General features: G+C 69.2%; 53 protein-coding genes and 2 pseudogenes (1 of these 55 cut by a window edge). 30 read left to right on the top strand and 25 right to left on the bottom strand.

Features of this window, described 5'->3' with window-relative positions:
• A protein-coding gene (locus ACTWQA_RS44545) for an adenylosuccinate synthetase (RefSeq protein ID WP_443164915.1) crosses the window boundary here: on the top strand, positions 1-391 show its 3' portion. The gene continues 785 nt to the left of window position 1, outside the view; 391 of the gene's 1176 nt are visible here — the last part of the coding sequence; its start codon lies off the left edge, out of view; its stop codon occupies positions 389-391.
• A gap of 41 nt (positions 392-432) precedes the next feature.
• Here the strand turns inward: ACTWQA_RS44545 and ACTWQA_RS44540 are convergent, their stop codons facing one another.
• Genes ACTWQA_RS44540 through pdhA form a run of 3 tightly spaced genes read right to left on the bottom strand, consistent with a single transcriptional unit; the run spans position 433 to position 3969 of the window.
• Positions 433-1887, bottom strand: a complete 1455-nt coding sequence (locus ACTWQA_RS44540) for a dihydrolipoamide acetyltransferase family protein (protein WP_443164914.1) — start codon at positions 1885-1887, stop codon at positions 433-435.
• Between the two features lie 13 nt (positions 1888-1900).
• Positions 1901-2881: an alpha-ketoacid dehydrogenase subunit beta gene (locus ACTWQA_RS44535; RefSeq protein ID WP_443164913.1), complete on the bottom strand. Its 981-nt coding sequence runs from the start codon at positions 2879-2881 to the stop codon at positions 1901-1903.
• Positions 2878-3969 carry a pyruvate dehydrogenase (acetyl-transferring) E1 component subunit alpha gene (pdhA, locus tag ACTWQA_RS44530; protein WP_443164912.1) on the bottom strand — a complete coding sequence of 364 codons (1092 nt, stop codon included), beginning with the start codon at positions 3967-3969 and terminating at the stop codon, positions 2878-2880. The genes ACTWQA_RS44535 and pdhA overlap by 4 nt, the downstream gene beginning before the upstream one ends.
• A gap of 571 nt (positions 3970-4540) precedes the next feature.
• Here pdhA and purS point away from each other — a divergent pair.
• The 4 genes from purS to purL all read left to right on the top strand — a co-directional run bounded on the left by purS (position 4541) and on the right by purL (position 8518).
• Positions 4541-4786, top strand: coding sequence for a phosphoribosylformylglycinamidine synthase subunit PurS (purS, locus tag ACTWQA_RS44525; protein ID WP_305923173.1), 246 nt, complete (start codon positions 4541-4543; stop codon positions 4784-4786).
• Positions 4787-5006: 220 nt separating this feature from the next.
• Entirely contained in the window at positions 5007-5393 is a 387-nt protein-coding gene (locus tag ACTWQA_RS44520) for an ATP-binding protein (protein WP_305923309.1), read from the top strand.
• Between the two features lie 132 nt (positions 5394-5525).
• Positions 5526-6206 (top strand): phosphoribosylformylglycinamidine synthase subunit PurQ, encoded by a 681-nt coding sequence (purQ, locus tag ACTWQA_RS44515; protein WP_327587641.1) that lies wholly within the window; start codon positions 5526-5528, stop codon positions 6204-6206.
• Positions 6207-6313: 107 nt separating this feature from the next.
• Positions 6314-8518, top strand: a complete 2205-nt coding sequence (purL, locus tag ACTWQA_RS44510) for a phosphoribosylformylglycinamidine synthase subunit PurL (protein WP_443164925.1) — start codon at positions 6314-6316, stop codon at positions 8516-8518.
• Between the two features lie 50 nt (positions 8519-8568).
• Here purL and ACTWQA_RS44505 read toward each other — a convergent pair whose 3' ends face one another.
• Positions 8569-9222, bottom strand: coding sequence for a hypothetical protein (locus tag ACTWQA_RS44505; RefSeq protein WP_443164911.1), 654 nt, complete (start codon positions 9220-9222; stop codon positions 8569-8571).
• A gap of 103 nt (positions 9223-9325) precedes the next feature.
• Here ACTWQA_RS44505 and ACTWQA_RS44500 point away from each other — a divergent pair, with 103 nt between their 5' ends.
• Genes ACTWQA_RS44500 through ACTWQA_RS44490 form a run of 3 tightly spaced genes read left to right on the top strand, consistent with a single transcriptional unit; the run spans position 9326 to position 13543 of the window.
• Complete coding sequence (locus tag ACTWQA_RS44500) at positions 9326-11350, top strand: adenylate/guanylate cyclase domain-containing protein (RefSeq protein ID WP_443164910.1); 2025 nt, start codon at positions 9326-9328, stop codon at positions 11348-11350.
• 33 nt (positions 11351-11383) lie between these two features.
• The gene (locus ACTWQA_RS44495) at positions 11384-12046 is read left to right on the top strand and encodes a Crp/Fnr family transcriptional regulator (RefSeq protein WP_305923178.1); all 663 of its coding nucleotides are present in this window, start codon (positions 11384-11386) and stop codon (positions 12044-12046) included.
• 36 nt (positions 12047-12082) lie between these two features.
• Complete coding sequence (locus tag ACTWQA_RS44490; RefSeq protein WP_443164909.1) at positions 12083-13543, top strand: MFS transporter; 1461 nt, start codon at positions 12083-12085, stop codon at positions 13541-13543.
• Positions 13544-13558: 15 nt separating this feature from the next.
• Here ACTWQA_RS44490 and ACTWQA_RS44485 read toward each other — a convergent pair whose 3' ends face one another.
• Positions 13559-14308: a methylenetetrahydrofolate reductase gene (locus tag ACTWQA_RS44485; protein WP_443164908.1), complete on the bottom strand. Its 750-nt coding sequence runs from the start codon at positions 14306-14308 to the stop codon at positions 13559-13561.
• A 10-nt stretch (positions 14309-14318) separates the two neighbouring features.
• Entirely contained in the window at positions 14319-14957 is a 639-nt protein-coding gene (locus ACTWQA_RS44480) for a TetR/AcrR family transcriptional regulator (protein WP_305923310.1), read from the bottom strand.
• Positions 14958-15030: 73 nt separating this feature from the next.
• On the opposite strand from ACTWQA_RS44480, the gene ACTWQA_RS44475 reads away from it, so the two are divergent.
• A complete protein-coding gene (locus tag ACTWQA_RS44475) occupies positions 15031-16446 on the top strand; it encodes an MFS transporter (protein ID WP_443164907.1) in 1416 nt (471 codons plus the stop codon).
• Here ACTWQA_RS44475 and ACTWQA_RS44470 read toward each other — a convergent pair.
• A complete protein-coding gene (locus ACTWQA_RS44470; protein ID WP_443164906.1) occupies positions 16407-18287 on the bottom strand; it encodes an ABC transporter ATP-binding protein in 1881 nt (626 codons plus the stop codon). The genes ACTWQA_RS44475 and ACTWQA_RS44470 overlap by 40 nt on opposite strands.
• 35 nt (positions 18288-18322) lie before the next feature.
• Positions 18323-20374 carry a PhoX family protein gene (locus ACTWQA_RS44465; RefSeq protein WP_443164924.1) on the bottom strand — a complete coding sequence of 684 codons (2052 nt, stop codon included), beginning with the start codon at positions 20372-20374 and terminating at the stop codon, positions 18323-18325.
• 126 nt (positions 20375-20500) lie between these two features.
• Between ACTWQA_RS44465 and ACTWQA_RS44460 the strand changes: the two genes are divergently transcribed.
• Entirely contained in the window at positions 20501-20941 is a 441-nt protein-coding gene (locus tag ACTWQA_RS44460; RefSeq protein ID WP_327587630.1) for a sterol carrier family protein, read from the top strand.
• On the opposite strand, the gene ACTWQA_RS44455 is transcribed toward ACTWQA_RS44460, so the two are convergent.
• A complete protein-coding gene (locus ACTWQA_RS44455) occupies positions 20938-21930 on the bottom strand; it encodes a DUF4190 domain-containing protein (protein ID WP_443164905.1) in 993 nt (330 codons plus the stop codon). The two genes, ACTWQA_RS44460 and ACTWQA_RS44455, sit on opposite strands and share 4 nt — an antisense overlap.
• Positions 21931-22072: 142 nt before the next feature.
• Here ACTWQA_RS44455 and ACTWQA_RS44450 point away from each other — a divergent pair, with 142 nt between their 5' ends.
• The 4 genes from ACTWQA_RS44450 to purM all read left to right on the top strand — a co-directional run bounded on the left by ACTWQA_RS44450 (position 22073) and on the right by purM (position 25831).
• Complete coding sequence (locus ACTWQA_RS44450) at positions 22073-22480, top strand: MarR family winged helix-turn-helix transcriptional regulator (RefSeq protein WP_327587628.1); 408 nt, start codon at positions 22073-22075, stop codon at positions 22478-22480.
• 96 nt (positions 22481-22576) lie between these two features.
• Positions 22577-23323 (top strand): SDR family NAD(P)-dependent oxidoreductase, encoded by a 747-nt coding sequence (locus ACTWQA_RS44445; protein ID WP_443164904.1) that lies wholly within the window; start codon positions 22577-22579, stop codon positions 23321-23323.
• Between the two features lie 49 nt (positions 23324-23372).
• The gene (purF, locus tag ACTWQA_RS44440) at positions 23373-24809 is read left to right on the top strand and encodes an amidophosphoribosyltransferase (RefSeq protein ID WP_443164903.1); all 1437 of its coding nucleotides are present in this window, start codon (positions 23373-23375) and stop codon (positions 24807-24809) included.
• Positions 24806-25831: a phosphoribosylformylglycinamidine cyclo-ligase gene (gene purM / locus ACTWQA_RS44435; RefSeq protein WP_443164902.1), complete on the top strand. Its 1026-nt coding sequence runs from the start codon at positions 24806-24808 to the stop codon at positions 25829-25831. The genes purF and purM overlap by 4 nt, the downstream gene beginning before the upstream one ends.
• A gap of 112 nt (positions 25832-25943) precedes the next feature.
• Here the strand turns inward: purM and ACTWQA_RS44430 are convergent, their stop codons facing one another.
• Positions 25944-26489, bottom strand: coding sequence for a CGNR zinc finger domain-containing protein (locus ACTWQA_RS44430; RefSeq protein WP_443164901.1), 546 nt, complete (start codon positions 26487-26489; stop codon positions 25944-25946).
• A gap of 86 nt (positions 26490-26575) precedes the next feature.
• Between ACTWQA_RS44430 and ACTWQA_RS44425 the strand changes: the two genes are divergently transcribed.
• Positions 26576-27406 (top strand): alpha/beta fold hydrolase, encoded by an 831-nt coding sequence (locus ACTWQA_RS44425; protein WP_443164900.1) that lies wholly within the window; start codon positions 26576-26578, stop codon positions 27404-27406.
• A gap of 89 nt (positions 27407-27495) precedes the next feature.
• Here ACTWQA_RS44425 and ACTWQA_RS44420 read toward each other — a convergent pair whose 3' ends face one another.
• Positions 27496-27726: a DUF3073 domain-containing protein gene (locus tag ACTWQA_RS44420; RefSeq protein WP_305923191.1), complete on the bottom strand. Its 231-nt coding sequence runs from the start codon at positions 27724-27726 to the stop codon at positions 27496-27498.
• A 151-nt stretch (positions 27727-27877) separates the two neighbouring features.
• Positions 27878-28957: a Glu/Leu/Phe/Val family dehydrogenase gene (locus ACTWQA_RS44415; protein ID WP_443164899.1), complete on the bottom strand. Its 1080-nt coding sequence runs from the start codon at positions 28955-28957 to the stop codon at positions 27878-27880.
• 107 nt (positions 28958-29064) lie between these two features.
• Between ACTWQA_RS44415 and ACTWQA_RS44410 the strand changes: the two genes are divergently transcribed.
• Complete coding sequence (locus ACTWQA_RS44410) at positions 29065-29931, top strand: hypothetical protein (protein ID WP_443164898.1); 867 nt, start codon at positions 29065-29067, stop codon at positions 29929-29931.
• Positions 29932-30254: 323 nt separating this feature from the next.
• On the top strand, positions 30255-30458 hold the full coding sequence (bldC, locus tag ACTWQA_RS44405; RefSeq protein WP_013133571.1) for a developmental transcriptional regulator BldC: 204 nt from the start codon (positions 30255-30257) through the stop codon (positions 30456-30458).
• A gap of 114 nt (positions 30459-30572) precedes the next feature.
• Here bldC and ACTWQA_RS44400 read toward each other — a convergent pair whose 3' ends face one another.
• Positions 30573-31223: a TetR/AcrR family transcriptional regulator gene (locus ACTWQA_RS44400; protein WP_305923194.1), complete on the bottom strand. Its 651-nt coding sequence runs from the start codon at positions 31221-31223 to the stop codon at positions 30573-30575.
• Between the two features lie 144 nt (positions 31224-31367).
• On the opposite strand from ACTWQA_RS44400, the gene ACTWQA_RS44395 reads away from it, so the two are divergent.
• The 4 genes from ACTWQA_RS44395 (at position 31368) to ACTWQA_RS44380 (ending at position 35304) form a co-directional block, all read left to right on the top strand.
• Positions 31368-32426, top strand: coding sequence for a LacI family DNA-binding transcriptional regulator (locus tag ACTWQA_RS44395; RefSeq protein ID WP_305923195.1), 1059 nt, complete (start codon positions 31368-31370; stop codon positions 32424-32426).
• 164 nt (positions 32427-32590) lie between these two features.
• Positions 32591-32842: a hypothetical protein gene (locus tag ACTWQA_RS44390; protein ID WP_127937030.1), complete on the top strand. Its 252-nt coding sequence runs from the start codon at positions 32591-32593 to the stop codon at positions 32840-32842.
• A gap of 39 nt (positions 32843-32881) precedes the next feature.
• Complete coding sequence (locus ACTWQA_RS44385; protein WP_443164897.1) at positions 32882-33715, top strand: N-acetylmuramoyl-L-alanine amidase; 834 nt, start codon at positions 32882-32884, stop codon at positions 33713-33715.
• On the top strand, positions 33712-35304 hold the full coding sequence (locus ACTWQA_RS44380) for a beta-N-acetylhexosaminidase (RefSeq protein ID WP_443164896.1): 1593 nt from the start codon (positions 33712-33714) through the stop codon (positions 35302-35304). Before ACTWQA_RS44385 ends, ACTWQA_RS44380 begins: the two co-directional genes overlap by 4 nt.
• Position 35305: 1 nt before the next feature.
• Here the strand turns inward: ACTWQA_RS44380 and ACTWQA_RS44375 are convergent, their stop codons facing one another.
• Genes ACTWQA_RS44375 through ACTWQA_RS44365 form a run of 3 tightly spaced genes read right to left on the bottom strand, consistent with a single transcriptional unit; the run spans position 35306 to position 37587 of the window.
• A complete protein-coding gene (locus ACTWQA_RS44375) occupies positions 35306-35860 on the bottom strand; it encodes a GNAT family N-acetyltransferase (protein WP_443164895.1) in 555 nt (184 codons plus the stop codon).
• Positions 35861-35877: 17 nt separating this feature from the next.
• Positions 35878-36930, bottom strand: coding sequence for a quinone-dependent dihydroorotate dehydrogenase (locus tag ACTWQA_RS44370; protein ID WP_443164894.1), 1053 nt, complete (start codon positions 36928-36930; stop codon positions 35878-35880).
• A gap of 6 nt (positions 36931-36936) precedes the next feature.
• Complete coding sequence (locus tag ACTWQA_RS44365; RefSeq protein ID WP_305923200.1) at positions 36937-37587, bottom strand: response regulator; 651 nt, start codon at positions 37585-37587, stop codon at positions 36937-36939.
• An 18-nt stretch (positions 37588-37605) separates the two neighbouring features.
• On the opposite strand from ACTWQA_RS44365, the gene ACTWQA_RS44360 reads away from it, so the two are divergent.
• Positions 37606-37980, top strand: coding sequence for a tautomerase family protein (locus ACTWQA_RS44360; protein ID WP_327587615.1), 375 nt, complete (start codon positions 37606-37608; stop codon positions 37978-37980).
• A 38-nt stretch (positions 37981-38018) separates the two neighbouring features.
• Positions 38019-39398 carry a dihydrolipoyl dehydrogenase gene (gene lpdA / locus ACTWQA_RS44355; protein WP_305923202.1) on the top strand — a complete coding sequence of 460 codons (1380 nt, stop codon included), beginning with the start codon at positions 38019-38021 and terminating at the stop codon, positions 39396-39398.
• A gap of 7 nt (positions 39399-39405) precedes the next feature.
• On the opposite strand, the gene ACTWQA_RS44350 is transcribed toward lpdA, so the two are convergent.
• Complete coding sequence (locus ACTWQA_RS44350; RefSeq protein ID WP_443164893.1) at positions 39406-40266, bottom strand: hypothetical protein; 861 nt, start codon at positions 40264-40266, stop codon at positions 39406-39408.
• A gap of 153 nt (positions 40267-40419) precedes the next feature.
• On the opposite strand from ACTWQA_RS44350, the gene ACTWQA_RS44345 reads away from it, so the two are divergent.
• Positions 40420-40974 (top strand): exonuclease, encoded by a 555-nt coding sequence (locus ACTWQA_RS44345; RefSeq protein WP_443164892.1) that lies wholly within the window; start codon positions 40420-40422, stop codon positions 40972-40974.
• A gap of 69 nt (positions 40975-41043) precedes the next feature.
• Complete coding sequence (locus ACTWQA_RS44340; protein WP_443164891.1) at positions 41044-41532, top strand: hypothetical protein; 489 nt, start codon at positions 41044-41046, stop codon at positions 41530-41532.
• 26 nt (positions 41533-41558) lie between these two features.
• Here the strand turns inward: ACTWQA_RS44340 and ACTWQA_RS44335 are convergent, their stop codons facing one another.
• The 3 genes from ACTWQA_RS44335 to ACTWQA_RS44325 are packed head-to-tail and all read right to left on the bottom strand — an operon-like array spanning position 41559 to position 43649.
• Positions 41559-42419 carry a fructosamine kinase family protein gene (locus tag ACTWQA_RS44335; protein WP_443164890.1) on the bottom strand — a complete coding sequence of 287 codons (861 nt, stop codon included), beginning with the start codon at positions 42417-42419 and terminating at the stop codon, positions 41559-41561.
• Positions 42419-43015 carry a class I SAM-dependent methyltransferase gene (locus ACTWQA_RS44330; protein ID WP_443164889.1) on the bottom strand — a complete coding sequence of 199 codons (597 nt, stop codon included), beginning with the start codon at positions 43013-43015 and terminating at the stop codon, positions 42419-42421. Before ACTWQA_RS44330 ends, ACTWQA_RS44335 begins: the two co-directional genes overlap by 1 nt.
• A 40-nt stretch (positions 43016-43055) precedes the next feature.
• The gene (locus tag ACTWQA_RS44325) at positions 43056-43649 is read right to left on the bottom strand and encodes a hypothetical protein (protein WP_443164888.1); all 594 of its coding nucleotides are present in this window, start codon (positions 43647-43649) and stop codon (positions 43056-43058) included.
• 352 nt (positions 43650-44001) lie between these two features.
• Here ACTWQA_RS44325 and ACTWQA_RS44320 point away from each other — a divergent pair, with 352 nt between their 5' ends.
• Positions 44002-46035: a cellulose binding domain-containing protein gene (locus ACTWQA_RS44320; protein WP_443164887.1), complete on the top strand. Its 2034-nt coding sequence runs from the start codon at positions 44002-44004 to the stop codon at positions 46033-46035.
• Between the two features lie 36 nt (positions 46036-46071).
• On the opposite strand, the gene ACTWQA_RS44315 is transcribed toward ACTWQA_RS44320, so the two are convergent.
• The gene (locus ACTWQA_RS44315; protein WP_443164886.1) at positions 46072-46551 is read right to left on the bottom strand and encodes a hypothetical protein; all 480 of its coding nucleotides are present in this window, start codon (positions 46549-46551) and stop codon (positions 46072-46074) included.
• A gap of 241 nt (positions 46552-46792) precedes the next feature.
• Between ACTWQA_RS44315 and ACTWQA_RS44310 the strand changes: the two genes are divergently transcribed.
• Complete coding sequence (locus tag ACTWQA_RS44310) at positions 46793-49675, top strand: BTAD domain-containing putative transcriptional regulator (protein ID WP_443164885.1); 2883 nt, start codon at positions 46793-46795, stop codon at positions 49673-49675.
• 301 nt (positions 49676-49976) lie between these two features.
• Here the strand turns inward: ACTWQA_RS44310 and ACTWQA_RS44305 are convergent, their stop codons facing one another.
• Positions 49977-51089: an ABC transporter substrate-binding protein gene (locus ACTWQA_RS44305; RefSeq protein WP_443164884.1), complete on the bottom strand. Its 1113-nt coding sequence runs from the start codon at positions 51087-51089 to the stop codon at positions 49977-49979.
• Between the two features lie 133 nt (positions 51090-51222).
• Complete coding sequence (locus ACTWQA_RS44300; RefSeq protein ID WP_443164883.1) at positions 51223-51708, bottom strand: hypothetical protein; 486 nt, start codon at positions 51706-51708, stop codon at positions 51223-51225.
• 225 nt (positions 51709-51933) lie between these two features.
• On the opposite strand from ACTWQA_RS44300, the pseudogene ACTWQA_RS44295 reads away from it, so the two are divergent.
• Positions 51934-52044 (top strand): annotated as a pseudogene (locus ACTWQA_RS44295) (PIN domain nuclease); the annotation flags it as partial.
• A 100-nt stretch (positions 52045-52144) separates the two neighbouring features.
• Here ACTWQA_RS44295 and ACTWQA_RS44290 read toward each other — a convergent pair.
• Together ACTWQA_RS44290 and ACTWQA_RS44285 are read right to left on the bottom strand one after the other, a co-directional pair.
• Positions 52145-52552: a PIN domain-containing protein gene (locus tag ACTWQA_RS44290; RefSeq protein ID WP_443164882.1), complete on the bottom strand. Its 408-nt coding sequence runs from the start codon at positions 52550-52552 to the stop codon at positions 52145-52147.
• Positions 52537-52797: a type II toxin-antitoxin system Phd/YefM family antitoxin gene (locus ACTWQA_RS44285; RefSeq protein ID WP_443164881.1), complete on the bottom strand. Its 261-nt coding sequence runs from the start codon at positions 52795-52797 to the stop codon at positions 52537-52539. The genes ACTWQA_RS44290 and ACTWQA_RS44285 overlap by 16 nt, the downstream gene beginning before the upstream one ends.
• An 809-nt stretch (positions 52798-53606) precedes the next feature.
• On the opposite strand from ACTWQA_RS44285, the gene ACTWQA_RS44280 reads away from it, so the two are divergent.
• Positions 53607-55250 (top strand): hypothetical protein, encoded by a 1644-nt coding sequence (locus ACTWQA_RS44280; RefSeq protein WP_443164880.1) that lies wholly within the window; start codon positions 53607-53609, stop codon positions 55248-55250.
• 334 nt (positions 55251-55584) lie between these two features.
• Positions 55585-55932, top strand: a pseudogene (locus ACTWQA_RS44275) (transposase); the annotation flags it as partial.
• Positions 55933-56071: the final 139 nt, after the last annotated feature.

Genomic DNA, 56071 nt, shown 5'->3' with positions numbered 1-56071 from the left:
CGGGCCCGGGCCGCTGATGACCGAGGATCCGGCGCTGGATCCACCCGAGCCGCACAACGTGACCGGGCCGTGGCAGGGGCCGTTCCGGTCGGGGCACTTCGACGCGGTCGCGCACCGGTACGCCGCCGAGGCGGCCGGCGGGGTGGACCTCCTGGCGCTCACCCACCTCGACGTGCCGGTCTCACGGATGTGTGTCGCCTACGATCCACCGGTCTCTTTCACGCGGGACGACGAGCGGACCGCGCGGATGATGCGGGCGCGGCCGATTTTCGAAGACGGTGTATCAGACTGGGTCTCCGCTGTCTCAGACGTCATGGGAGCGCCCGTGTGGATCGCATCGCACGGGCCCACCGCGGAGAGCAAACGTGCTCTCGTGCCGGGCCCGCGGTGATCGCCGGGAGAGGGGTCCTCCCGGCGGTCACCGTCTCCCGCTCAGCTCCAGGCGAGGATGGCGAGCGGGTCCTCGAGCATCGCGCCCACGTCGCGTAGGAACAGCGAGCCCAGCTCGCCGTCCACGATCCGGTGGTCGAAGGAGAGCGACAACGTCGTCACCTTGCGGACCGCCAGCTCGCCGTCCACCACCCATGGCATGTCCCTGATCTGGCCGAAGGCCAGGATCGCGGCCTCGCCAGGGTTCAGGATGGGGGTGCCGGTGTCCACGCCGAACACGCCCACGTTGGTGATCGTGATCGTGCCGCCGGCCATCTCGGCGGGCTGGGTACGGCCTGCCCTGGCCGTCTCCGTCAGCTGGGCCAGGTGCTTGGCCAGGCCGGGGAGCGACAAGGTGTGGGCGTTCTTGATGTTGGGCACCACCAGGCCCCTGGGGGTGGCGGCGGCGATCCCCAGGTTCACGTAGTGCTTGATGACGATCTCCTGGGCCTCCTCGTCCCACGAAGAGTTGATCACGGAGTGCCGTCCGGCCGCCGTCAGCACCGCCTTGGCCACCAGGAGCAGCGGGGAGACCTTGACGTCGGCGAACTCGGGGAGGGCCCGCAGGCGGTGGACGGCCTCCATGGTCCTCGTCACGTCGATCTGGAGGAACTCGGTGACGTGCGGGGCGGTGTAGGCGCTCGTGACCATGGCCTGGGCGGTCATCTTGCGCACGCCCTTGATGGGGATGCGCTCTTCCAGCTCTCGCGGCTGCAGCCGTTCGGGGGCGACTGCCGGCGCCTCTGCCGCGGCGTGGACGTCGTCGCGGGTGATCGAGCCCTCTGGGCCCGTGCCGGTGATCGTGGCGAGGTCCACGCCCAGGTCCTTGGCGAGCTTGCGGACCGGGGGCTTGGCCAGCACGGCCGCCCGGCCGGGCGCCGTCGGCGGTGCCGTAGCGCCTTCCGAAGGAGCCGCGACTTCCGTGGGGCGACCGCCTACTGCCACGCGGGACGGACCGGAGGGGGCGGGGATGTCGGCTGGAGGGCGTTTGCGGGGGCGGCGTTTCGTCGCGCCCGTCTTGACGCCGTAGCCGACCAGGACCGACTGGCGTTCCTCCTTCGGGGCCGGGCCGCCGTGGGCGCCCGGCTCGACGGCGCCCTCCGCCGCCGGCTTTGGGACCATGTCATCGGCCAGGGCCTCGACCCGGTCCGCGGGCTCGGTGCGGGCGGCGGCCTCCGTGCCCGCGGGCGCCGCGGCCACTCCAGGGGCGCCTTCCTCCTCGGCGGTCTCGACGGCGAGGATCGGGACGCCCACGTCGACCGTCTGGCCTTCCTCAGCCAGCAGGCCGGCCACCACCCCGTCCCACGGGCTGAACAGCTCGACGGCCGACTTGGCCGTCTCGATCTCCACGACGGTCTGGTTGACCTTCACGGCGTCGCCCGGCTTGACGTGCCAGCGGAGGATCTCGGCCTCGATCAGGCCCTCCCCGACGTCCGGGAGCTTGTACTCACGTCGCATGCGCAGCCCTCTCTCAGTACCCGAAGGTGCGGTCGACGGCGTCGAGCACCCGGTCCAGGTCGGGCAGGTAGTGCTCCTCCAGCTTCGACGGGGGGTAGGGGGTGGAGAAGCCGCCGACCCGCAGGACGGGGGCCTCCAGGTGGTAGAAGCACTGCTCGATGATCCTGGCCGCCAGCTCAGCCCCGAACCCGCTGTTCACGGGTGCCTCGTGGACGACCACGACCCGCCCGGTCCGGCGTACGGAGTCCATGACCACCGGCTCGTCCAGCGGGTTGAGCGAGCGCAGGTCCACGACCTCCAGCGAACGCCCTTCCTCCTCCGCGGCCGCAGCGGCCTCCAGGCACGTCTTGACCATGGGCCCGTACGCCAGCAACGTCACGTCGGCCCCCGACCGGACCACCTTGGCCGCGTGCAGTGGCGTCCACCAGTCGGTGGACGTGGTGTCGATGTCGGCCTTCTCCCAGTAGCGGCGCTTCGGCTCGAAGAACAGCACCGGGTCGTCGCTGCGGATGGCCTGCTGGATCATGGTGTACGCGTCGGCCGGGTTGGAGCAGGCCACGACGCGCAGCCCGGCGGTGTGGGTGAAGTACGCCTCGGGGGACTCGCTGTGGTGCTCGACCGCGCCGATGCCGCCACCGCACGGGATGCGGACGACCACCGGCAGCTTGATCTCTCCCAGCGACCGCATCGGCATCTTGGCCAGCTGGGTGATGATCTGGTCGGCGGCCGGGAAGACGAAGCCGTCGAACTGGATCTCGCAGACCGGGCGGTAGCCGCGCAGCGCCAGGCCGATCGCGGTGCCGATGATGCCGGACTCGGCCAGCGGCGTGTCGATGACCCGGTCCTCGCCGAAGTCCTTCTGCAGCCCGTCGGTGACCCTGAAGACGCCGCCCAGCTTGCCGACGTCCTCGCCCATGATGAGGACCTTGGGGTCGTCCTCCATGGCCTTGCGCATGCCCTCGTTCAGCGCCTTTGAGAGGGACAAAACTGTCATTTCTCAAACCCCTCCAGGTACGCGGCGAACTGGGCACGCTCCCGGTCGATCAGGGCGTGGGGCTCGCGGTAGACGTGGTCGAAGATGTCGAGCGGCTCGGGATCCGGCATGGCCAGGCACCTCCTGCGCAGGTCGGCGCCCAGCTGCTCGGCCTCGCCGTCGATGGAGTCGAAGAACGCCTGGTCGGCCAGCTCGTTCCTGAACAGGTAGGCCTTCACCCGCTCGATCGGGTCCTTGAGCTTCCACGCCTCCAGCTCGCTGGCCACGCGGTAACGCGTCGGGTCGTCGGTGGTGGTGTGCGCGCCCATCCGGTACGTGAACGCCTCGATGAGCGTCGGCCCCTGCCCCGTACGCGCCGCCTCCAGCGCCTTACGCGTGACCGCCAGGCACGCGAACACGTCATTGCCGTCCACCCGGACCCCCGGGAAGCCGAAGCCGGACGCGCGGCGATAGAGCGGGATGCGGGTCTGCTTCTCCAGCGGCTCGGAAATGGCCCACTGGTTGTTCTGGCAGAAGAACACGATCGGCGCGTTGAACACGCTGGCCCAGATGAACGACTCGTTCACGTCGCCCTGCGAGGTGGCGCCGTCGCCGAAGTAGACGATCGTGGCGGCGTTGGCGTCGTCACGCTGGATGCCCATGGCGTACCCGACCGCGTGCAGCGTCTGGCTGCCGATCACGATCGTGTAGAGGTGGAAGTTGTGCTCCTTCGGGTCCCAGCCGCCGTGGTTGACACCCCTGAACAGGCCGAGCAGCTTGACCGGGTCCACGTCCCTGCACCACGCCACGCCGTGCTCGCGGTAGGTGGGAAAGGCCATGTCCACGTCGGTGAGCGCGCGCCCTGAGCCGATCTGAGCGGCCTCCTGGCCCAGCAGCGATGCCCAGATGCCCAGCTCCCCGTGGCGCTGCAACGCCACGGCTTCCAGGTCGACGCGACGGACGAGCACCAGGTCGCGGTAGAGCGACCGGACCTCCTCCGGCGTCAGGTCGATGTCGTAGTCGGGATGCTCGACCCGCTCTCCCTCGGGGGTGAGCAGCTGGACGAGCTCTGGAGGTGCTTCAGCACCACGAGAGGCTTCAACTGTCATGAGGTCGACTCCGTCGCCCTCATAACAGCTGTGCTGCGCTTATTGATGACCTCGACAAGCTCGGTCATGCGCCACTCCTGATGATCTCGGGGCCGGTGCCGATGGGGTCGCCACCTTCCGGCATTCCTGAAGCACGAACCAGGTGGTGGTGGTTCGTGCCTGTTTGGGGCCATAGTGGCAGACATCACAGCCCAGCGCGCAAGCCCCATGCCCTAGCCGTTCCCCTTGCGCCCGCAACCACACGCCACCGGTAGGGTAAGGACTGTTGCCGGGTGTCCGACTGACACCCGGTCCCCGCCCCAGTGGTGTCCGCACCAACGGGACAGCGTCCGGCGGGGCGGTGGCCCAAGAGCCGCACTCCATCCAGGAATGCGAAGTCAGGCCCCGACAACGCGGTTCTCAACCACGGTCCGCCCGGCTCGCCGGACGGATGCGGCATCGGCTTCCACCGGATCGCTGCCCAGCCTCGGCCGGCAGGCGACGAGGCGCCGATGTTCGCGTTAGTGATGTAAAACACAGAGATCCGAAGACGCTGGCTTTCCCAACTCCACCCGTATGTAGGAGGAACGCAGTGGCACGCGTCATCGTGGACGTCATGCTGAAGCCCGAGATCCTCGACCCGCAGGGCCAGGCGATCGCACGAGCGCTGCCCAGGCTCGGCTTCTCCGGCGTCTCGGCCGTTCGGCAAGGCAAGCGTTTCGAGGTCGAGCTCGAGGGCCCGGCCGACGAGGCGGCGCTCGCCGAGGTGCGCAAGATGGCCGAGACGCTGCTGGCCAACACGGTGATCGAGGACTACAGCGTGCGGGTCGAGGGGTAGAAGGAAGATATGCCGCCCCGGTTTCCCCCTGGGTGCTTAAAGCCGGGTTCGGGCGTGCCACAATGCCACGGGCATGCCAACAGTAAATAACAACAGCGTGATTTGCGGTTAGCCCCGATTTCACAGGGAAACCTACTCCAGGTGACATTCTGGCGCCCGGAGGAGTCCGGTGGATATTGAGTTCTCGTTGGCACTGCCTCGGGATGCGATCGGCATACCGATGGTCAGGCGAGTGCTTGGTGATGCCATGCGTTCACTCAACGTGAGTGAGACGTGCATCGCCGACATGCTGCTCGCCGTGTCCGAGGCGTGCTCCAATGCGGTGCGGCACGGGGGACCCGCCAACCGCTACGAGGTGACGGCGTCGATCGGCTCCGGCCAGTGCGACGTGCGGGTGGCGGACAACGGCAACGGGGTGCCGTCGATCCCGCCGCACTTCCCCCCTCCTGACACCGAGAACGGCCGCGGCCTGCTGATCATGCGTTCCGTGGTCGACGAGATCTCCTTCGGCATCACGCCCGGCCGTGGCACCACGGTCCACCTGCGCAAGCTGCTCGACTGGGACGACGAGGCCGACGCCCGTCCGCGGCAGCTGGCAGCCGTCTGAGCTGCGCGTCCGCGTGACGCACCAGCCGATGCGGACCACGCGGCAGCACCCGATAACCTGAGTAGACCGCCGCCGTCCGCCCCGAAGAGACGGTGGCGCGTGCGCGCGCATTCCTCGGAGGGGACGACTGTCATGAGCGCTGTCCGTGTGGGCGTAGTCACGTTTCCAGGAACTCTCGACGACCAGGACGCCGCCAGAGCCGTGCGCCTCGTGGGCGCCGAGGCGGTTCCGCTGTGGCACGCCGACCACGACCTGAAGGGAGTGGACGCCGTGTTCCTGCCCGGCGGCTTCTCCTATGGCGACTACCTGCGCTGCGGCGCCATCTCGCGGTTCGCGCCGCTCATGGCCGAGCTGATCCCGGCCGCCAAGGCGGGGCTGCCCGTGCTCGGCACGTGCAACGGGTTCCAGATCCTGTGCGAGGCGCACCTGCTGCCCGGCGCGCTGACCCGCAACGCCTCGCTCCACTACGTGTGCCGCGACCAGAAGCTCAGGATCGAGCAGACGGCGACCGCGTGGACCAACTCGTTCGCCCCCGGCCAGGAGATCGTGCTGCCGATCAAGCACGGCGAGGGCCGTTACGTGGCCTCCGACGAGACGCTGGCCGCGCTGGAGGCGAATGACCAGGTGGTCGTGCGTTACCTCGGCAACCCCAACGGCTCGCTCAACGACATCGCGGGCATCCGCAACGAGGCGGGCAACGTCGTCGGGCTCATGCCGCACCCCGAGCACGCGGTCGAGGAGCTGGTCGGCGCGCCGAGCACGGACGGCCAGGGCTTCTTCACCTCCATCCTCAAGAAGCTGGTGAACGCATGAGCGAGCGGAGCGAGCGACCAAATAAGCACGCCACCGATGTCGGTTCGACCGACGCAGTCGGTCGAACCGACAATGTGAAGCGGGCGGCTGAGACGCCCGACGAGCCGATGCCCTTCGCCGAGCTGGGGATGAAGCAGGACGAGTACGACCGGGTCAAGGAGATCCTGGGTCGCCGTCCCACCGGCTCCGAGCTGGCGATCTACAGCGTCATGTGGTCGGAGCACTGCTCGTACAAGTCGTCGAAGGTGCATCTCAAGCAGTTCGCCACCAAGGCGCCCAAGTCCGAGGCGCTGCTCGTGGGCATGGGTGAGAACGCCGGCGTGGTGGACATCGGCGACGGCTGGGCGGCCACGTTCAAGATCGAGTCGCACAACCACCCCTCCTACGTCGAGCCGCACCAGGGCGCCGCCACCGGCGTCGGCGGCATCGTCCGCGACATCATGTCGATGGGCGCGCGCCCGATCGCGGTCATGGACTCGCTGCGCTTCGGCGGCGCGGACGCCGTGGACACGCGCCGGGTGCTGCCCGGCGTGGTCGAGGGCATCAGCCACTACGGCAACTGCCTGGGCCTGCCCAACATCGGCGGCGAGGTCGTCTTCGACCCTTGCTACATCGGCAACCCGCTGGTCAACGCCCTGTGTGTGGGCCTGCTGCGTAAGGACCAGATCAAGCTGGCCACCGCGCCAGGACCCGGCAACAAGGTCGTGTTGTTCGGCGCGTCCACCGGCCCCGACGGCATCGGCGGGGCCTCGGTCCTGGCGTCGGCGACGTTCGAGGACGAGTCGCAGGCCAAGCGGCCCGCCGTGCAGGTGGGCGACCCCTTCATGGAGAAGCTGCTCATCGAGTGCTGCCTGGAGCTCTACGCGGCCGACGTGGTCGTCGGCATCCAGGACCTCGGCGCGGCCGGCGTCTCGTGCGCCACGACCGAGCTGGCCGCCAAGGGCACCGGCGGCATGCAGGTCGACCTCAACCTGGTCCCGCTCCGCGACCCCTCGCTCCGCCCCGAGGAGATCCTCATGAGCGAGTCGCAGGAGCGCATGATGGCCGTGGTCCGGCCCGACGACATCCCCGCGTTCATGGCGATCTGCGAGAAGTGGGACGTTCCTGCCACCGTCATCGGCGAGGTCACCGACACCGGGCGCCTGGTGATGATGTGGGACGGCGAGATCATCGTGGACATCCCGCCGGGCACCGCCGCCGACGAGGGTCCCGTCTACGAGCGCCCGTACCACGAGCCGGTCGGTCAGGCCGCGCTCAACGCCGACGCTCCCGACCAGCTGGAGCGGCCCGCCGACCTGCGGGCCACGCTGCTCCAGTTGCTCGGCTCGCCCAACCTGGCTTCCAAGGAGTGGGTGACCTCCCAGTACGACCGCTACGTGCGCTCCAACACCGTGCTCGCCCAGCCGGCGGACGCGGGGATGGTGCGGATCTCAGAAGTCATGGCGGGCGCGGAGCCGACCACCCGGGGCATCGCCCTGGCGACGGACGGCAACGGCCGTTACGCCAAGCTCGACCCGTACGCGGGGGCGCAGCTCGCGCTGGCCGAGGCGTACCGGAACGTGGCCGTGACCGGCGCCAAGCCGCTGGCCGTCACCAACTGCCTCAACTTCGGCTCCCCCGAGGACCCCGAGGTCATGTGGCAGTTCGCCGAGGCCGTGCGCGGCCTGGCGGACGCGTGCAGGACGCTGGGTGTGCCGGTCACCGGCGGCAACGTGTCCTTCTACAACCAGACGGGTGCGACGGCCATCAACCCGACGCCGGTCGTGGGCGTGCTCGGGGTCATCGAGGACGTGGCCAAGCGGGTGCCGTCCGGGTTCGTCGCGGACGGGCTGCGGGTCGTGCTGCTCGGGGACACGCGCGAGGAGTTCGGCGGCTCGGAGTGGGCGCACGTCGCGCACCGCCACCTCGGCGGGCTGCCACCTGTGGCCAACCTGGCCGCCGAACAGGCGCTCGCCACCGTGCTGGTGGAGGCCGCCAAGCGGGGGCTCCTCGAAGGCTCGCACGACCTGTCGGACGGCGGGCTGGCCGTGGCGCTGGCCGAATCGTGCCTGGCACGGGGCGTCGGGGCGACCGTGGCGCTGCCCGGCGACGCCTTCACCTGCCTGTTCAGCGAGTCGGCGGGGCGGGCGCTGGTCGTGGTGCGGCCGGAGGCGTACGACGAGTTCGCGTCGCTGTGCGGGCGGCACGATGTGCCGTGTTACGGGCTGGGGCACACCGGGGGCTCGGCGCTCGTGGTCGAAGGCGAGTTCGAGGTGGCGGTGGAGGAGCTGCGGGAAACGCACTCCGCTGCGCTTCCCGCGTTGTTCGGCTGACCTTTTCCCGAAAGGGGCCGGTACGGAGTTCCGTGCCGGCCCCTTTCGCATCACTTCTTCTTCAGGCAGATCACGTAGACGGTGCCGCTGACGGAGGTGCCGTAGTTGCCGCCGCCGTAGGTCTTCTCGTCGGCGCCCTGCGGGGCGGCGTCGTTACCGGAGCCGTTGTCGTCTTTGGTCACGCTGACCGTCCAGCCGTTGCCATTCGGGGCGCTGCTCATGACCACCGCGTTCTTGAGCTTGCTGAAGGAGAAGCCGCCGCCGGTCGCCATGCTGCCCTGGTGGCACGAGGCCGTGGCCGAACCGATGGAGTTCAGAGACGCGGTCTTGGTGTAGGTCTCATAGGCGGCGCCGTCGCCGGGGTCGCCCTTCGGGCCCTGGAGGCCTTGCTTGCCCTGAGGGCCGGCGGGGCCCGCCGGGCCGGTTTCGCCCTTGGGGCCCTGCGGGCCCTCGGGGCCGCGCTCGCCCTGCTGGATGGTCGTGGTGCCCTGGCTGCCGCCGCCGATCAGGACCCGCTCCTCCGTCTTCCTGCACTTCGTCGCCGGGTTCACGATCCGGGCGTAGCGGGACTTCTTGTGCACGCACGCGTGCACTTCACCGGCCGCCGACGATGCGGTGGCGACGCCACCGACGGCGAGGAGCGAGGCGGCGAGCGCGCCGACAGTGGCGAGGGTGAGCGAGGTTACAGAAACTACATAACGCATCTGTCACGATGCATTCCGTTACTGATGATTTGACCGATTGTCTTGAACCTCGGTGAGTAAAACGACGCGTTGGCGAAGGCGATCTCGGATGCATAATCGGTCTGTGTCAACCGCCGATCCCTCCGCTTACCTGCCTCCGGCCACACAACCAGTCCGTGGCGTGGTCTGGGGGATACACCTGGCCATGCCGCTGCTGGGCCTCTGGCTGCTGCTGGCCCAGCCGACGATCAACATCGAGTGGCACCACAATCCCAGCCACTTCTGGATGATCATCACGGTGGCCGGGATCAACGTGGTGCTCGGCGTGATGATCAGTGAGGCGTCCCGGCGGCGCCAGGACGCCCGGCTGTTCCTGGTGTCCATGGTCTTTCTGAGCAGCGCCGGGTTCTTCTTCATGCACGGCCTGGCCACGCCGCAGATCATCCTGCCGACCGGCTCGCTCGGGTTCGACCTGGGTCAGCAGGTCGGGCTCTCGATCGCGGCCGTGTTCGCCTTCGTCTCGGCTCTGCCGCTGGGCGAGCAGCCGGCCAAGCGGGTGCTGGGGTCCCAGCACTTCATCCGCGCAGTGCTCTTCGGCTTCATGATCGTCTGGGGGCTCGCGTCGCTCATCCCCGGGCTGACGCCGCTCAGTGAGGCGCCCTCCAAGGAGCCGCTTCCCTGGTTCGCCTGGACGTCCGTTCCCGGTGTGCTCCTGTACGGCGCGGCGAGCGTGATGATGTTCCTCATTCACCGGCGCCGCCCGTCGGCCATGCTGATCAGCTTGATCACGGCGTACGCGCTGCTGGCCGAGGCCATGATCGCCGGGATGTCGCAGCTCAACTGGAGGCTGTCCTGGTGGGAGTGGCACCTGCTGCTGACCATGGCCTTCGTCTTCGTGGCCTACAGCGCCTACCTGCAGTTCAGGCGGGAGGGGTCGAGTGCGGGCCTGTTCGACTCGGTGACGCTGGCGGCGACCGTGCGGCGTATCCAGCAGGACTACGACCGGGCGCTTGAGGAGCTGGTCGAGCACGTGCGCAGGGGCGAGCCGCTGGCCGCGACCCGGCTGTCGGGCAAGTTCCGGCTCAACGAGGGCCAGGCCGCGGTGCTCGACCGGGCCGGCGAGGCGCTGGCCAGCGAGCGCGAGCTGTCCGAGCGCCTGGCCGCGCTGGTGGACGTGAGCGCCCAGACCAAGGTCGGCCTGGGCGAGCAGGAGCTGCTGGCCACGTCGCTGGAGCGGGTGCGGCAGGCGTACGGCGATGTCAAGATCGCCCTCGTCGCGGACGGCAAGACGGAGATCGGCTCCCGTGCCTACCGGTTCGCCGGCAGCGACCCGATCAGGCGCGACCATCTGATGGCCTTCCCCCTGACCGTCAAGGGCAAGCTGGCGGGCGTGCTGGAGGTGCCCGTCGGACGCACGCGCCAGGATGAGGCGCTGGCCGCCACGCTGGCCGGACAGTTGTCGATCTCCCTGGAGAACGCCCGGCTCTACGGGGAGCTGCACACGCTGTTCCACCAGTACATGTCGCCCGACGTGGCGCACGCCCTGCTCGCCGACCCCGGGCAGGCGGCGCTCGGCGGCGAGCTGAAGGAGCTGACCGCGCTCTTCGCCGACCTCAAGGGCTTCACGACGTTCTCGGAGCAGGTCACGCCCGGCGAGATCGTCGAGATGCTCAATCGCTACCACACGGCCGCCGTCCCCTGCATCCTCAACAACGGCGGCACGGTCGTGCAGTTCGTCGGCGACGCGATGCTGGCGTTGTTCAACGCCCCCGCCACGCAGCCCGGGCACGCCAGGGCCGCCTGCAAGGCCGCGCTGGAGATGCAGCGGGCCGCGGCTGAGGTGGCCGAGGAGATAGCGTGGAAGCGCGCGGACGACGTCCCGTGGCCGACGTTCCGGATCGGCGTCAACACGGGGCCGGCCCTGGTCGGCAACATCGGCAGCCCCGAGCTGCGCGGCTTCAACGCGATGGGTGACTGCGTGAACGTGGCCGCCAGGCTCGAGGGCATCGCCGAGCCGGGCACCGTGGTCATCGGCGACACGACGCTCAAGCAACTGGGTCGCGGCGCGAAGGTGAACCCGCTGGGGCGGCTCAGCCTCAAGGGCAAGGAGGAGCTCGTGGCCGCCTACGTTCTCACAGAATTGCCATAGAACAGCGGACCACATATCGACATAATCGGGCGCATGAATCCAGAGCCCGGTGAGTTCCTGTCCATGCTGACCGACGAGGAAGCACAAGCCTTCCGCGCGGCCGGTCGCATCCGGCGCTGGGACCGCGGCACGGCGGTGATGAGCGAGGGCGACACGTCCGACTGGGTGCTCGTGCTGCTCGAAGGCCGAGTGAAGGTCTCCTCGCACACGAGCAGCGGGACCGAGGTCGTCCTCGCCGTACGCGGCCCCGGCGGGCTGCTCGGCGACATGTCCGCCATCGACGGCTCCCCGCGCTCGGCCACGGTGACCGCGCTGGAGCCGATCACCGGCATCGTGGTGCGCGACTTCCCGGCGTTCCTGGAGGCTCACGGGCGGATCGCGGTGCTGCTCATGCAGCTCGTCACCGGGCGGCTGCGGGACTCGGACCGCAAGCGCATCGAATACGGCGCGTTCGACACCACGGGGCGCGTGGCGACCCGGCTGATCGAACTCGCCGAACGCTACGGCGAGAAGACCAACAGCGGCGTACGCGTCGCGCTGCCGCTGTCGCAGGATGAGCTGGCGGGATGGACGGGCGCGTCACGAGAGGCCGTCAGCAAGGCCCTGCGCACCCTGCGCGACCGCGGCCTGATCGAGACCGGCCGGCGGCGCGTGGTGATCCACGACCTCGACGGGCTACGCAAGCGCGCCCGGTAACCCGGCGGACGTACGTCGTACGTCATAGTGGAGGCCATGGTCGCCGTCACCCCCGAAGAAGACAGCCGCCTTCGTTACGCCTGGCGGGTGTGCTCGGTCACCAGCCTGGGGCTGATCCTCATCGGCATCGCCGGCAGCACGCTCAACGTCGCGTTGCCCACGGTGGTGCGGCACTTCCACGCCAGCGCGCTGGAGTCCGGGTGGATCCTCCTGGCGTTCCTGCTGGTCAACACGGCCAGCCTGGTGTTCTTCGGCCGGGTGGCCGACCTGCTGGGCCGGCGCGAGGTGTATCTGGGCGGGTTCGCGCTGTTCACCGTGGCCTCGCTGCTGGCCGGCCTGTCGCCGGACGTCTGGTTGCTGGTCGCGATGCGGGTGCTGCAGGCGATCGGCGCGGCGATGATCCTCGCGAACGGCACCGTGATCATCACCGACGCCTTCCCGCCGGAGCGGCTCAGCCAGGGGATGGGCGTCTACATCGGCACGTTGTCGGTGGCGCAGCTGGCCGGGCCCACGCTCGGCGGGCTGATCGCGGAGACCGCGGGCTGGCAGTGGATCTTCTGGGTGAATGTGCCGGCCGGCCTGCTCGCGCTCAGCTGGGGCGCGGCGATCTTACGCAAGATGCCCAGGCGGCCGCGGCAGCCGGTGGACGCGCTGGGCAACGTGCTGGTGTTCGCGGCGCTGTCGGCGCTGCTGCTGGCGTTGTCGGAGGCGGGCTCGGGCGGGGTGGGCAGCCCTGTGGTGCTGACCGGGGCGGCGGTGTTCGCGCTGCTGCTGCCGCTGATCGTACTGGCCGAGCGGCGATCCACCAATCCGGTGCTGGATCTGCGGTTGTTCGGGGGGCGGCTGCTGGCGTACGCGAACCTGGCCTCGTTCTGCAACGCGCTGGCCCGCTCGGCGCTGATCCTGGTGGTGGCGCTGTACTTCCAGGCGGCGCGAGGGCTGGACGCCTTCGAGGCGGGGCTGAGCGTGTTGCCGGTGCCCGTGGGCATCGGGCTGGCCTCGCCCATCGTGGGGATGCTGGGCAGGAAGGTGTCGCCGTACGCGCTGTCCATCGGCGGGGCCGTGCTGAGCGCGGCCGGGCTCGGCACGCTGATGCTCACAGCGGACCCGCGCACGCCGTACTGGGTGATCGGGATCGGCTTGTTCGTGGCCGGGTGCGGCAGCGGGACGTTCCTCACCGGCAACACGACTCAGGTGATGAGGGCGCTGCCGCAGGACAGCCTGGGCGTGGTGAACGGCTTCCGCGTCATGGTCATGAACATCGGGATCGTGCTCAGCGTGGGCCTGTCGCTCAGCGTCTTGACCAGCAGCGTGGGGCCTGACCTGCGGGCTCAGGTGTACGCGGGCACGCTGTCGGAGCTGTCGCCGGTGGCGGTGGGGCAGCTGATGGAGGGGTTTCAGCACGCGTACGCGGTGTTGTTCACGGTCGCCTTGGCAGGCGCGCTGATGGCCGCCCTGGCCCGGCCTCGCCACCGCGATGCTGCTACCGCGCCCTGATGCTGAAGCTCGGCCTCATTTGAGGGCGGCGGCCAGCCTGGACTCCACATCGCGGTAGCGGGCGACCGGGACGAGGTGGACGCCGGCGAAGGCGCCGGAGTCCCGCAGGGCGAGCACCTGCTCGCAGGCGGCCTCCACCCCCGCCATGCGGTCCGCGGCCACGCGTGCGACCAGGTCGTCGGGGATGGCGATGTCCGGGATCGCGGCGGCGAGGGTGTGGGCGTGGCGTTCACTGGCCAGGACCATGACGCCGGCGTAGACCGGCACGTCCACCGGCTGGGCTTCGCGCCAGCGCAACTGCGCCTCCAGCGAGAAGCTGACCTGGGAGAACAGGAAGTCGGCCGTACGCTTCCATGACGGGATCGGGCGCAGCGCGGCGGCCGCCCCGAGCCGGAACCCCGGCGAGAAGTCCCTGGCTTCCTCGATCATGGAGCGAACCGTCAGGTCGCTGGTCCGGTTGCCGCTCGTCGGCTTGTCACCGTAGACGAAGAGAAACTGATCCACCCCGTACGCCGCCGCCGTCAGCAGGTCGCGGCGGAAGCCGAGCAGGTTGCGGTCGCGGGAGTTGAGGCAGGCGATGCCGCGCCCGCCCATCGCCTCCACCTCGTGGGCCACGGCGACGCTGGACACGGTCGCGCGGCCGATGTGGTTGTCCGGGATGAGGAACGAGTGGGCGATCGTGCTGAGCGTGCCGATCTGGTGCCTGACGTGCTTCAGATCCGGCTTGGTCGGCGGTTCAATCTCACAGATCAGCTCAAAGGTCACGATCAGGACTCTAGCGTCTGGCCGCCAGCGTCTCGATGCCGCTGAGGACGAGGTCGACGCCGAACGTGTCGTACAGCATCGCGTCCATCCCGTCGATCAGCGGGCCGGCCATCTCCACCAGGTACGGGTACTTCTCGAGAGGCAAGGACTGCAGTCCGGCCCGCTTGGCGCGGACGATGTACTCCTCACCGGGCCGGACGTGCACGGGGGCGTCGGCGATGGCGATGGCGCTCTGCAGCAGGTATTTGCTGATCAGGCAGCTCTCCTCCACGCTGAACCCCGCCGTGCGGGCCAGCCGGAGCGCCTGGTCCCAGACGGCCAGGAAGTTCGGCACCGCGATCACGTCGACCTGCTCGAAGACGTGCTTGGCGCACGGGTGCACGCGCAGCGTCCCGACCAGGCCCACCATGAGGTCACGCAACTGCTCCTGCCACGGGCGCTCGTCGGCCGGCTTGGGCGCGAAGCCGGCGATCAGGTGGTCGGCCATGCCGACGAGCAGCTGCTCCTTGTTCTTGTAGTGCCAGTAGAGGGCCATCGGCGTCACGCCCAGGTCCGTGGCCAGACGCCTGATCGTCACGGCGTCGAGTCCTTCGGCGTCGCCGACCTCCAGGGCGTGCTCCGCGATCGCCTGCGCGGTCAGTTTTCCCATCACGGTTGACAACTATACGCCGTACAAGTTCAACTGTACGCCGTACAAGTACAGCGTATAGGAGGCATTTGTCATGCGCTGGTGGGCGCTGGTCGCGGTGACCCTGGGCACCTTCATGACCTATCTCGACAACAACGTGGGCAACGTCGCCTTGCCCACCATCCAGCGGGAGCTCGGGCTCACGATCTCGGGGCTGGAGTGGATCGTGAGTTCGTACATCCTGGTCTTCGCGGGGCTCATGCTGGCCGGCGGGCGGCTCGCGGACGTGTTCGGTGCCCGCAGGGTGTTCCTCGGCGGGCTCGCGATCTTCACGGTGGCCTCACTGGCGGCCGGGTTCGCCACCAGCGGAGGCGTGCTCATCGCGGCGCGGGCCGTGCAGGGGGTAGGGGCGGCGCTGCTCACGCCGACCGCGCTGGCGCTGATCGGGCAGATCTTCCCCGATCCCGGCGAGCGCGGCCGGGCCGTGGGCATCTGGAGCGCCTCGGGGGCGCTGTCCATGGCGCTCGGTCCGGTGACGGGCGGCTTCATCACTGAGAACCTGCACTGGGGCTGGATCTATCTGATCAACGTGCCGATCGGGCTGGTGACGTTCGGGCTCGCGCTGTGGGCGCTCCGGCCCGCGTTCACCGAGCTCCGGCGGGTGCGTCACAGCCTCGACCTGCCGGGGCTGGTCACGTCGGCGCTGGCGCTGTTCGCGCTGACGTACGCGCTCATCGAGGGCGAACGGGCCGGCTGGACCTCGCCGGAGATCCTGGCCACGCTCGGCGTGTTCGCGGCCGCGGCGGTCGCGTTCGTGCTGGCCGAGGCGCGGGCCGCGGAGCCGATGATCGTGATGTCGCTGTTCAGGTCCCCGACGTTCACCGGTGGGCTGCTCACCAGCGGGATCTGGTCGTTCGGGGTGTTCGGGATCTACTTCTTCAGCGCGCTCTGGCTGCAGAACGTGCTCGGCTTCTCCCCGACCGAGGCGGGCGCGTCGTTCGTGCCGATGGCCCTGGTCATGGCCGTGATGGCGATCCTGTCCCAGCGGGTGAGCGCGCGGCTGGGCATCGGCCCGACGGTGGCACTCGGGATGGCGCTCATGGGCGCGGCCATCTATCTGCTCTCCGGAGTCGGCGCCGACGCCGACTACGCCGACGTGGCACCCTGGTTCCTCCTGTACGGGCTCGGCGGCGGCCTGCTGGTGCCGCTGACCGCCGCCATCCTCAGCGGGATGCCCAAGGACCGCTCCGGCGTCGCCTCGGGCATGCTGAACATCTCACGCGAGGTGTTCGGGCTGCTCGGCATCACCGTGCTGGGGGCGATCCTGACCGCCAGGCAGAGCGCGAGCGACCGGGCGCCGCTCGCCGCTTTCCTTGACGCTTACCAGTTCACGCTGGTGGTCGCGGCGGTGGTGGTGCTGGCGGCGATCCCGGTCGCGCTCTACGCGCTCCGCAGCCGAAGGGAAGAGCCTCAGGCGGCGGCCTCCGTCACCGTCGGGTCCTCGAACTGAGTGCGGTAGAGCTCCTCGTAGCGGCCGCCGGCGGCAAGCAGCTCGGCGTGTGTGCCGCGCTCCACCACGCGGCCGTCCTCGATCACCAGGATGAGATCGGCGGCGCGGATCGTGGAGAGCCGGTGCGCGATCACCACGGCGGTCCGGCCCGCGAGCGCCTCGCCGAGCGCCGCCTGCACGGCCGCCTCCGAGGTCGAGTCGAGCGCCGCCGTGGCCTCGTCCAGGATGACCACCCTGGGCCTGGCCAGCAGCAGCCGGGCGATCGTGAGCCGCTGGCGCTCGCCGCCCGACAGGCGGTAACCACGCTCGCCGACCACGGTGTCGAGCCCGTCGGGCAACGACTGGATCAGGGTCGCCAGCCTGGCCCTGGTGAGCGCGTCCCAGATCTCGTCCTCGGTCGCCTCCGGCCGGGCCAGCAGCAGGTTGGCCCGGATCGTTTCGTGGAACAGGTGACCGTCCTGGGTGACCATGCCGAGCGTGTCGCGGATGGCGTCGAAGGTCAGGTCGCGCACGTCCACGCCGCCGAGCCGGACCGCGCCTGAGTCGACGTCGTACAGCCGGGGCAGGAGCTGGGCGATCGTGGACTTGCCCGCGCCCGACGAGCCGACCAGCGCCACCATCTGGCCGGGCTCGGCCCGGAACGAGACGCCGTGCAGCACCTCGACGCCGCCACGCGTGTCGAGCGCGGCCACCTCCTCCAGCGAGGCGAGCGAGACCTTGTCAGCCGACGGGTACGCGAACCGCACGTCCTCGAACTCGACCGCGACCGGCCCGTCAGGCACCTGCCCGGCGTCCGGCTTCTCCTGGATGAGGGGCTTCAGGTCGAGCACCTCGAAGACCCGCTCGAAGCTGACGACCGCGCTCATGATGTCCACGCGGGCGCTGGCCAGCGCGGTCAGCGGGGCGTACAGGCGGGTGAGCAGCATGGCCATCGCCACGAGCGCGCCCGGCGCCAGCTGGGCGCGCAGGGCGTAGAAACCGCCGAGCCCGTACACCAAGGCCAGGGCCAGCGCCGAGACCAGGGTCAGCGCGGTGACGAAGGCCGACTGGGTCATGGCGGAGCGCACGCCGATGTCCCGCACCCGCCTGGCCCGGCTCGCGAACTCGGCCGACTCGTGCGCGGGCCGGCCGAACAACTTCACCAGCGTCGCGCCCGGCGCGGAGAACCGCTCGGTCATCTGGGTGCCCATGGCCGCGTTGTGGTCGGCGGCCTCCCGGCGCAACCGGGCGATCCTGGTGCCCATCCGCCGGGCGGGCAGCACGAAGATCGGCAGGAGCAGCAGCGCGAGCAGGGTGATCTGCCAGGAGATGCTGATCATCGCCGTGAGCGTCAACGCGAGCGTCACGAGGTTGCCGACCACGCCGGACAGGGTGTCGGTGAACGCCCGCTGCGCCCCGATCACGTCGTTGTTGAGCCGGCTCACCAGCGCGCCGGTGCGGGTCCTGGTGAAGAACGCGATCGGCATGCGCTGCACGTGGTCGAAGACGGCCGTACGCAGGTCCAGGATCAGGCTCTCGCCGAGCCCCGCGGACAACCACCTGTTGATCAGCCCGAGCCCCGCCTCGGCGACGGCCAGGCCCGCGATCGCCAGGGCCACCACGACGACCACGTCCAGCGGCTCCGCGTTGAAGATCGCGTCAACCACGCGGCCGGCGAGCAGCGGAGAGGCCACCGCCAGACCTGCCATCACCACGCTGAGCACCATGAACAGCGCCAGTCTCCGGCGGTGCGGGCGGGCGAAGCCGCCGATGCGCCGAAGCGTCGCCCTGGACAGGGGGCGACGCTCCGGCCGGTTGTTCATCGAATACAGCTGGTGCCAAGCGGTCATTTCCATGCTCATGGCATGGAACGCTACTTCCTCAAGTTAAGTTGAGGTCAAGCGCCGATCTTCTTGCCCTTGCTGTGCCAGACCACCGCGACCGACGGGCGCGGCTGGCTGCTGCCGCCATCGGGCCAGTGGCTGCTCGGCTGCTCCGGGGTGGCCTCGTCGGTCTCGCCCGGGTGCTGCACGGCCACAAACACGCTGCGCTGGTCCTGGGTGATCATCGGGCCGCAGGTCTCGGCGCCGACGGGGACCGTGAGGAACTGGCGCAGGTAGCCGCGCTCCTTGCCGCGGACGGGCATCACGAACAGGCCGTCGTTGGCCTCGAGCGCGTTGCCGTCCGTGGAGATCCACAGGTTGCCGTCGCGGTCGAACGCCAGGTTGTCCGGGCACGAGATCGGCGAGACCTTCGACTTGTCGAAGCCGGCGAAGTACGTCGCGGCGTCGTTCGGGTCGCCGCAGACCAGCGGCAGCGACCAGGCGAACTTCGTCGCGGCCGCGTCGTTGCGCTGCTCGACGATCTCCAGCACGTGGCCGTGCTTGTTGGAGGGACGCGGGTTGGCCTCGTCCACCTGGGCCGCGGTGCGGTTGCTGTTGTTGGTCAGCGCCACGTAGATGGCACCGGTGACCGGGTTGCGCTCGACGTCCTCCGGGCGGTCCATCTTGGTCGCGCCCACCTTGTCGGCGGCCACGCGGGTGTAGACCAGGACCTGCTCGGCGGTCATGCCCTCCACGAACGACTTCTTGCCCGAGACCAGCGGGATCCACTCGCCGGAGCCGTCGAACAGGCCGTCGGCGGGCAGCTTGCCGGTGCCGTCGATCTCGGACGCCGGGCTGTCGCCGGTGAACTTGGCCACGTAGAGAGTGCCCTCGTCCAGCAGCGTCCGGTTGTGCCGCTCGTTTCCGGGGATGTAGCGGTCCTTGGAGACGAACTTGTAGACGTACTCGAAGCGCGCGTCGTCACCCATGTACGCGACCAGGCGGCCGTCCCTGGCGATCGACGTGGTCGCGGCCTCGTGCTTGAAGCGGCCGAGCGCGGTGCGCTTGATCGGCGTGGAGTCGGGATCGAACGGGTCGATCTCCACGATCCAGCCGAACCTGTTGGCCTCGTGGGGGTGCTTGGCCAGGTCGAAGCGCTCCTCGACCCGGTCGAACCTGCGGCTGCTCGACGGGGTGCCGTTGGTGAGCGTGTAGCGGGTGGCGTACTGCTTCTGCTCCGCAGGCACCTTGTCGGCGTTGACGAAGTACTGGTCGAAGTTCTCCTCGGCGGTCAGCACCGTGCCCCACGGGGTGGTGCCGCCCGCGCAGTTGTTGAGCATGCCGATCGGCTTGAGACCCTGGGGGTCGGCGGCCGTCTTGAGCAGGTCGCTGCCGGCGGCCGGACCGCTGAACTTCATGGGGGTCTGAGCGGTGATGCGCCGGTTGTAGCGGCGACGGCCGCTGGTGACCAGCTTCCACTGACCGCTGCCCTCGCGGGCGATCTCCACGATCGAGCCGCCGTGCGCGGCCAGCCCGATCTTGATCTGCTCCTCGGTCGCGGTGGCCCCGCCGGTGTAACCGCGGAACATCAGCGTCTCGTCGCTGTACTCGTGGTTCACCCAGAGCAGCCCGCGGTCACGGCCCATCGGGAACAGCGTCACGAAGTCGCAGTTGTAGCCGAACTGCTTGTTCTGGGCCTCGGCGGTCTGCTTCTCGTAGTCGAAGGCCGGCGCGCCGGGCAGCACCGGGTCGCCCCAGCGCACCACCACAGAGGAGCTGTAGCCGTCCGGGACGGTCAACGCGTCTTCTTTGTTCGGCGCCACAGGGGTGAAACGCAGGTCGCTCCCAGACCAGCCGCGATCGGTTGCGGCCGCCTCGGGGTCGGCGGCGAGCGCCGGGGCCGCCCCGGCCACGCCCACGCCCGCCACCAGAGCGCCCAGGGCGCCGGCGCGCAGCACGCCGCGGCGCGACAGCGCCTCCTTCACCACATCGCCGAAGTACGCGTTGTCAGAGGTGTTGCCGTCCTCGTGCGCGCACGCGTTGCCGCAGCGGAACTGACAGGTCAGCGCAGATCGGCCACCTTTGTGCGGGGTGGATAGCAGCGGCAGCAGCCGCCGGCCTCCCATGAGGTTCGCCACAGGTCCTCCAGATAAGTGCGCGGTTGTACGGCGGGGACGCTACGGCCACCGCTGAAACCGTAGGTGAACGAAGACCTCCGTCTCGATGAACGCTTCCCGGGAGACAATAGTGGGGTGCCGGCACGCAAAATAGAGCCAGAACGGCTGAAATCAGCCCTCGATGACCAGTTGATCGCCCTTGACGAGCCTCCCTACGACGGGCCCGCGTCCGCCCTGCCCGACGCGCTCGTCGCCGCGGTGCTGGCCGCCTACGACCGGGGGCTGCGGCCCGAGCGTGACGCGGCCAGGCAGGCGGTGCGTTACCTGCTCGACAAGCTGGCCGCCGCCGCACCCGGCAGGACCGTCGAGATCCGCGTCCCGCCGTACGCCGCCGTCCAGGCCATCGCCGGCCCCCGGCACACGCGGGGCACGCCGCCGAACGTGGTCGAGACCGACGGGCGGACCTGGATCGAGCTCGCGCTGGGCCGGCTGACGTGGGAGGAGGCCATGGCGAAAGGCGCGATCTCCGCCAGCGGATCACGCGCCGATCTGTCAGAGCACCTGCCGCTGCGCTAGCGGCCGCCCCCGCTCATCCAGGGGAACCTCTCCTCGAAGCAGCGGTCGACCTGTTCGCTGGGGAGGTAGGCGCATTGCTGGACCACGTTCCAGAACCAGAGCGCCACGATCGAGAAGAGCACCAGGGACAGGACGCTGATCACGATGCCGGCGATGGCACGGCCCCTGCCAGCGCGCCTGGCCAGTGCCACGCACCCGAAGACGATCGACAGGATCGCGGTGATCAAGCCGGTGAAGCAGACGAACACCAGGAAGGGGCTCGCCACGCCGAGCACCAGCGCGGCCGTGGCCAGGCCTTGGCCGGTCCTGTCCTGCTCGGGCTGCGGGTAGGGAGGGCCTGGGTGGCCGTACGGGGCTCCGGGCGGGGGCGGCCCGTAGCCCGGCGGGCCGCCGTACGGGCTGGACGGGGTGGTGCCGGGGACGCTGGGCGGCTGCTCCGGTGAGCCTGCGGCGTACTGGCCGTACGGGCTGACGGGTGGCTGGCCGCTCTGGGCCCCCTGCTCGTACCGGGACGGCGCCGGCCTGCTCGGCGGCTCCTCCTCCGGTGGCGCGCCCTCCCAGCCGGGATACCGCGGCGTGGCGCCAGGAATCGGGTACGCCTGGGTCGTCTCGGCGTCGCCGCCCGCCGGCTCCGGGGTCTCGGGCGCGGTGGGCAGATCGGGGTGCGTGGGCTCGACCGGCCGCGGCTCATGCGTGGGCTCGGCAGGCCGCGGCTCGTGCGTGGGCGGCACGTCAGGCGGCGGCACCACGGGCGGCGCCGGCGCGATCGGCTCCTCGTCCTCGCGGGCCGGCGGCTCCGGCTCCGCCTCAGGCTCGTAGGGCCCGGGCTCGTAGGGCCCGGGCGTGGGCGGGCGCTCCTCCTGCCCTGACCGCTCGTTCTCCTCGGCGCCCTCGCGCCACCACTCGGGCGCGTGCTCACCCTCTTCCGGACGGTCCTCGCGTGGGTCCTTCCCCTGGCGCGGCTCGTTCGGATCCCCAGATGTGGTCACGTCTGCGTCTCCCGACGGGTTTGCATGCCGGATACTTCACCCTTTCGCGGAGAGCGTCGGCTAAACCACATGACACGGTAAGAGGACGCCCATACTTGGGTCTCCATGCGCCAAAGCGGCAGGCGACGGGCAAGATGAGGGCATGCTGGACGAGACCCTGTCGTACGCATTGATCAAGCTCATGAAGGCGCAGCGCAACCAGCTGGCCGCGGCCCTGGCGCCGCTCGGCCTCCACGCGGGACAGGAGATGCTGCTCAACCAGCTGTGGCGCGAGGACGGGCTGACGCAGGGCGAGCTCATCGCCAGGCTGGGCGTCGAGCCGCCGACCGTGACGAAGACCCTGCAGCGGCTGGAGCGGGCCGGCTTCGTCTATCGGGCGCCCGATCCGGACCGGCCGCGGGTGGGCCGGGTGCACCTCACCGACGCGGGCAAGGCGCTGCGCGAGCCGGTCGAGGAGATCTGGACCAAGATGGACGAGGACCTCCTGCGCGGCCTGCCCGACGCCGAACGCGATCTGCTCACCCGCCTCGTCCGCGCCAAGCGCCTCTAGCCCTTTCACTTCCAGCGAACGGCCCTTGCGTGGCCACCCCGCTTCGAGTTAGCTGGCTAATTAGTCGGCTAATCTCACTTTTGAGGGGAAATTTACATGCATGTGCTCATCACCGGTGGTTCGTCGGGCGTCGGCGCCGCGACCGCGCTCGCGTACGCCCAATCGGGCGCGCGCGTCACGATCACCTACAAGTCCGGCGCGGATCGGGCGGCCGAGATCGTCAAGCGGATCGAGGCGGACGGCGGCGAGGCGGCGGCCGTCCACCTGGATCTGGAGGACCACACGACGATCGCACCCGCCGTCGCCCAGGCCGGCCCGGTGGACGCGCTCATCGCGAACGCCGTCCGCTGGGGCACGATCATGCCCAACAGCATTCCGTTCGAGGACGTGCCCGCTGCGGAGTGGACGGCCGCCCTGCACGCCAACGTCGTCGGCAACGCCCTGCTCGCCCAGGCCGTGCTGCCCGAGATGAGGCGGCGCGGGTTCGGCAGGATCGTGTTCGTGTCGTCCGGGGCGGCCGAGGAGGGACTGCCGGGTCCCGGCCCGTACGGCACCGCGAAGATGGCCCTGCACGGCATGGCCCGCGCCCTGGCCTGGGAGGCCGGCAGGGACGGCATCCTGGTGAACGTGGTCGTCGCCGGCCTCACGATCACCGGCGTCTCCCGCCCCATCCCGCAGTCGGCCCTGGACCAGATCGCCGCCCGCACGCCCAGCCGCCGCCTGTCCACGGCCGACGACCTGGCCGCGCTGATCGTCTTCCTCGGCTCCGCCGCCAACCGCAACGTCACCGGGGAGTTCATCCGTGACGGGTCCAATGCGGGCAGGTCATCCCACGCGCTGTGATATCGACCCGGGGTGCGAGCACAGATTCGGTCAACCTAGACTGAGGCATGTGCTGAAGGGCGACGGCCGACTCGGCCATGACCTGGACCTCGATGACCGCGCTCCTAAAGACGCCTGTGGCGTCTTCGGTGTCTGGGCTCCGGGTGAGGAAGTCTCAAAACTGACCTACTACGGGCTGTACGCGTTGCAGCACCGCGGCCAGGAGTCCGCGGGCATCGCAGTCAGTGAGGGCAGCCGCATTCTCGTTTACAAGGACATGGGCCTGGTGGCTCAGGTCTTCGACGAGTCTGTGCTGGGCACCCTCCGCGGTCACCTGGCCATCGGCCACTGCCGCTATTCCACGACCGGATCGAGTGTGTGGGAGAACGCGCAGCCCACGCTGAGCTCCACCGACGTCGGTGGCCTCGCGCTCGCGCACAACGGCAACCTGATCAACACTCCGGAGCTGGCCCAGCGCCTGACTCCGGGGTCCATCAGGGCCACCACCGACACCGAGGTCCTGACCACGCTGCTGGCCCAGGACCGCACCCGTTCCGTCGAGGACGCGGCCGCCGAGCTGCTTCCGCAGGTCAAGGGCGCCTACTCGCTCGTGTTCATGGACGAGAAGACGCTCTACGCGGCCCGCGATCCGCAGGGCATCCGCCCGATGGTGCTCGGCCGTCTCGAGCGCGGCTGGGTGGTGGCTTCGGAGACGGCCGCGCTCGACATCGTGGGCGCCACGTTCGTCCGCGAGATCGAGCCGGGCGAGCTGCTCACCATCGACGAGCGCGGCGTGCGGTCGCGCCGCTTCGCGCTGGCCGAGCCGAAGGGCTGCCTGTTCGAATACGTCTACCTAGCCCGCCCCGACACCACCATCGCGGGGCGCGGCGTGCAGGTCACCCGGGTCGAGGTCGGCCGCGTGCTGGCCCGCGAGCATCCCGTGGAGGCCGACCTGGTCATCCCCACGCCGGAGTCCGGCACGCCGGCCGCCGTGGGTTACGCGCAGGAGAGCGGGATCCCCTACGGGCAGGGCCTGGTCAAAAACTCCTACGTGGGCCGCACCTTCATCCAGCCCTCCCAGACCATCCGCCAGCTCGGCATCCGGCTCAAGCTCAACCCGCTGCGCGAGGTCGTCGAGGGCAAGCGGCTGGTGGTCGTGGACGACTCGATCGTGCGGGGCAACACCCAGCGCGCCATCGTCAAGATGTTGCGCGAGGCGGGGGCGCGTGAGGTGCACGTACGCATCTCCTCGCCGCCCGTGGCCTGGCCGTGCTTCTACGGCATCGACTTCGCCACCAGGGCCGAGCTGATCGCGGGCTCGCTGACCGTGGAGGAGATCCGGGCCTCGCTCGGCGCCGACTCGCTCGGCTACATCTCCCTGGAGGGTCTGACCAAGGCCACCACGCTGCCGGCCGACCGCCTCTGCAGGGCCTGCTTCGACGGCTCCTACCCCATCCCCATCGACCAGGACAACGTGGGCAAGTTCGTGTTGGAGACTAAGGCGTGAGTACGTACGAGGCTGCGGGGGTCGACATCGCCGCCGGTGAGCGGGCCGTCGACCTCATGAAGAGCAAGGTGGCGCGCTCGCGGCGGCCCGAGGTGGTCGACGACGTCAGCGGCTTCGCCGGCCTGTTCGACGCCTCGGCCCTGCTGCGATACCAGCGGCCGCTGCTGGCCACCTCCACCGACGGCGTGGGCACCAAGGTCATGATCGCCCAGCAGTACGGCAAGCACGACACCATCGGCATCGACCTGGTGGGCATGGTCCTGGACGATCTCGTGGTCTGCGGCGCCGAGCCGCTGTTCATGACCGACTACATCGCCTGCGGCAAGGTGGTGCCCGAGCGCGTCGCCGAGATCGTGGGCGGCGTGGCCGAAGGCTGCCGCCTGGCCGGAGCCGCGCTCGTGGGCGGCGAGACGGCCGAGCACCCGGGCGCGATGGGGCCGGACGAATACGACCTGGCGGGGGCCGGCACGGGAGTCGTGGAGGCGTCCGCCATGCTCGGGCCCTCCCTCGTCCAGGAAGGCGACGTGGTGCTGGGGCTCGCCTCCTCCGGCATGCACTCCAACGGCTACTCGCTGGTGCGCCACATCCTGCGCGAGGCCTCGCTGTCGCTCGACACGGTGCCGCCCGAGCTGGCGCGGCCGCTGGGTGAGGAGCTGCTCGAGCCGACCCGCATTTATTCGCTCGACTGCCTTGAGCTGGCCCGTACGGGGACGGTCCACGCGTTCGCGCACATCACGGGTGGCGGGATCGAGGGCAACGTGTCCCGCTCACTCCCCGGGCACCTGGACGCCTTGCTCGACCGTTCCTCCTGGACGCCTCCCCCGATCTTCGGCCTGCTGGCCGGGCATGGGCGGGTGGCCCAGAAGGACATGGACCGCACCTTCAACCTGGGGGTCGGCATGGCGGCCATCGTCGCCCCTGACGCCGCCGACGCCGCGATCCGCCTCCTCGGCGACCGCGGCCTGCCCGCCTGGGTCCTGGGCGAAGTCGTCCCAGGCACCGGCCACGCCCGCTACCGCTGACCCCGCCGCATCTCCTCACGCCCCCTCGCCGACGCGGGCGCGCCAAGGCAACGGCGCCCGTGCTCGGCCGACTGCTGACGCGGCGGCGAGCACGACCCAGGCGGACGGTGACTCAGATGCTCTTGTGGCGCTGGTAGTAGCGGGCCACACGCACGCGGTTACCGCACAGGTCGGGTGAGCACCAGCGGCGGCGCGGGTGAGCGGGCAGGAACACCATGCGGCAGTCGGGGCCCTCGCAGCCCCGGATCCGGCCCGCGGCCGGGTCGGTGAGCAGGTCGGCCGCGGCCTCGGCGAGCTGGGCGAGCAGGCGGGCCAGGTCGTCGCCGTCCCGGCGCGTGCCCGTGCGGAAGGTGCCGTCCCGCCACTCCAGCACGCGGTAGGGCGGCGCGGCGCGGGCCGCCTCGTTGAGCGCGGCGACCGCCGGGTCCGGCGGCGGTGCGCCCTCGCGTACGGCGTTGAGCACCGACTCCACCTGGCCGCGCAGGCGGCGAACGGCCGCCAGCCCGGCGGCCGTGAGCGGGGCCGACGGCAGGGTGAGCCGATCGGCCTGGCGGGCGAGCCACGTCTGGAAGTCCCCGGGCGCGTCAAGGGCGTCGAAGTCCCGCGTGCGGGTGTTGACCAGGTCCAGCGCGAGCGGCTCACCGATCAGGAACTCCATGGGCCCTAATGGTACATCCCAGGGTTGACCCATTAGGTGTCGCACGCCTATAACTAATGCATCTTCTACGGAAAGAGGCATTAGTTATGAACATTCCCGAGGTGCGGTACGGGTTCGTGGACGTGGACGGCGTGCGAGTCTTCTACCGGGAGGCAGGGCCGCGGGACGCGCTGCCGGTGCTGCTGCTACACGGCTTCCCGTCCGCCTCACACCAATACAGGCGGCTGATGGACGCGCTGGGAGACCGCTACCGACTGATCGCGCCCGACTACCCCGGGTTCGGGCACACGCAGGCGCCCGACGGCTTCGTCTACTCCTTCGACCGGCTCGCCGACGTGGTCGAGGGGTTCGTGCGGGCGATCGGGCTCGAGCGGTTCGTGTGGTACGCGTTCGACTTCGGCGGCCCGGTGGGCTTCCGGGTCGCCGCCCGGCATCCCGAGTGGATCGCCGCCTTGATCGTGCAGAACGCCAACGCCTACGACGAGGGGCTCTCCGACGTCGCGCGCAAGACCATCGGCGCCCCGCCGGAGGAGCTGTTCTCCTTGCCGGTCACGCGGAGCCAGTACGAGGACGGCACCGCCGACCCGTCACTGATCGCACCCGACGGATGGACACTCGACCAGCACTTCCTGGATCTGCCCGGACGCAAGCAGGCACAACTGGCGCTCGCGCTCGACTACCGGTCGAACCTGGAGCTGTATCCCGCCTGGCAGGCATGGCTGCGCGAGCACCGCCCGCCCACGCTGGTGCTCTGGGGGCGGGGAGACGCGATCTTCCTGGAGGCCGGCGCGCACGCGTACCGGCGCGACGTGCCCGAGGCCGAGGTGCATGTGTTCGACACCGGGCACTTCGCGCTGGAGGAGAAGCTTCCAGAGATCGCCCCGCTCATCGCCGGATTCCTTTCCCGGCAAGCGTGACGAAAGCCCCACGGTTGCCCGTGGGGCCCGACGAACGTGGGCGAGGATCCGGCACGCCGGGCCCTCGGCCACGTCAACCAGGAGTGTGGCTATCGACGGCCGGACGGACGGCTGTCGTCGTCGTCTCCGGTGTCATAGTCATCGGCGTAATCGGCATAGCGATCCGCCAGCTCATCGTTGAGGTCGTCGGCGTCGTCACTGCGGCTGGAGTCTCCGACCCCGAGTTCGTCGCGAAGACGGTCAAGATCCGTGCCACCGCTGTTGTACTTCAGCTGGCGAGCAACCTTGACCTGCTTGGCCTTTGCTCGGCCGCGCCCCATTGGCTCGACCCCCTCGTGTGGGGTCGTCCCCGACCCCTCGTCGCTAACGCACCACACACTGACGCCGCCTGACTTTGGACGTCAGCCTATCGTTCGCCTATTACCGTACCTGTTTTGTGCCCAGCTCGGTACGCCGTATGGGCGTGGGGCGTCAGTGGCCCAGCCAAATAGCCCGAATACGCCCGACTTCCGACATTCTGCGCTCAGCTAGCCTATCCGCTGCGACCGCGGGAGGAACGCCCTCATCGGCCGCGATTCGGAAGATCTTCAGAGTCGTGTCATAGATCTGGGCGGCCTTGGACCTGGCCCGATCCATGTCGAAGCCCTTGATCTCGTCGGCGACCTGGATCACCCCGCCGGAATTGACGACGTAGTCGGGCGCGTACAGGATCCCGCGTTCGGCGAGTTGCTTCTCGACGCCCGGGTGGGCGAGTTGATTGTTGGCCGCACCGCAAACGATTTTCGCTTTCAGCCGAGCCACGGTGTCGTCATCGAGCGCGCCGCCCAGCGCGCACGGCGCGAACACGTCGATATCGGCCGACGTCAGGGCCCTGGCATCGGCCACCACGTCCACTTCCGGGTGACGCAGGCGGACGCGTTCGATCGCCTTGGGGCTCACGTCGCAGATCACGACCTCGGCGCCGTCTTCACGCAGGAGCTCGACCAGACGGTGGCCCACCTTGCCGACCCCTTCGACGCCGACCCGCTTGCCGTGCAGCGACGGTGTGCCGTAAACCCGCTCGGCCGAGGCACGCATGCCCTGGAACACGCCGAACGCCGTCAGGATGGACGAATCCCCCGCCCCGCCGTTGGCCAGGGTGCGGCCGGTGACGAAGCGCGACTCACGGGCGACGATGTCCATGTCCTCGCTGTAGGTGCCGACGTCGCAGGCGGTGATGTAGCGCCCGCCGAGCGACTCGACGAACCTGCCGTACGCGCGCAGCAGCGCCTCGCTCTTGTCCTGGGCCGGATCGCCGATGATGACGGCCTTGCCGCCGCCCAGGTCCAGGCCGGCCAGGGCGTTCTTATACGCCATGCCCTTGGCCAGGTTGAGCACGTCGGCGAGGGCCGCATGCTCGCTCTCGTACGGATAGAACCTGGTGCCTCCGAGCGCCGGCCCGAGGGCGGTGTTGTGGATGGCGATGATGGCACGCAGGCCGCTCTGCTCGTCGGCGCAGAACACGACCTGCTCGTGGACGTCCTTGTGGGACGAGCCGAAGACGTCGGTCACGGTAGTGACTCCCTGTCCGGTCCGCCGCACCGTTGCGGCGGAGATCACCTCACAGAGTAGTAAGCCACAACGGTGCATGCAGGGTCGCTTCGTGACACGATGCCTCCGTGCTGCCCTATGCCGCCTACCTCCGCGTCTATGAGCCACTGACCGCGTTCGCCGAGTCCGAGCGCAAGGTGTGGGCCGATTACGCCGACTCACGGGACCGCCCGCGCCGCGCGAACGCGCTCAATGCGGAGCACGGCGAGTCGGTGATGCGCCTGCTCGGCATGCCCCCTCAACCCGTTCCCGCTCAGGAGAGCCCCAACGCCTATCTACGGCGTGTTGAAGACCGTTTGTACGTGTGCCCCTGGCAAAGCCGTCTGCGCTCATGGCTGGCGTTCTCAAGGCTGCGCGGGGCGACTCCCGCGAAGCTGATGGACCGCCTCGTGCCCAAGGGCGTGGCCGAGCAGATCGCCGACGACTTCGACCGGTTCAAGCGCCAGGTCGACTCGTCCGCGTTGCGCACGCACATTCGCACCACGGCGTGGCATGTGCCGCCATCGTGGTTCGTGCCGTTTGATGGGAACGAGCGCTGGCTGGTGCTCGGCTCCTCCGCTCCTGGGCAGGACGTGAAGACGACGGCGACCGGACGCAACCTCATCTACGTCACCTCCATGGCGCAGGCCAGGAGGCGGGCGGCGCGGGCACTCAACGTGCTGCGCAGGCATCTGGGCGAGGTGTCGGCCAACTTCGACGTGGAGGACATCGCGCGGTGGCTGGAGGAGTTCCACCCGCATTCGCTGGTCGAGCTGGATTACGGCGGTCTCGTGCATCTCATGAACGACGACGCGCTGCAGGCCGACCAGTCGGTGGCGGAGCTCGCGGCGGCTCTGACGGGCCTGGACACGGGTCAAGAAGAACTTGCCTACGCCATGTACCAGAGGGTGATCCTCCGGTGGAAGTCAATGCAACAGCTGGAATCTGCCAACTGAACCCCAATACGGCCGTCTGACCTGCATGAGTAGGTCACGTCTCACGGCTGCTCTCTTCTGCGAACTGAGTAGTTTGCCGTTTTCACTGCGATACCACGAACCGTGTCGCTAGAATCACCGAGCGTGACATGGCCACGGGGGCGGGCAGTTGGGTCAAAGAAGGGCTCGCCAATCGCTCTGCGTGGCGGTATGGTCACATCGGGTGATACCGCATATGGCCCAGAAAAGCCGCACGCTCTGGGCCGTAGGTGGACATCCGTGACACGCGCAAAAGGCAGTCACAGGATCGCGAAGCCGGTCCACACGGAGGAGAGGCCGCACAAATGTCAGCTCGTACACCCGAGGCCGAGCCACTGCTTACGCCCGCTGAGGTCGCCACCATGTTCAGGGTCGACCCCAAGACCGTCACGCGGTGGGCCAAGGCGGGCAAGTTGACGTCGATTCGCACCCTGGGCGGTCATCGGCGTTACCGGGAGACCGAGGTTCGGGCACTGCTCGCGGGCATTCCGCAGCAGCGCTCGGAGTGACCAGAGGCTCGTGACTCACGAACCTCAGGGGGGTTGAGGGGTGGGCCAGGCTGACTGGGCCCGGTCCACCACTGTTGGGAGCTGGCGCCGCCCGCCCGGCGCCATCCTTCCTGCTCACCCCAGACGCTGCAGCAACTCCGCCACGTCATCGTCGTGGGTGGCGGCAACCCCTAGCAGCGCCGCCATCTGGGCGACGAGCATGCGCTCGAGCGTCGGACGCTCGATGTCGCGATGCTCCAGCCAGTCGAGACCCGCCGTCTCCACGGAGGCGATCCACGACCGCAGCGTCGTGCGCAGCACCGGGCTCGGCTCCTCGACGCCCATTTGCTTCTGGATGAGGCGGAAAAGCCGCCGCCGCACGCCGTCCACGATCTCGCCGATCTCGCCCGTCCTGTTGGCCGGGCCGCCGCGCAGCAGCGCCGCGAATCCGGCCGCGTGCTCCTCGACGAAGTCGAAATACCGCTTGAGCCCGGAGGCCAGCTCGTCCAGCGGCCTGCCGCCGTTCTGCGGACGCAACCGGGACTCCAGCTGCTCCGCCGCGCTCTTCAGCGCGGCCACGTAGAGCTCCTGTTTGCCACCGAAATAGTGGTAGACCAAGGCTCGAGAGGCGCCTGCCGCCGACGCCACGTCGTCGATCGAGACGTCCTCCGCGTCGCGGGTGCTGAACAGCTCCAGAGCGGCCGCCATGAGCTCCTCGCGACGGCGGTCCACGCTGAGCCTGCGCCGTGCCGGCCGTGCCGTCTCGGCTGACTTCCCGCTTGTCACATCTGCACAGTATCGAATGGCTGACGTGTGCATATCCGGTCAATATCGGCATCTTGGAGTCAATCAGTGACGGAGGCCGTACCCTGCGGCTAACTCGATCGTTTGGTCAGACAGGTGCCCGTATCCGCATCGCGGGGGAGACACATGTCAGGACCGCCCGTCAACACTTCAACCATCACTGAGCTCAGAGAGGTAGATGCCCTGCCTCGACCCAGACCGACCATCCGCAACGTCGCCGAGCGAGCCGGCGTCTCGAAATCGCTGGTCTCACTCGTGCTACGCGGATCCCCGCACGTGAGTGAGCACCGGCGCCAGGCGGTGCTGCAGGCCGCCCGCGAGCTCGGCTACCGGCCGAACGCGGTCGCACGCAGCCTGGTCGAAGGCCGTACACACCTCGTCGGCGCGCTCGTCGCCGACCTGCACAACCCGTTCTATGCCGAGTTCCTCGACGGCCTGCAGGAGAGCCTGCACGGCGACGGCCTGCGCATGCTGATCGGGAACAGCCAGTGGGATCCGGCGTTCGAGGACGAGGCCGTGGAGGCCTTCCTCGAGCTCAGGGTCGACGGGCTGGTCCTGCTGGGCATCCCGCCGACCAGCGAGACGCTGATCGAGGCCACCGCCTACACGCCGACCGTCGTCGTCGGGGAACGTGACATCGAGCTCGACAGCGTCGACATCGTGGTCGACGACGACCAGCTCGGCGCCCGCCTGGCCATCGACCACCTGGTCGAGCTCGGCCACAAGCGCATCGCGCACATCGAGGGCCCGCGCTCGTCGCGCTGCGAGGGATATCTCGTGGCGATGCGCAGGCACTCGCTGGCGCCGTACATCATGGTCGAGGCCGCGAACTCCTCCGAGGACGGCGGCCGGGAGGCGGCGATGGCGCTGCTGACCCGCGACCCCAGGCCCACGGCGATCTTCGCCGCCAATGACGTGGTCGCGCTCGGCGTGCTGTCCGCCGCGAGCGAACTGGGCCTGACCGTGCCGGATGACCTCTCCGTGGTGGGGTACGACAACACGCACCTGTCGGCCTCCCGGCACATCTCGCTGACCTCGGTCGACCAGCCCCGCCGCGCGATGGGCAGGTCGGCAGCCGCGCTGCTGAGCGACCGGATCGGAGAACCCGCCAAGGTCGCCCGCATGCGTGAGATCCGCCCCGAGCTGATCGTCCGCCGCAGCACCGGGCAGGCCAAGACTGAGTGACGACTCTGCCAAGCAGGCTGCCACTACGGGGGCCTGCTAGAGCAGGTTTCGCCCAAGGCTGGGTCAAGCCGCGTGGCGTCGTGGCCGCACGGCGGTTTACTCGGCAGGGTCATGCTATTTGTGGCCGGATCCATCCGACCACGATCTGATCCGGGGGAACAGTCATGCGTGATCCGGAACTGGTGTCCTGCGCCCAGCGCGCGGCGGCCGAGCTCGAGCGCGCCTGGGGGCACTGGCGCGCGGGCAGGGGGCGGGGCGTCGACGCCGGCGCCGAATCGGTCGCCAGCTACGTCGCCCACTCCCTCGACCATCCGTGGGGCCGCCCCCGCGTCGTCCTCGGTCTCGACGCCGAGGACGCGCGGGAGCTGGCCGCCCTGCTGGATCGTCAGGAGGTCGGCGCACCGGGGTTCTCATAACGACGGTTTGAGTACCGGGTTTCCCGTAAGTTGGAGGCCATGCGTGCTCTACCAGCGTCAGTATTCACCGTCTGCGGCCTGATCGCCTCCGCGTGCGGCGGCACCGGCTCCGGTGGCGCCGCGGCAGGTCAGGCCGCTCCCGCGACCGCCGTGCAGCAGCAGGCTCCGGCACAGCGGCAGGCCACGGCGAAGGACGGACCGACGGAGAGCAAGCCGCTGGACGGCAAGGTCGTCGTCATCGACCCCGGCCACAACGGCGGCAACTGGCGTGACCCTGCGGCCATCAACCGCAAGGTCAACGTGCTGACCAAGTGGAAGCCCTGCGACACGACCGGCACCGCCACGAACAACGGCTACAGCGAGGCCGCCTTCACGTGGGACGTCTCCACCCGCCTCGCCAAGATCCTCAGGAGCCGCGGCGCCACGGTCAAGCTGACCAGGACGAGCAACACCGGCGTCGGCCCGTGCATCACCGAGCGCGCCGCGATCGGCAACGAGGCCAAGGCGGACGCCGCGATCTCCGTGCACGCCGACGGCTCGGCCGCGGGCCACCGCGGCTTCCACGTCATCATCCCCAAGAAGATCAACGGGCCCGTGGACAAGGTCGTGAGCCAGTCCAACAGGCTCGGCCTGGCCGTCCGCGACGCCTTCGCGGAGGGCACCGGCCTGCCCTACTCGACCTACATCGGCCGCGACGCCCTGAGCTACCGCAACGACCTGGGCGGCCTCAATCTGTCGACCGTGCCGAAGATCTTCATCGAGAGCGGCAACATGCGCAACGCGGTCGAGGCGGCCAAGTTCCAGAACCCTAAGTTCCGGCAGAAGATCGCGGTGGCGCTGGCGAACGGATTGCAGCACTATCTCGAAGCATGATTCCTCGCCCTGAGCTGCTCACCCACCTGTCCGCCTCTTATGAGCTGACCGCGGGCGCCACCGTGTCCGGCGACCTGGTGGACGCCGTGCGCCTGGCCCTCCCTGTGCTCGACCTGCGTCCCGGCGACTCGGGTGAGATCGACGTCCGGCGGGATCCCGCGTTGGGCGAGGAGGCCTACCGGCTGACGGCCGGCTCGCGGGGCGTTGAGATCGTGGCCGGCGGGCGGGCCGGCGCCTTCTACGCGGCGCAGTCGCTGCACCAGCTGCTGCCCGGCGCCTCTTACCGGTCGGCTGGGCCCGCGTCGTGGACTGCGCCCGGGGTGCGCATCGAGGACGCGCCGCGGTTCTCCTGGCGGGGGTTGCATCTGGACGTGGCCCGGCATTTCTTCCCCAAGAGGGAGATCCTGCGCCTGGTGGACCTGATGGCGGTGCACAAGCTCAACCGGCTCCACCTGCACCTGGTGGACGACCAGGGGTGGCGGGTGGAGAGCCGGGCCTACCCGTTGCTGCACGAGGTCGCCTCCCACCGGACGCGTACGGCGGTCAACTCCTACGGGGAACCGGAGGCGTACGACGACGTCCCGCACGGCGGCTACTACACGCTCGACGATCTGGCGGAGATCGGGGCCTATGCCCGGGCGCGGTGCGTCACGGTCGTTCCCGAGATCGACGTGCCGGGGCACGCGTCGGCGATCCTCGCGGCGTACCCGGCGTTCGGGGCCACCGGCGAGCGGCACGACGTGCTGGACCGGTGGGGCATCTCCCCCGCGATCCTGTCACCACTGCCGCGGACCGTGGAGTTCCTGGCCACGATCTTCGACGAGCTGATGGGGGCGCTGGGCGAGACACCATACGTGCACATCGGCGGCGACGAGGTGGTGCTCGACCATTGGGCCGGGTCGGCGGAGATCACGGCGTACCGGGACTCGCTGGGCCTGGCCACCGCCAACGACCTGCAGGCGTGGTTCCTGCGGCGGCTGGCGGACACGCTGGCCGAGCGGGGGGCGCGGGCCGTGGTCTGGGACGAGGCGTTCGTCAGCGGCGGGCTGCGGCACGACACCGTCGTCATGCCGTGGCGCGGCATGGGCGTGGGCCGGCGCGCCGCGGCCGCCGGGCACGACGTGGTGGCCACGCCGGTGTTCCCGCTGTACTTCGACTACGCCGAGTCGGCCACGGCCGACGAGCCGATGGCCATCGGGGACGCGATCACCGTCGAGGACGTGGCCGCGTTCCGTCCCGCGCCCGAGGAGTGGACGGACGAGGAGCGCGCCCGGGTCGTGGGGGCTCAGGCGCAGTTGTGGACCGAGCGGGTGCCGGACGCCCGCACGGTGGACTACCGCATGTGGCCGCGGGCCTGCGCGCTCGCCGAGGTGGCCTGGTCGGGCACCGGCCAGGAGGGCTTCGCCGGGCGGCTGGAGGAGCACCTGGGGCGGCTGGACGCGATCGGGGTGGAGTATCGCCCGCTCGCCGGGCCGCACCCGTGGCAGCGGCGGCGGTCGCACCGGCCGAGCGGCGTGCGGGTGGCGGACGTGATGTCCCGCATCGAGGGCATGACGCACGACCCCGAGTCCACCCGGCCGAGCATGTAGCTCAGAAAGCCGGGCGGTCGTTGAGTATGCGCTGGAACAGCCGGTGGTCCTGCCACTTGCCATCGATCTCCAGATAGCGCGGCGCGAGGCCGTAGGGCTCGAAGCCGCACTTGAGCAGGACGCGCTGCGAGGCGGCGTTGTCGAGCACCGTGGCGGCCGCGATTCTGTGCAGGCCCAGGTCCTGGTCGGCCATCCTGCACACCTCCACGACGGCCCTGCTGGCCAGACCGCGGCCGGTGTAGCGGGCGTCGATCCAGTAGCCGAGGTCGGCGCTGAGCCACGGCCCGCGGACGATGGTGTTGAGCGTCATGCGCCCGACGATCTCGTCGCCGTCGGCGAGCACCCACGGCACCGTCCGGCCCGCCGCCTGCTGCTCCAGCACGTCCTCGAGCCGGCGGGCCTGCCCGCGCAGCGTGAAGAACTCCTCGGGCCGGCGCGGCTCCCATGGCCGCAGGTGGTCGCGGTTGCGGACGTAGGCACGGAGCATGGCTTCGGCGTCCTGCTTGGTGACCAGGCGCAGGACGACGTCGTCGATCAGGGACACGGCTTCGATCACCGTCCCACGATAGTGGGCTAGGCGGTGCGGCCGATGGCCTCTGTGACCGACTTCAGGCCGTGGCGGCGTACGCGCTTGGCGAGCCGGCGGTGGATGCGAGCGGCCCAGAACGGGCCGCCGTAGATCCAGCCCGTGTAGCCCTGGACCAGGGTCGCGCCCGCCAGGAGGCGCTCCCAGACGTCGTCCTCGTCCTCCACCCCACCGGCCGACACCAGCGTGAGGCGGTCGCCGACCCTCGCGCGCAGGCGGCGCAGCACCTCCAGCGAGCGGCCCTTGAGCGGTCGTCCTGACAGGCCGCCGGTCTCGCCGCCGTGCTTGATCGTGGTGTTGGTCGCGATGATCCCATCCAGGCCCAGCTCCATCGCCAGGTCGGCGACCGCGTCCACGTCCTCGTCGGCGAGGTCGGGGGCGATCTTCACCAGCAGCGGAGTGCGGCGGGGCGTGTTGTCCGCGACCTCCTTGACCGCGGTGAGCAGCGGACGCAGCAGCGACACGGCCTGCAGGTTGCGCAGCCCGGGCGTGTTGGGCGAGCTGACGTTGACCACCAGGTAGTCGGCCAGCGGGGCCAGCTGCTTGGCGCTGGTCACGTAGTCGGCCGCGGCCTCGGACTCGGGGACCACCTTGGTCTTGCCGATGTTCACCCCGACCACGACGGGCAGGCCCCGCGTGCGGCGCAGGCGGCGGGCGGCGGCCGCGGCGCCGGCGTTGTTGAAGCCCATCCTGTTGATCACGGCGCGCTCTTTGACGAGGCGGAACAGGCGCGGGCGCGGGTTGCCCGGCTGCGCGTGGGCGGTGATGGTGCCGACCTCGACGTGCCCGAAGCCGAGCGCCGCGATCGCCTCCGCGCAGGCGGCGTCCTTGTCGAAACCGGCGGCCAGCCCCAGCGGGCCGGGGAAGTGCACGCCGAACGCGGTCACGCGCAGGACCGGGTCGTGCGGCGCGAGCGCACGGTGCAGCAGCCGCTTGAGCAGCGGCAGCCGCGCGAGGAGCGCGAGGGCGCTCACCGTCAGATGGTGCACGGCCTCGGCGTCGAAACGCCGCAAGACCTGCGTGAATACGAGGCGATACATCACGGGTCAGGCTACCAACCCTGCCTCGTGGGCGATGATCGCGGCCTGGACGCGGTTGCGTACGTCGAGCCGGGTGAGGATGGCGCTCACGTACGCCTTCACGGTGCCCTCCACGATGTGCATCCTGCGCGCGATCTCGGCATTGGACAGCCCGGCGCCGAGCAGGGCGAGCACCTCGCGTTCGCGCTCGGTCAGCGCCTCGATGCGGTCACGCGCCCGCGCGCCCCTGGCCATTCTGCCGCCGGAGAGCTGCGCGATGACCCGCTGCGCGACCTTGGGCGACAGGTACGCCGCCCCTTCGGCCACCGCGTGGATCCCGGCGATCAGCTCGCGCGGGTCGCCCGACTTGAGCAGGAAACCCGCGGCGCCGACGTCGAGCGCCTTGGCGATGTAGTCGTCCTCCCCGAATGTGGTGAGCATCACCACGGCCGTCTCCGGGGCGACCCTGCGGATCTCGGCCGCGGCGCCGAGCCCGTCGAGCCTCGGCATGCGGATGTCGAGCAGCGCCACGTCCGGGCGGTGGCCGATGGCCAGGTCGACGGCCTGCCTGCCGTCGCCCGCCTCGGCGACCACGTCGAGCGACGGGTCGGTCGTGAGGATCGCGCGCACCCCGGCACGGATCATGGCTTCGTCGTCGGCGAGGAGGATACGGATCACGGCTCTATAGTGGCCGACATGGCTCAGGTGAAGATGTACGGCCGTAGGGACGTGTGGTCCGGGCGGCAGCGGGAAATCTCGGACCTGGTGCAGTCGTGCCTGGTGAGCGCGTGGGGGTTGCCCGAGGACAAGCGGTTCCACCGGTTCCTGCTGCTGGACGCCGACGACTTCGTGTGCCCGCAGCGGAGCGAGCACTACCTCATCCTCGAGGTGGTCTGCTTCACCGGGCGCACCGACGACGCCAAGCGGGCGCTGATCCGGGAGCTCTACGACAAGTGGCCGCACGATCCCGAGGACCTGGAGATCACCATCATCGAGATGCCCAAGGTCAACTGGGGAATTCGTGGTGTTCCCGCTGATGAGCTCACCCTGTCGTACAAGGTGGAGGTCTAGCGAAGAGGTGAGTTCGGGCGGACGGTATGGTCCGACTCATGAGCACTCACTATGACGTCGTCGTTCTCGGCGCGGGTCCGGGAGGCTACACGGCCGCGGTCCGCGCCGCCCAGCTCGGGCTGCGCGCCGCGGTCGTCGAGGAGAAATACTGGGGAGGCGTCTGCCTGAACGTCGGCTGCATCCCCTCCAAGGCGCTGCTGCGCAACGCCGAGCTGGCCCACATCTTCCACAACGAGGCCAAGACCTTCGGCATCAGCGGCGAGGTCACCTTCGACTACGGCGCGGCCTTCCAGCGCAGCCGTAAGGTGGCCGACGGGCGGGTGAAGGGCGTTCACTACTTGATGAAGAAGAACGCCATCACGGAGTACGACGGCCGCGGCACGTTCCTGGACGCGAACACCATCCAGGTCAACGGCGAGACGATCACGTTCTCCCACTGCATCATCGCGGCCGGCGCGACCACTCGGTTGATCCCGGGCACGCAGTTGTCCGAGCGGGTGGTGACGTACGAGGAGCAGATCCTCACCGAGGAGCTGCCGGGCAGCATCATCATCGCGGGCGCCGGCGCCATCGGGGTGGAGTTCGCCTACGTGCTGCACAACTACGGCGTCAAGGTGACGATCGTGGAGTTCCTGGACCGGGTCGTGCCTCTGGAGGACGAGGAGGTCTCGGCGGAGCTGGCCAAGCGCTACAAGCGGCTCGGCATCGAGGTGATGACCTCGACCCGGGTGGACGGCATCGAGGACACCGGCGCCTCCGTCAAGGTCACCGTCACCAAGAACGGCCAGCAGCAGGTGCTCGAGGCCGACAAGGTCCTTCAGGCCATCGGGTTCCAGCCGCGGGTGGACGGCTACGGCCTGGAGAAGACCGGCGTGGCGCTGACCGACCGCGGCGCGATCGCGGTGGATGGGCGCCTCCGGACGAACGTGCCGCACATCTTCGCCATCGGCGACGTGACCGCCAAGCTGATGCTGGCGCACGCCGCGGAGTCCATGGGCATCATCGCCGCCGAGACGATCGCGGGCGCGGAGACCATGGAGCTGGACTACGTGATGATCCCGCGGGCGACCTACTGCCAGCCGCAGGTGGCCAGCTTCGGCTACACCGAGACGCAGGCCCGCGACTTGGGTTACGACGTGAAGGTCGCGAAGTTCCCGTTCACCGCGAACGGCAAGGCGCACGGCCTTGGCGACGCGGCCGGCTTCGTCAAGATCATCAGTGATGACACGCACGGCGAGCTGCTCGGCGCCCACCTGATCGGGCCCGAGGTCACCGAGCTGCTGCCGGAGCTGACCCTGGCTCAGCAGTGGGACCTGACGGTGCACGAGGTGGCGCGCAACGTCCACGCGCACCCGACGCTCGGCGAGGCGGTCAAGGAGGCGATCCACGGCCTGGCCGGCCACATGATCAACATGTGATCGGGGCTCAGGGGCACGCGGCCCCCGGAGTGCGTCGCGGGTCGCCGGCGGCGAGCTCCGAGTCGAGCGTCTGGCCGGCGGCGATCGCTTCACGCAGGCTCCCGGTCAGGGCGTCGGCCTGGTCGATCAGGTGACGCAGACCCTCCGTGTCGCCGGTCTGGGCCAGCAGGTCCCGATACCGTTCATTGCTCTTCTGGAGTTCCTGCACGCGCAGCGCCGCGTCCGCCTCCCGGACGCGGCTCGCGTACGCCTCCAGCTCCCGCACCCGCCCCGCGACCGCCACCACCGACAGGTCGAGCGCTTCCCGCTGGGCCTCCAGCACGGCGGCCAGCTCGGGTGTCATCACCTCGGCCAGCGCCGCGGCCTGCTCGGCGCGCAGCTCGGTGTGAGTACGCAGGAGGCAGGCGATCTCCCACAGCCGTTCGGGCAGCACGACGTCGTTGGCGATGGCGTCGAGGAGGCTCAGCCGGTGCACCCGGGAGCCGGACACGTCCATGACGGCCTGCCGCGCCCTGGCCAGCAGGCCGAGCGCGGCGCCGTCCAGCGTGGCCGGGACGACGTAGCGGCCGGCGTACGCCGAGCGGTGTCCCATGCCGGGCCGGGCCACGCCGGCCAAGAGCATCGTGATGACCAGGACCATCACGGCCGACAGCGCGGCCGCCTCGTTGTCGGTCCGGTAGACCGCCGCGGTGAACAGGGCTCCGCCCGCGCCGGTGACGACCGCGCCGGCCCGGAAGAGCCACCGGACCCATGGCGGCGGATCGCGGTCGGGCGACCCGACCAGCGGCGACGACGCGTTGAGGAGGCGCGAGCGGTCCCGCTGAGCAAGCGTGGGATCCACGATCGGCTCATCCATCCAGTCGCCCATGGGCGGCACCTCCGTCGGGGGGGACACCGGGGCAGGCCGCGCTCCCCAGGCACGACCCGCGACGCCCTTCGAGCACACCGCGCCAGAACCGGCCGATCCACCAGGCGGGTGTGCGAATGTCGTGAAGATGTCGTGCAGCTATCCTTGGGGGTCGTGTCCCGACTTCCCGAGTTGTACGTCGCTGTCGACGTGGAGGCCGACGGGCCCATTCCGGGCCCGTACAGCATGCTCTCCCTGGGCATGGCCGTGGCCGGGCGGACGGATCTGACGTTCTACACGGAGCTGCGGCCGATCTCCGACGAGTTCGTGCCCGAGGCGCTGGCCGTCTCCGGGCTCGACCGCGATCGCCTGCTGCGCGAGGCGCCCCCGCCGGAGGAGGCGATGGCGGCGGCCGCCCGGTGGGTGAACGGGCTGCGGACGATCGGGCGGCCCGTGTTCCTGGCGGCGCCCGCGGTGTGGGACGGCATGTTCGTGCACTGGTACTTCACGCGGTTCACCGGCAGGAGCCCGTTCGGCGCGACCGGGTCCGGGGTCGATCTGCGGAGCTACTGGATGGGCCTGACCGGCCGCGAGTGGTCCGGGACCCGCAGCGGGGACATCAAGCGTGAGCTGGGCCTCGCAGGGCTGCCCCACACGCATCACGCCGGAGAGGACGCGGCGGAGCTGGCCCAGATCTTCGAGCAGGTCCTGCGGCGTGCGGCCGGCTGAGCGAGGTTCTTACCAGTTCTTCAGAATGCGTACAGGAACTTCTGAATCAGCCGGGTAAGGGTCAGTGGCATGACCTCAACCTCGGAGCGAGCGCCAGGCCGCCGCAGGCTCGCCCAAACAGGCACGATCTCGCTGCGTCTCGGACTCTTGGCACTGGTCGCGATCGGCATCGCGGGTGCCGTCTTCGAGCTCGCCTTCGAACGCCACTGGGGGAACCTGACCCAGCTGATCCCCTGGGCGGCGCTCGCGCTCCTCACGCTCGCCCTGGTCATGCTCGCCTTCGGCGACTCCCCGCGCACGGTCTCCCTGATCCGCGTCCTGGCTACGGTCGTGCTGCTCACGGCGGCGTACGGCGTCTTCGTGCACATCTCGGTCAACTACGGCGCGGGTGGGTCCGACGCCGAGTGGAGCACGCTCTCGCCGCTCAGCCAGTGGTGGTACGCGGCCACCAAGACCGTCGGCTTCGCCCCGCCGCTCGCGCCCGGCATGCTCGCCCAGAGCGCGCTCATGCTGCTGCTGGCCTCCCTGACGTCGAAGAGGCGGGAACTCGGCGACTGACCACGCCTGGTCAGCTCGCCGCAGGACTAACGCGGGCGGAAGGGCGCGATGATCTCGCGTACCTCCTGTGCGGCGCCCTGGCCGTTGTCGTCGTGGGCGATGTCGCTCAGCAGCTCGCGGAGGTGGAAGACCCGCAGGCGCTCCCGCCAGCCGTCGGCCAGGGGCGCCGCCTCGGCGTACGCGGCGAAGAAACGGTCGGAGGCCGGCGGGCGTGGCCCGCACCAGAGCATGCTCAGGTCGGCCTCGGCCCAGCTGTAGGAGACGGCAGGGTCGATCAGCGCGGGGCCGCCCGCGCGGTCGGCCAGGATGTTCTCGCGCCACAGGTCGCCGTGCGTCAGGACCGGCCGCTGGGGCGGCAGGAGGTCGGGTAGCGCCGCGCAGAGCCGTTCGAGCGATCGGCGCTCCTGGCTGTCGAAGGCGGCCTCCACCAGCGGCTCCGGCAACCAGCGCAGGATGCGGCGCTGGGCGAAGAAGGCGTGCCCGTCCTCGTCCCAGGTGTTGTCCTGGCGCAGCCGCCCGAGCCAGCCGTCCCGGTGCCAGCCGAATCGCTCGCCGGTGACGGTGTGCACGGCGGCGACCGTACGGGCGAGCTCTTCCCAGAACCGCTCGTCGTCGTCCAGACGCGGACGCAGCGGCTCCAGGACGAGCAGGTCGGGTGTCACCGCCAGCACTTCGGGGGCGGCGGCACCGGCGCCGCGCAACACCCGCAGCCCTTCGGCCTCGATCTCGAAGAGATCGGCCCCGGCGCCGTGGAGCGTCTTCGCGAACACCCGGGAGCCGTCCCGCAGGGTGGCCATGCCTGCCATGGCCACCACCCCGCCGGGCGCCGGGTCGGCGGCGACGGCGTCGAATCCGGCTACGCGCAGCCGGGTGAGAAGCTGATCCATCAGTTCGGCTCCCGGTACACGAGCAGGTATCGCCAGAAGAGCAACCGCCGGATGGTCGCCCCGGGCAGCAACGTGGCCGCCTCCTTCCGGATCTCCTCCAACGACATCTCGGGCTGCTTGACCGGCGCCTGCGTGCCCTCCGCCCGCTCCCGAGGCCCCGCGGCGGCGACGGCGAGCCGAGTGGCGGCGTTGACTGGAATGGCGGCCAGGCTCCACGCGTAGTCCACGGCCGACCGCTCCGGATAGCACCCCAGGATGGCCAGCACGCCTCCAGGGGTGAGCGCGTCACGCAGCGCGGCGACGGTGCTGAACGGCACGTGGTGGATGCTCGCCAAGCAGGAGATGTAGTCGTAGTGGCCTTCTGGCAGCTCCATCTCGGTGATGTCGGCGTGGTGGAAACGCGGGCCCCCGCCTTCGGCTTCGGCGGCCTCGATCACCTCCGCCGCCGGGTCCACGGCGTCGACCTGGATCCCGAGGCTCGCGAGCCGCCGCGCGAACCGGCCGGTCCCGCAGCCGACGTCCAGCGCGGTCCGGCAACCGTTCGGCACCCGGCGCAGGAGCGTGCGATGGTAGTGATCGTTGTGGTTGAAAGGCATGCTGTCCTTTCATTCGTCCGGCTCGAGGATGATCACAGCCTCACCTGATGTACGTCAACCGGCGCAGAAGGGCCTCGGCCGGTCCCCGGCGCCCGCGCGGTGCCCGCACGCGGCCAGGGCGATGATCATCGGGGACCGGCGCCGCCCTCCCGCCTGCGGCCGACACGCCCGTCCCGATGACGGCGATCCGGGAGAGCGACGCCCGGTGCGCACCCGGTTCGTCCAGCAACCGGCGGCGCGCCACCCAGATCCCGAAGAGGAAGGCCGGCACAACGCTCACCGCGAAGTACGTGGGCGCCATCGCGGCCCACCCGATCACCCGCATCACCATCGCCGCGACCGGATTGAGCAGGAGCCCGACCAGCCCGTACGCGCCCAGGATGTCACCGAAGAACAGCAGCAGCGCATGGCAGAACCCGAACGCCAGCAGCCACAAGCTCCGGCGGCGTAACACCCCCCCCGCGCCTGCGCCCAGCTCTTGCCCGCGGCGAGCTGCCGGTTCGCCGGACAGGCACATGTGCGCGTGCGCCACCGCGATGAGCAGCAGCATCAGCCCGCGGGCGAGATCGGGGGCGAGAGAGCGCTGATCGAGCGGCACAGCGCCCGGAGGCGGAGCGGATGGGGCGATGGACATGACTCATCCCTCGCCCTCCACACCGCGGTGCTGGAAGAGGTGGCCGAGGTCGGGGTCGCGGGGCTGACGACCTGCGTGGAGACGTTTCGCCAACCGGGGCGCCGCCGAGCGACGCCGACCTGGAAGCCATCGTCGACCAGGCCATCCTGCCCGCCATCGGACGCGGCCCCCGCCCTGCCTTTTATGCGGCCTCTTAAGCGTGGATCGAGCTGAAACCCGCGTCACTCCGGCCCCCGTCGGTGAAAGTTTCAGGTCCGGTTGACGGTCGCGGCGCCATGACCTCATGATCATGCTGCCTCCTGGTCAGGAGGGGGCGTCGAGTGGTGACCGCTATCCATGGCGAGGAGCGCCGATGCCGAAGACCCTGTTACGAGCCGCGTCCGTGATCCTGTTGTCGCTGACCGCCTTGTCCGCCCCCGCGGCGTACGCCGACGACGAGGTCACCCCTGTCGCGGTGACCGTCAACGCCCGCGCCGCACTCGCCACCGTCCCCCAGACGGGCATCGGCACCAACCATGCGATCTGGGACACGAACCTGGGCACCGACGAGACCGCCGACCTGCTCAAGGACATGGGCACGAAGGTGCTGCGGTATCCGGGTGGCTCCTATTCCGACATTTACCACTGGGCCGACCACACCGCCCCCGGCGGATATGTAGCGCCCAACACCGACTTCGACACGTTCATGAGCGGCGTGCGCCGGACCGGAGCCCAGGCGATGGTGACCGCCAACTACGGCACGGGGACCGCCGAGGAGGCTGCGGCCTGGGTGCGGCATGCCAACGTCACCAAGGGCTACGGCATCAAGTACTGGGAAATCGGCAATGAGAACTACGGCAACGGCCATTACGGCTCCGCCTGGGAAGCGGACAATCATGCCGACAAGAGTCCGGCCGAGTACGCCCGCCACGTCGTGGCCTACTCCGACGCCATGAAGGCGGTCGACCCGACCATCAAGATCGGCGCGGTGCTGACCACCTCGGCCAACTGGCCCGACGGGCTCGTCGGCGAAGGGGACGCCGGAACCTGGAACAAGGTCGTCCTGTCCATGGCGGGCCCGAAGATCGACTTCGTGATCGTGCACTGGTATCCGGGTGCCCTGGACAAGGTCGGCCACGTACCCGACATGATCCACCTCACCCGCGAGCAGATCGCCAAGTACGCCGGACCCGGGTCGGAGCGGATCGGCATCGCGATGACCGAGTTCAACACCGGGAGCAGCAGCGCCGGCACGACCACCCAGCCCGGCGCCCTGGCTGCCGCCGACGCGTACGCGACGCTGCTGGCGAATGGGGTGTTCACGGTCGACTGGTGGAACGTCCACAACGGCATCGGCCCCGTCACGCAGGTCGAAGGCCACACCGACTACGGCGACTTCGGCCTGCTGTCGAGCGCGACGTGCACCTCCGACAACTCGGTCTGCGAGCCGCCGCTGAACACGCCCTTCGCGCCGTACTACGCGCTGCAGATGATGAGCAAGTTCGCCCGCCCGGGGGACCAGTTCGTCCGCGCCGCGACCGACCAGCCGAAGGTCACCGCGCACGCCGCCCGCCGTCCCAACGGCGACCTGGCGGTCATGCTGATCAACACCTCGTCCGACACGTCGTACCCGATCGCGCTCGACTACTCCGGCTTCCGCCCGGCGTCGGGTGCGGCCACCGTACTGACCCACACCAACGGCGCCACGAGCATCACCACCTCGACCGCGGAAAGCCCGACGCTGCCCCCGCTCTCCCTCACCACGCTCGTCCTGCGCCCCGCCACGTCCCAGACCGGCCTCCCGGCCGCCCCCGGCCAGCCGGCCGCGTCGAACATCACGGACAAGACCGCCACGATCTCCTGGCCCGCCGCCTCCCCCGGCGCTCGCCCGATCGCCAAGTACGAGATCCACCGCCAGAACGCAGCCATCAGCGAACAACTCGGCGAGACGACCGGCACGTCGTTCACCGCGCACAACCTCAAGCCGGGCACCCGCTACACGGTCAACGTGATCGCCCGTGACAGCGGCGGCAGCGTTTCCTGGTCCTCGCCACCGCTGACCTTCACCACGGGCACCCCCGCCACGAGCTCCTGCACCGTGAAGCTCACCAACCAGACGGACTGGGCCAGCGGCTACGTAGGCGCCATCGAGATCACCAACAACGGCGCGCCGATCAACGGCTGGACTCTGAACTTCACCTGGCCGAGGCCATGGCAGAGCCTCGGAAGCGGCTGGAGCGCCGTCTGGACGCAGACCGGGTCGGACGTCAAGGTCGTGAACGAGTCCGGCAACGGATCACTCGCCACGGGCGCGTCCACCACGATCGGATTCGTCGGCAACTACAGCGGCCCGAACGTCCTGCCCACGGTCTTCACCCTCAACGGAACCGTCTGCGGGAGCGCCTAGCGAACGCGCGGCCCGGCCGGCAGGCCGGGCCGCGCGTCACAAGATGACCCGCCCGGCGAGCTTGTCACCGTTCGACGGGACAGCCAGGCAGTACGACGTCCTGGACCTCGGCCAATCCTCCGCCGCCGGGACGAGCACGCCGATCTTGACCTCGTCTCTCCTTGACGGCACGTACCGCATCCTGGGCCGGCACCCGTCCCGGCTCAGCCGCCGCACCTCGGTGTCCCCCGGCCATGGGCCTTCGGGAACCACGTACGTGGTGGCGAACTCCGCCGAATGCGGCACCGTACAGGGCACCACCGTCACGATGAGGTCCACGGGCAGCGGTTCGATGCAGTCACCTGGCCGCAGTCCGGTGGCGTGAAATCGCTTCGCGGCGGGGTGCACGGTCTGCCCCGCGGGGGCGGGCGGAATCGTCCCGGTGGAGGACGCCGTCTCGCCGGAACCGGCGAAGGACGCGCCGCAGCCGGCCAGTGCGCCCGCCAGGCACACGACCGCGAATGGGTGACGGATCACGAGGCCAGACGATGGCAGCCGGAGATCGCGATGTGGTCTCCAGCACAAATCGAGTCCGTCCCGGCGAGCAGGAGTGGCTGAACCAGGTGCCCACTCACGGAGGCCACAGCCGGCGCTCCCGCCCTGCCCTCGCCACTATCGTGCGCAGTGGTGTTCGATTGGCGAAAAATATGCTTTGAGGTATAACAGCGGGCATATCCGCATCTGCGCGGAGCTTTGCTACAGAGGGAACGGTCCATAGGTGAGCGCTGAACCTGCCGGCCTCCACTTCTCCGTCTTGGGCCCACTGGCGGTAACGCACGCGGGCGAACCACTCGACCTCGGGGGCACCCGCGTCAAAGCCCTGCTGGCGACACTCCTCATCGCGCAGGGCAAGGTCGTGACCACCGATCGCATCATCGACGCGGTATGGGGAGAACAGGCTCCGAACAGTGCCGTGGCCACCCTGTATTCGTACATCACCAGGCTGAGAAAAACCTTGGAACCAGACCGGCTCCCCCGCGCGGCCACAGGCCTGCTCGACCGCCAGGGTCCGGGCTACGTCCTGCGCGTCAGGCCGGAAGCGGTGGACTCGGAACGCTTCGCCGCTCTGGCCGAGCGCGGCGCGAGGCTGCTGCCGGACGATCCACCGGCGGCGGCGGAAAGCCTCTCGACCGCGCTCGCGCTGTGGCGCGGCCCCGCGTATGCCGACCTCGGCGACTCCGAGGTGGCCAACGCCGAGATCGCCCGCCTGGACAACGCCCGGCTGGCCGCCCGCCAGGACCACGCGGCGGCCCGCCTCTCCATGGGCGCGACCGTCCAGGCGGTGGGCGAACTCGAGTCACTGGTCCGCGAGCACCCGCTGGCCGAGCGGTCCTGGGAGCTGCTCGCGCTCGCCCTGTACCGGAGCGGCCGCCAGGGAGACGCCCTGGCCGCACTCCGCTCGGCACGCGAGCAACTGATCGAGGAGCTCGGCGTGGACCCCGGCCCTTCACTGCGCGCCGTGGAGGCGGCGGTGCTCCGGCAGGACCCCGCCCTGGACTGGCGGGCTCCGAAGGAGGCGGCGGCGATCATCGAGCCCGCCGAGCCGAAGGAGCCTGCCCGCCCGCGGCTTCCGGCGCCGCTGACCCGCCTCATCGGGCGTGATGCCGCCGTGGCCGCGGTGAAGGACCTGCTCACCGCGCACCGGCTGGTGACGATCATCGGTCCCGGCGGCGCCGGCAAGAGCCGCCTGGCTCTGGAGATCGCCCGGGAGCACCAGGACGGGGACGGCCCCTGGTTGGCCCTCCTCGCCGACGTGACAGACACCGGGCTGCTGCCGGCCGCGGTCGGCGCGGCGATGGGCACGGCCATCACGGGCAGCACCGACCACCTCGCCGCGTCGATCGGCGACCGGGAGATGCTGCTGGTCCTCGACAACTGCGAGCATCTGGTCGACGCGGTCGCGCCACTGGCGGAGACGCTGCTGTCCCTCTGTCCCGGCCTGCGGCTCCTCGCCACGAGCCGGGAGCAGCTGGCCGTCACGGGCGAGGCGACCTGGGATCTGCCGCCGCTGGACCCCGATGGGGCGGCCGCCGAGCTTTTCACGGAGCGGTCCCTCGCGGTCCGTCCCGGCCGGCATCCACGGTACGACGAACGGCAGCTGATCTCCCGGATCTGCCGGGAGCTGGACGGCCTCCCCCTGGCCATCGAGCTCGCGGCGGCCCAGACCCGCGTCCTGTCCCTGGAACAGATCGCCGACGGGCTCCACGATCGGTTCGCGTTGCTGGCCACCGGCTCCCGCACCGCCCCGGAGCGCCATCGAAGCCTGGAGGCGGCCATCGCGTCGAGCGTGCGCCTGCTCACCGAGCCCGAGAGGGAGCTGCTCGGCTGCCTGAGCCACTTCGAGGGCGGCTTCGACCTGGAGGCGGCCGAGCGGGTGGCGGGGCCTCCGGCGGTCCTGCACAGACTGGGTGGGCTCGTCGCCAAATCGCTGGTCACGGTGGACGGCGCCGCCGTGCCCCGGCGTTACCGGATGCTGGAGTCCATACGGCAGTACGCCCTTCGCACGCTGTCCGGCGACGAACGGGCCCGGTGGGCCGGCCGCCATCTCGCGTGGGCGGTGGAGCTGGCCGAGACGGCCGAACGGCGCCTGCGCACCTTCGACGGGGAGCTGTGGCTGCGCCGGCTCCGGCACGAGCAGGCGAACACGCGTGCCGCACTGAGCCACGCCCTGGCCACGGGCGACGGGGACTCCGCGCTGCGCATCGCCAGCGCGCTGTCGTGGTTCTGGTATCGCAACGGCGACGTACACGAAGGCATCGCGCGGCTGTCGGAGGCCCTCGATCGCGCAGGCGCCGACCACCCTGGGCGAGGGCAGGCGCTGATCGGGCGGGCGTTGCTCCGCTACCTGGCGGGCGACCCGTTCGCCGGGAACGACGACGTCGTGCTGGCACTGCGGGAGGCCGAGGCCATCGGCGACGTCGAGGTCATGGCCCGCGCCCTGCCGTACCGGGCATACTTCCTCCAGCTCAGCGGCGACCCGGACCAGGCGCAGCGCACGCTCGCCGCGGGCTGGACGCATGTACGGGCGGCGGGGCTGCCATGGGTCGAGGCCGAGCTGATGATGGTGCGCGGACAGATCACCAGGGTGGCCGGCGATCCGCTGCTCGCCGCCGGGCAGCTCGTGCAGGCCGCCGACATCGCCGAGGCCTGCGGCCACGACTGGGCGTACTGCTCGTCGGGCTGGATCGGGGCGAAGGTCGCCATGGACCTGGGCGACACCGGCCGGGCGGTCCAGCAGGCGGCCCGGCTGGTCGTGCATCTCGACCGCGTGCAGGACGTGACCTCCTGGCTGGCCTGTGCCCACGTGCTCGCCGGCGCCCTCGGCATGTCGGGCCGGGCGGCGGACGGCGCAGTGCTCCTCGGCACGGTGTCGGCCATCGGCTCCCGGGTGGGCTACTCCCCCGAGCTCATGGACCCGCTGGACGGCCCCCGGAACGTGGCCGCCGTGCGCACCGCCCTCTCGCCGGACGTGTACGAGGAGGCGACGGCCATGGGGGCGAGCCTCACGAAGGAGGACGCCACGGCTATGGCGCGCCGCCTCATCGTGAGCACCCCGGGCGACGACGGCCGGCAGACGGTCCTGCGCAACGACTACTCCTGACGGAACGCACTATGCCTCGTGCATGGGACGGCGATCACGCGGCGAATGTCCTTCACCCACAGGCGAGGAGGGCCCTGATCAAGGGATGGAGGTCTGCGCCGTGGTGAAGGCCGCTACGCCGGCCGGGGTCGGCGGAAAGCCGGAGGTGGCCAGCAGGCGGGCGCGGCTGCGGGCCCGGGTGTTCTCTCCGGGGTCGATGATCGCCTCAGACCTGGACCCATCGGCAGCTGATCGACGGCATACGGTGAGGTAGACAGCCTCAAGTTCGGACCGATCTGGGCGGTCGGACCTCCGTGCTCTCTCAGCTGGCGTGGAGGATCCGAAAGCGTTCGGGTTCCGCCGGATCTCGATCAACGACTTGGATTGGCGCCCACGCCCATTGCCACACGCTGATGCCTGGCGTGCGGGAGAACTGGATCTGCCCGCGGGTGCCTTCGACTGCGACGCGCGGCCAGGATGCGGCAATGCGCGCCCGGTCCGCGCCATGAGAACGCAGCACATCGGCGAGGACGGCGACTGTGTCGTAGCCCTCGAAGGCGACGAAAGAGGGCGCTTCGCCTAGCCGCTCGCGAAGGACCGTCTCAACTCGTGCACCCAGTGAGCTGAGACGCTCGGGCAGGTAGCGCAGGAACGGGATCGCGGCGCTGTCGTCGCCCAGCAACCTCGCCCATTCGGCGAACTCCGGCTGCCCGGCCGGAGCACCAATCATGATCTCAGCGAGACGCCGGTCGCGGCGGACAGACTTGACGATCGACACTGCCGGCTCCGGGTGGCCGACCAGAAGAAGCAGGGCTGTCGCGCGAATGTCGACAAGTTCGTCGCATACAGCCGTGGGGGCGAGCCCGCGCATGTCGAGTTCGATGACGGTGCCGCCGCGTGGAGCGAGATAGTCCCGCAGAATGCGAGCCCCAGTGCCCCAGTAGACACTCGACTCGACTGCTACGGCGATCCGACTGTGCCCCACGCCGAGAAGGAAGTCTGCGTAGATTTGCCAGCCGTGGGACTGCGCCGGAGCGAGGCGCGCGACCCATTCCGTTGGCTGCTCGGTGAGCGCGTCGAGAACCGCTGACGAGCAGAGGAACGGCAGGCCGAGGGCGTCGGCCCTGGCGGCAGCGGCGCGAGCGACGACGCTGTGGTACTCCCCCGCCAAGGCAGCCACGCCCAGGCGAGCCAATTCATCTGCGGCCGCCGCGGCTCTCTGTGGATCAGCCGCGGTGTCCCGGACCACCAGCTCGAGTGGTCTTCCGACGATCCCGCCGGCGTCATTGACTTCGCGAACGGCCAGCTCGAGTCCAGCGAGCAAGTGTCGGCCTGCCTCGACCCAGCCAGGCCGAGTCAACGGAACGAGAGCGCCGATCCGGAGGGATGATCCGTCAGTCCGCCCGGCTCCAGGTGGCGATGATGGCGTATTCATGCGTTGGCGTCTCTCGTGTGACGATTCGGTGGCAGCTTGCCCGGATCGCAGAGTATTGCCCACCGGCAGCGACGGCTCCAGCCGCCCCCACCGGCCGTTCGTCAGATGACCACGTCCCCCAGGCCGTGATCATCTATGCCTTTGATCCACTTTCCGCGATCGCTGCTCTACGAACCCGGACTCCGGCGATCAACAGCAGGCCCACGCTTCCGTAACCGGTCATCAGAAGGAGGCGCCACACCATCCACGAAAGCCTTCCCTCCCATCCCGCGCAGCTGAGCATGAGGAAATACGAGAACGACATGAATGCCCAGTGGAGCGCCACCACCGCACCAACCAGAGCTGCCATCAGCCCCACCACTGTCCCGGGCCACCGCTTCGGCCAGGCGGCGACCACTCCGGACAGCAGGACGCTCACCATCGGCAGAACGTGCAGGACCAGGTTCTGCTCGTACGTGTACGCCACCTGCTGCCGGAGATCAAGCCACACCCATTCCAGGTCGGACCACAGCTCGGCCAAGCCCGATGGAAGAGGGCCATAACTGACGCAGCCCACCGCACCGTCGCTCTCGAAGAGCGCCGGCAGCCACAGGGATAGGAAGCTCAGCAGACTGGCCACCCACGCGGCCAACCACCATCGGAGATAACGCCACCGGGACATGGCCTGCCTTGCTCAAGGAGATCGTCAGAGGCGGCCATTGTTCCAGCAGACTCGCCATGTCGAAGCGCGGCACCGATCACGAGCACGGCCCGCCATCTCCTGCTGGCTCGAGCCGGACTGCTCGGCTCGGTCTCGCCCGGTGGGGACGGCCCGTAGGGGACGGCTTGCGCTTCTCCGGTCGATCTCCTCATGGCGGTAACGGCTCGGCATCACAAGCTCACTGTGCTGCACGCCGACCGCGACTTCGAGACCATCGCCCGCCTGACCGGGCAGCCGGTGCGATGGATCAGCTGAAGCGTCTCTCGGCCCCAGCCGCAAATCGGCGTGGCTGCTGAAGCAGCCTCATGAGCTGCGATGCCGGCGAGACTCGCCAGCGAGAACGCGCCGTCACCGATCAGCGAGGAACGACCTGAGCCCGCACGCCCGGAAGATCATCGAAAGCGGCCGATGAGTCCATAGTGAGAATGGTTCTCGCGGTAGTGGCGGCCGTAGCGGCGATCAAGAGGTCATACGCTCCCCTCGCCTTGCCCTCGCGCCGGACATATGCCATGAGCCGAGCATGAACCCTGGCGACGTCGGTGGTGTACTCCTCAACTGGGACCAAGGCCAGGAGCTCATCCACAAAGGCTTGGCGGCTAGGGCGGCGTGCGTCGTCGGCCAGCTCCACCTCGACGAGCAACTCCGCAACACTGATCGCGGCGATGGCCACATCATCGGCATCCCCGATCACCGCGTCCACGGACGCCTTCCCCCGTTCGGCAGCGATGAGCACATCGGTGTCAAGGATCAGGCGTCGGGCCATGTGCTCCTCATCTCATCCTCGACCGACTCCCGAGCCGCCTCGATGTCAGCCTCGAAATCGGCATCCAGCGTTCCAGCACTTCTGGCGAGAAACGCCTTGACCATACGACCGGGCGCGGTAGGCGCGGGGCCGATCATCGCGATCCGCTTCCCACCACGGGTGACCATGATGGTCTCGCCTCGCTCGGCCTCATCGAGAACCGCTGCGAAGCTTTGTGAGGCTTCAGTGGCAGTCATCACCTTCATGTAATCGGATTATCTGATCCCACACGCGCTCGAGTGGCCGCCGAGCAAAGCCGTGCCCCCAGCCGCAAAGGCCTGGGAGGTGACGACCGTCCACCAAACGTCGCCGTCAGCGGACCAAAAATGCCCCGGAGCCATCCTCGCCTCGGGGCATCTTGGCTGGTCAGTTGCTGTGGTCAGGGCGGGGTCGAACCGCCGACTCAGGCGGAGCAATCAGCCTGCTGGGCTGACGAAGACCGTGGTAAGGCGCGTGTGTGCGGTGGCGCGGATGCGTCGGCGTGTGGGGACGTTGCTGTCAGGGCTGCTGTCATCTCAGCCATCATCACCCGGCGCCGGGGCCCGGCAAAGGAGAGCCTCCACGTCGATCGCCCCAGCCGGCCGACAAGTGGCAAGTGGCCGATCGTCACCGCCTTGACCACCGACAGGGTCGGGCGAGACGAGAACGAGCGGCGGCAACGCCCGTTGAGGTAGCTCGCGTTCTCACAAGAAATTCGAGATGGCACTCGGCGAGTGTGCCACTCCCTGAGCACTTGATTACGTGCACACGACGATCAGGTACTCAGCGCCCCGCAACCCCGCAGGATCAGTGTGACCCAAGCAGGCGATGGACGTTGTTGCTCGCGGCCGTTGCTGTATGACACTGCTGCACAAGCCACCGAGTCAGATGATGTCTTCGATGTGGAGCCATCACGATCTGACCGATGCTAAAGCAAAGGAGAACCCTGCGATCTAGGATCTGTATACGGCGCCTTTTACTAGGAGGTAGCGTGACAGACCAGCCGCCATCACGGGCCCCGCGTGACCCCGGCCGGATGACTACGCTCGTCGGAGCACTTCTCACTCTGATCGTAACCTGGCTCACCTGGCTTCTCACAAAGGAATACATATTCACCGGCTTGGCCCTAACGGCCTGCGCAATTGTCGGCCTTCTAGTCTGGGCGTTCCACCGGACAATAGCAGACATATTTCATAATTTGGCAAGGGGCGTGACTTCCCCTATCAAGGCCGGTATAAAGCACGCGGGCACCAGGAAGCCTCTGATCGCGCTAGCAGGTATCATCGCTCTGATCGGAACCTTTCTCGTCTGGCGAGAAACGCTCGCACCATGGCCGCTTCCCAGTCCTGAGTGTGCGCACCTGGGCTCAGAGAAGACTGCGCAGGTTTCTGCCGCGCACGTTCAGGGCAACGTGCGCCAGCTGATCGCTCAGGAGAACAGGCGAGTCACAACCCTCGGGAAGGGAAAGTACGTCACCATCGCATTCCTTGGCACCCTTGACGACAGCCAGGGATTGGCCGATGATCGTGTGACGCACCAGCTTGAGGGTGCCTACATTGGGCAGCTTAGGGCCAACCGGGGCTCCGCCGGCCTGGGGCAGGCACCACAGATCCGTCTGGAGCTCATCGAGCTCGGGCCCGATCAGAATAACTGGAAAAAGGCGATAGCTAGGGTCAAGGCCATGGCAGCCGGACCGGAACACCTTGTAGGTGTGACGGGTATGGGCGTGAGTCACCGCAACACTGTCAGTATGGCGCGAGCACTTGCCGCAGCGAATATCCCGATGGTAGGCGACGTGCTCACCGCCGACGGCTTGAACATGACCGGCCGGGTCGATGGCGGCAGTAGGATAAATGGCCTGTTTCGGATGCCTCATGAAATCAACAAGCAGTTCTCAGCGATTGATTGCTACCTACGCGGAGTCAACACCGGACTTGAGTCGGCACTACTCGTGGAAGACGCAGCAAACGGGACCGATCAACCAGATATTTACGCAAAATCACTCGCCGCAGCCTTCCGTAGACAGCCTTTCGGCGATTATCTCAAGGCTGGCGGAAATATCGTCAACCAGTTTGGAGGCGAGGGCAGCTCTAAAGAGCAACTCGACAATGAATTTGGCAGGATATCCGGCAACTTTTGCGGTGAACCGAAACCAGACATCGTGTTCTACGCCGGCCGCGCCGCATATCTACCGAGTTTTCTCGGAAACCTACGCAAACGCAACTGCGCAGACTTGAATCCGATAACCGTAATCACCGGGTCAGATGCATCGAGTCTCGCGCATCAGAAGGACCTGGCGAAGGATCTGGCCGCGAAGCAGGTGAGGGTTCTCTACGTGCCACTTGCTCACCCAGCTGATCTGAACGATGCTGCAAACCGTGACCGGGACCTCTATCGGGACTTCGCCTCACTCTTCAGTAAGAGCTTCAACGAAGATGACCTACTCGACGGCTGGGCAATCATGGCGCACGACTCCTTCGTCACTGTAGCGAAGGCAACGCGCAACGCCTACACAGGTAAGGCATTGCCCACGCCCCGCCAGGTACAGATTCAAATAGGCCTGTTCACATCGGAGACCAACGACGTGCCTGGCGCAACCGGGCACTTCACCATCGAGTCGGAGACCGGAGACCGCAAAGGCGGGTTCCGACCAGTCGTACACTCGTTCGGAGCGGAGTGAGGCTCGTACGCGACCGTGATCAGCGGGGACATCGGCGAGGCCTTTCCGCATCACTCACGACGGATAGGTCATCGCTGAGGTCGCCCGCACCGCCAAACCGATCGCCCGGTTCGAGTCCGCAAGCCCCAGCGCCAACGGACAATGATCACCCTGCGCATGTACACCCACGTCATCCGAACAAGCAGCGACCGCCGACGTCTTCTCCAGAGCCATCAACAGCGGTCGCGTCCCAGACGGACACTGTTGGCGAATCCACCAAAGCCGAAGGGCCTGGCTGATCTGTCTTCCGAGAGCACGATGAGCACATTCACCAGCATCGTGAGAGTTGATCAAGATGTCGCTCCATCCCCGTGCTCCGGGTGAGATCCCGCTCAGACGGAACAGATCGCCCGCCGCGCCTTTCCCCAAGGGCTGCCTGTGCATGCGTCTGCGTGACGCACTCGGTCCGCTGTTCGCCGACCAGGACTTCCGCGACCTGTTCCCACAGCGGCCAGCCCGCCTGGTCACCGCACCAGCTCGCGATCGTCTCCGTCCTGCAATTCCTGGAGAATCTCTCCGATCGCCAAGCGGCAGCCGCCGTACGCGCCCGCATCGACTGGAAATACCTGCTCGGGCTGGAGCTGACGACCCTGGCCTCGACCACTCCGTGCTGAGTGAGTTTCGAGACCGCCAGCTCGCCGGCACTCGCCCCGAACGGCCGCGCCCATGGAGGTGGTGTTTGAGAAGGTCACCCGTAATCGGTGACTATTAGGAAGCAATCGCCTCAATAGTCACTTTAGCATCGTTTGTCTTGTTTTTGGAATCGGATGAATCGGTGTTCT

The sequence above is a fragment of the Nonomuraea sp. 10N515B genome (assembly GCF_052245915.1).
Taxonomy (GTDB): domain Bacteria; phylum Actinomycetota; class Actinomycetes; order Streptosporangiales; family Streptosporangiaceae; genus Nonomuraea.
This window is presented reverse-complemented; position numbering and strand designations above follow the sequence as displayed.

Coding starts and splice junctions, on each gene's coding strand:
- ACTWQA_RS44340 (WP_443164891.1), top strand. CDS start 41,044: ATGACCTCAACCTCGGAGCGAGCGCCAGGCCGCCGCAGGCTCGCCCAA.
- ACTWQA_RS44420 (WP_305923191.1), bottom strand. CDS start 27,726: ATGGGGCGCGGCCGAGCAAAGGCCAAGCAGGTCAAGGTTGCTCGCCAG.
- ACTWQA_RS44285 (WP_443164881.1), bottom strand. CDS start 52,797: ATGAAGGTGATGACTGCCACTGAAGCCTCACAAAGCTTCGCAGCGGTT.
- ACTWQA_RS44325 (WP_443164888.1), bottom strand. CDS start 43,649: ATGTCCATCGCCCCATCCGCTCCGCCTCCGGGCGCTGTGCCGCTCGAT.
- purQ (WP_327587641.1), top strand. CDS start 5,526: ATGAGCGCTGTCCGTGTGGGCGTAGTCACGTTTCCAGGAACTCTCGAC.
- ACTWQA_RS44380 (WP_443164896.1), top strand. CDS start 33,712: ATGATTCCTCGCCCTGAGCTGCTCACCCACCTGTCCGCCTCTTATGAG.
- ACTWQA_RS44280 (WP_443164880.1), top strand. CDS start 53,607: ATGACTACGCTCGTCGGAGCACTTCTCACTCTGATCGTAACCTGGCTC.
- ACTWQA_RS44540 (WP_443164914.1), bottom strand. CDS start 1,887: ATGCGACGTGAGTACAAGCTCCCGGACGTCGGGGAGGGCCTGATCGAG.
- ACTWQA_RS44385 (WP_443164897.1), top strand. CDS start 32,882: ATGCGTGCTCTACCAGCGTCAGTATTCACCGTCTGCGGCCTGATCGCC.
- ACTWQA_RS44520 (WP_305923309.1), top strand. CDS start 5,007: ATGGTCAGGCGAGTGCTTGGTGATGCCATGCGTTCACTCAACGTGAGT.
- ACTWQA_RS44290 (WP_443164882.1), bottom strand. CDS start 52,552: ATGGCCCGACGCCTGATCCTTGACACCGATGTGCTCATCGCTGCCGAA.
- purL (WP_443164925.1), top strand. CDS start 6,314: ATGCCCTTCGCCGAGCTGGGGATGAAGCAGGACGAGTACGACCGGGTC.
- ACTWQA_RS44390 (WP_127937030.1), top strand. CDS start 32,591: ATGCGTGATCCGGAACTGGTGTCCTGCGCCCAGCGCGCGGCGGCCGAG.
- ACTWQA_RS44360 (WP_327587615.1), top strand. CDS start 37,606: ATGGCTCAGGTGAAGATGTACGGCCGTAGGGACGTGTGGTCCGGGCGG.
- ACTWQA_RS44470 (WP_443164906.1), bottom strand. CDS start 18,287: ATGAGCATGGAAATGACCGCTTGGCACCAGCTGTATTCGATGAACAAC.
- ACTWQA_RS44370 (WP_443164894.1), bottom strand. CDS start 36,930: ATGTATCGCCTCGTATTCACGCAGGTCTTGCGGCGTTTCGACGCCGAG.
- ACTWQA_RS44330 (WP_443164889.1), bottom strand. CDS start 43,015: ATGCCTTTCAACCACAACGATCACTACCATCGCACGCTCCTGCGCCGG.
- ACTWQA_RS44535 (WP_443164913.1), bottom strand. CDS start 2,881: ATGACAGTTTTGTCCCTCTCAAAGGCGCTGAACGAGGGCATGCGCAAG.
- ACTWQA_RS44320 (WP_443164887.1), top strand. CDS start 44,002: ATGCCGAAGACCCTGTTACGAGCCGCGTCCGTGATCCTGTTGTCGCTG.
- ACTWQA_RS44490 (WP_443164909.1), top strand. CDS start 12,083: ATGGTCGCCGTCACCCCCGAAGAAGACAGCCGCCTTCGTTACGCCTGG.
- ACTWQA_RS44430 (WP_443164901.1), bottom strand. CDS start 26,489: ATGGAGTTCCTGATCGGTGAGCCGCTCGCGCTGGACCTGGTCAACACC.
- ACTWQA_RS44335 (WP_443164890.1), bottom strand. CDS start 42,419: ATGGATCAGCTTCTCACCCGGCTGCGCGTAGCCGGATTCGACGCCGTC.
- ACTWQA_RS44505 (WP_443164911.1), bottom strand. CDS start 9,222: ATGCGTTATGTAGTTTCTGTAACCTCGCTCACCCTCGCCACTGTCGGC.
- ACTWQA_RS44395 (WP_305923195.1), top strand. CDS start 31,368: ATGTCAGGACCGCCCGTCAACACTTCAACCATCACTGAGCTCAGAGAG.
- bldC (WP_013133571.1), top strand. CDS start 30,255: ATGTCAGCTCGTACACCCGAGGCCGAGCCACTGCTTACGCCCGCTGAG.
- ACTWQA_RS44495 (WP_305923178.1), top strand. CDS start 11,384: ATGAATCCAGAGCCCGGTGAGTTCCTGTCCATGCTGACCGACGAGGAA.
- ACTWQA_RS44350 (WP_443164893.1), bottom strand. CDS start 40,266: ATGGGCGACTGGATGGATGAGCCGATCGTGGATCCCACGCTTGCTCAG.
- pdhA (WP_443164912.1), bottom strand. CDS start 3,969: ATGACAGTTGAAGCCTCTCGTGGTGCTGAAGCACCTCCAGAGCTCGTC.
- ACTWQA_RS44450 (WP_327587628.1), top strand. CDS start 22,073: ATGCTGGACGAGACCCTGTCGTACGCATTGATCAAGCTCATGAAGGCG.
- ACTWQA_RS44465 (WP_443164924.1), bottom strand. CDS start 20,374: ATGGGAGGCCGGCGGCTGCTGCCGCTGCTATCCACCCCGCACAAAGGT.
- ACTWQA_RS44305 (WP_443164884.1), bottom strand. CDS start 51,089: ATGAATACGCCATCATCGCCACCTGGAGCCGGGCGGACTGACGGATCA.
- ACTWQA_RS44480 (WP_305923310.1), bottom strand. CDS start 14,957: ATGGGAAAACTGACCGCGCAGGCGATCGCGGAGCACGCCCTGGAGGTC.
- ACTWQA_RS44445 (WP_443164904.1), top strand. CDS start 22,577: ATGCATGTGCTCATCACCGGTGGTTCGTCGGGCGTCGGCGCCGCGACC.
- ACTWQA_RS44475 (WP_443164907.1), top strand. CDS start 15,031: ATGCGCTGGTGGGCGCTGGTCGCGGTGACCCTGGGCACCTTCATGACC.
- lpdA (WP_305923202.1), top strand. CDS start 38,019: ATGAGCACTCACTATGACGTCGTCGTTCTCGGCGCGGGTCCGGGAGGC.
- ACTWQA_RS44425 (WP_443164900.1), top strand. CDS start 26,576: ATGAACATTCCCGAGGTGCGGTACGGGTTCGTGGACGTGGACGGCGTG.